We start from the raw sequence: 56,836 nt of genomic DNA, 5'->3' as shown, positions 1-56,836 counted from the left end.
TCGTGCTGCTCGTCTTCGCCCTCACCGAGGCGCTGCCGGGCGACGCCGCCGTCGCCCTCGCCGGCGACCAGCCCGACCCGGAACGCATCGCCGCCATCCGGGAGGCCATGGACCTGGACCGGCCCGCGCACGAACGCCTGGCCGACTGGGCCGCCGGGCTGCCGCACGGCGACTTCGGCACCTCCCTGGCCTCCGGGCGGCCCGTCAGCACCTACATCACGGACGGCTTCGGACCGACACTGCTGCTCGCCGCCCTGACAGTCGCACTCCTGGTCCCGATCGGCGTCGGCCTCGGCGTGCTCGCCGCCCGCCACGAGGGCGGGCCCGTGGACCGGCTGGTCAGCTCGGTGACGCTCGGCGTGTACGCCGTACCCGAGTTCGCCTTCGGCGTGCTGCTGGTCACCGTCTTCGCCCTGCGCCTGGGCTGGCTCCCGCCGACCGCCGTCGGATACGGCGCCGACCTCCTCGCCCACCCCACCGCCCTGGTGCTCCCCGTGCTCGTCCTGCTCTCCCGCCCCGTGTGTTCCCTCGCCCGCCTCGTACGCGCCGGCATGATCGACGCGCTGGCCTCGCCGTACGCGGCACACGCCCGCCGCTACGGCATCCCCGGCGTCCGCGTCCGGTACGGGCACGCCCTGCCCAACGCCATGGCGCCCGCCGCCCAGCAGCTGGCCCGCACGATCGACTGGCTGCTGTGCGGCGTCATCGTCGTGGAGGCGCTGTACGTGATCCCCGGCCTCGGCACCGTCCTGATCAACGCCGTCGCCGAACGCGACGTACCCGTCGTCCAGGGCCTCGCCGTCGTCTTCGGCGTCACCACGGTCGTGCTCAACCTCGCCGCCGACCTGGTCGCACGCCGCCTCGCCCCCCGGTCGGAGGCGGCCGCGTGAGATCCCGGTTCGCACTCGGCGCCGTCGTCATCGGCGCTCCCCTCGCCCTGGCCCTCCTCGGACCGCTGCTCGCGGGCGAACCCGGCCCTCGCGCCGCCTCGTTCACGCTCGGCGGCGGACACTGGCTCGGCACCGACTTCGTCGGCCGGGACGTCTGGCGTCAGGTGCTGCTCGGAGGAGGCTCGGTGGTGCTCGTGGCGCTGGCCGCTACCGCCCTGGCCTACCTCGTGGCGTTCCCCGTCGGGCTCCTCAGCGCGCTCACCCACCGCACCTGGCTGGAAGAGCTGCTGATGCGGCCCCTCGACGTACTGCTCGCCGTGCCGTCGCTGCTGATGATCCTGCTCGTCTCCGCCGTCTTCACACCGGGCGCGGTCGGCCTCACCCTGCTGGTGGCCCTCGTCAACATCCCCGACGCCGCCCGCATCGTACGGGCCGCGGCGGCCGAGGCCGCGTCACGCCCGGCGGTCGAAGCGCTGCGCATGCAGGGCGAGACATGGTGGCGCACGGGCGTCGGTTACGTCGGCCGCTCCCTCACGCGCACGCTCGCCGCCGACGCGGGCGTGCGGCTGACCGGTGTGCTGTACCTCGTGGCCACCGCCGCGTTCCTCGGCGTCGGCGTCGAGCCGGACGCGGCCGACTGGGCCGTGATGGTGGACCGCAACCGCACCGGTCTGCTCGTCCAGCCCTGGGCCGTGGTCGTGCCCGCCCTGCTCATCGTCGCCCTCACCATGGGCGCCAACCTGCTCGTCGACGCCGGCCTGAAGACCGGGCCGAAGACCGGGCCGAAGAAGGGGAAGCGGACGTGGACGCCGTGAAAGCGGTCGCGGAGATCGAGAACCTGCGCGTGGACGTCGGCGGCCGGGCGATCGTCGACGGAGTGAACCTCAGGGTGCTCCCCGGCACCATCACCGCCCTCGTGGGCGCGTCCGGCAGCGGCAAGACGACCACCGGCCTCGCCCTGCTCGGCGAGTACCCGGCCGGCGCACGCGTCACCGGTCACGTACGCGTGCCCGACGGCCTCGTCGGATACGTCCCGCAGCAGCCCGGCGCCGTACTCAATCCCGCGCGCCGCATCGGCGCGCTGCTGCGGGACATCGCCCGTACGCGGGTACGCCACCTGCCGCGGCGCGAGCGCGGGGCCGCCGTCGGCGAGCGGGTCCTGCGCGCCCTGTCACGGGCCCAGCTCCCCGACGCGGCGTCGATGCTGCGGCGCTTCCCCCACCAGCTGTCCGGCGGCCAGCAGCAGCGCGTCGTGCTCGCGCAGGCGCTGCTGCTCGGCGCCAGGGTGGTGGTGGCCGACGAGCCGACCACCGGCCAGGACGCCCTGACGAAGCGGAGCATCGTCGACCAGCTGGCCGCCCTGTCCCGGGAGGGGATCGCCGTCGTCCTGCTCAGCCACGACCTGGACGTCGTACGCGCCCTCGCCGACGAGGTGCTGGTCATGCGGGACGGACAGGTGGTGGAGTCCGGGCCGGCCGAGCGCCTGTGGCTCGCGCCACGGCACCCCTGGACGGCCGAACTCCTGGCGTCCGAGTCCGCCGCCACCCGCGTCGAGCCGGACTCCGAGGGCGACGCGGTCCTGCGGGCCGGGCCCCTCACCGCCCGCCACGGCCGGACCGCTGTGCTCCGCACCCCCGGACTCACCCTTCGCGCCGGCGCATGCCTCGCTGTCGTCGGCCGCTCGGGCAGCGGAAAGACCACCCTCGCCCGCTGCCTGGCCGGCCTGCACCGCGACCACGACGGGGAGATCCTGCTCGACGGCGTCCCGCTCCCGCGCAGCCTGAGAGACCGCACACGTCAGCAACTCGCCGCGGTGCAGTACGTCTTCCAGGACGCCAGGGCGGCGTTCGACGAACACCGCCCGGTCCTGGACCAGGTGGCCCGGACGGCGGTGCGGCTGCGGGGGACGGCCGAGGCGGACGCCCTGGCCGAAGCGCTGGCCACGCTCGCCGGCCTCGGCCTGACCGAAGACCTCGTACGCCGTCGCCCCGGCCGGCTGTCCGGCGGTGAACTCCAGCGCGCCGCGCTGGCCCGCGCCCTGCTGGCCCGGCCCCGTGTGCTGATCTGCGACGAGATCACCTCCGGCCTCGACACGGTCACCCGGCGGGCGATCCTCGACACGCTCGCCGGACTCGTGCGCGACCGGGGCGACCTGTCCCTGGTCCTGATCACACACGACCTGGCCACAGCCGCGACGGCCACCCGCATCGCCGTGCTGGAGGCCGGCGACCTCGTCGAGGAGGGACCGGCGCGGCAGCTCCTCACCGCCCCGCGACACCCGTTCACCGTCCGGCTGATGGAGACCACCGCACGACTGCCGACGCGGGCACGCGCCTGAGCCCGGTCCGGGAGGCGGACCGGCCCGACCCCCGTGCTCGCGTGAGCCGCATCCTCTCGATGACGGAGGTGACAGAGAAGACGGAGATGACGGACGGGCGCCCTTTCGCACACGCTATGCTGCAAGTCGCCCCGCGGGGGAAGTCCGGTCGAAGTCCGGCGCTGACCCGCAACGGTAGGCGGAGCCCCACAATGGCCCCGCGAGCCCGATCACCCGCGGCGGTGAAGGCTCCTGTCGATTCGCCGTGGACTGCGAGAGGGTGCTGCACAGGGCGCCCCGCGTCCCGCGCCGCGCCTGTGCTCCCGTGGGTGCACGGCCCGAGGCGAAGGCGAACCGCCCGTGGCCACCCCCCTCGAACTCGAACCGGCCGCGCCACCTCACACGGCGCGTACCGGCACCGGCCCCGCGCCGCCCAGGCGTGTATCCCTGCCGCCCCTTCTTGCCGCCCTGTGCGCCGCGCTCGTGCTCTCCATCGTCTGCGGGGCAGGGATGGGGGCGTCGGGGCTGTCCTGGGGCGAGGTGCTGCGGCATCTGTGGGCCGGGCTGACCGGCGGATCCATATCCCCCGACGAAGTCCCGGCGTACACCATCGTGTGGGAACTGCGCTTCCCACGAGCCGTGCTGGCCGCCGTCGTCGGGGCCGGCCTGTCCGCCATCGGCGTCGCCGTACAGGCCATGGTCCGCAACGCCCTCGCCGACCCGTTCGTCCTCGGCATCTCCTCGGGCGCGGCCGTCGGAGCCAATGCCGTCCTCCTCTTCGGAGCCTTCGGCGCTCTCGGCCTGTGGGCCCTGTCCACGGCGGCCTTCCTCTCCGCTCTCCTCGCCATGACGCTGGTGTACACGATCGCCCGCACCGCTGACGGTCTGACCCCGCTGCGGCTCGTCCTGACGGGCACCGCGATGTACTACGGCTTCTCGGCCGTCACCACCTTCATGGTGTTCGCGGCCGAACGCGGCGAGGCTGCCCGGTCCGCGATGATGTGGCTGCTCGGGAGCCTCGGCGGGGCCAGTTGGGCATCCGTGCCGATCGCCGCGGGAGCCGTGCTCGCCGGTCTGGCCCACCTCACTGTGGCGGCGCGCCGTCTGAACGCCCTGGCGATGGGGGACGAGACCGCGGCCGCGCTGGGGGTGGACGCGAGACGGCTGCGCAAGGAGCTGTTCCTGGTCTGCGCCGCCGTCACGGGGGCGGTGGTCGCCGTGAGCGGTGCGATCGGTTTCGTCGGCCTGATGGTTCCGCACGCCGCACGGATGCTGGTCGGCGCGGACCATCGCCGGCTGCTGGCCGTCGCCCCGCTCGCGGGCGCCGTCCTGCTGATCTGGGTGGACATCCTGTCGCGTGTGGTGCTCGCTCCCGTCGAACTGCCGGTGGGCGTACTGACCGCCGTCATCGGCGTGCCGTGCTTCGTCCTGCTGATGCGCCGCCGCTCCTACAGTTTCGGAGGCGCCTGATGCGCGTCGAGACAGCTGCACTGACCGTCGAGATCGCCGGCGCGCGGCTGGTGGCGGAGGTCACGCTCCGGGCGGACAGCGGGCAGGTCGTCGGGCTCGTCGGGCCCAACGGCAGCGGCAAGTCCACGCTGTTGCGCTGCGTCTACCGGGCGCTGCGCCCCTCGGCCGGCACGGTCCGGCTCGACGGTGAGGACCTGCACACCCTCAGCGCGCGCGAAGGCGCCCGCCGCCTGGCCGCCCTGCCCCAGGAAGCGGTCACCGAGTTCGACTTCACGGTCGCCGAGGTCGTGGCGATGGGGCGGCTGCCGCACCAGCGGTCGACGGCCCGGACCACCGACGAGGACCGGAAGGCGTGCGAGGCCGCGCTGGTGAGGGTAGACGCCGGCCACCTCGCCGACCGCGGCTTCCTCACCCTCTCCGGCGGCGAGAAGCAACGGGTCCTGATCGCCCGCGCGCTCGCGCAGCAGTCGAGCGTACTGGTGCTCGACGAGCCCACCAACCACCTCGACATCGCCCAGCAGCTGGACGTGCTGGCTCTGGTCCGCAGCTGGGGGTCCCCCCGGACGGAGTCTGGGGGAGGGCTGACCGTGCTGACCGCGCTGCACGACCTCAACCTCGCGGCGCTCCACTGCGACCTGCTCTACGTCATCGACGGCGGCCGGATCGTCGCGTCCGGCGCTCCGCACGACGTGCTCACGCCGGAGCTGCTGGCCGAGGTCTTCGGCGTACGGGCACACCGCGTACCGCATCCCGAGTCCGGCGCCGTGCAACTGCTCTTCGACCGTCTCCCGCCCACTCAGCCGGCCTCTTGAGGAGCCATGACCGTCATGCCTAATCCCGTACGCCCCGCAGCACTCGCACTCGCCGCCGCCCTGGTGCTCACCGGCTGCGGCGCGGAAGTCACCACGGACCAGGAGGGTGGTGGTGCCACCGCGCGCGGTGGCCACTATCCGGTGACCGTCGAGAACTGCGGCCAGAAGAAGAGCTACGACACGGCGCCGCGGCGTGTGGTCACCAATGACGTCGGCATCACCGAGATCATGTTCGCGCTCGGACTCGAGGACCGGATGGCGGGCTATGTGATGCCCGACGACAGGGGCGACCTCACAGGCGTGCCCTGGAAGGACGCGTACCGGAAGACCAAGTGGCTCTCGAAGAAGACGATCAACAAGGAGCTGGTCCTCGACGCCCGCGCCGATCTGGTCTTCGCGGGCTGGAACTACGGCTTCAACGAGGGCGAGGGCTTCAGCCCCGCCGAGCTGGAGAAGGTGGGCGTCGACTCGTACCTGCTGAGCGAATCGTGCCGCAACGGGCAGGGCAAGGCCCGTGGGGTGATGCCGCCGCTCGAAGCGCTCTACACCGATCTGCGGAACCTGGGAAAAATCTTCGACGTCGAGGACCGCGCCGAGGCACTCGTCGCGGACTTCGAGAAGCAGGTGGCCCAGGCGCAGGCGACGGCTCTGACGGGCGCCGACCGCCCGCGCGTCTTCCTCTACGACGACGGCCGGGACAAGCCGCTGACCTCGGGCCTGTACGCCGGGCCGCACGACATCATCACCAGGGCGGGCGGCGACCATGTCATGAAGGACCTCAAGGACAGCTGGGCGACGGTCGGTTGGGAGACCGTGGTGGAACGTGACCCCGAGGTGATCGTGATCAACGACTACGGAGACACCACGGCCGAAGCGAAGCGAAGGTTCCTGAAGTCGTATCCGCCGCTCGCCGGCGTCTCGGCCGTCAAGAACGACCGGATCGTCGTTCTCGACTACGCGGAGCTGGTGGAAAGCCCGCGCAACCCGGCGGCCATCGCCTCACTCGCCGCGGACCTGAGGCGGTTCTCTTCGTGACCTGAGGTGTCCACCCGGCCGACCCGCCCCACCCCGATATGCCCGTGATCCCGGAGCTGCCTCCGCGTAGGGCTGGGCGACTGACGGAGCGTTCAGCGGCTACGCAGGTTGGTCCGCCGGTTCGAGTCCGGTCACCTCGAACTCCACACGAACCTCGTCGGCGAGCCGCAACGCGCCCATGAAAGCGGCGTAGGGCTTGATTCCCCAGGTGGACTGCGTGACGGTCGCCCAGCCGCGCAGAGTCCTGTCGCCATCGCTCTTCGCGTGCACCGTCACCGGGTGAGTCCGGTCCTTGATGGTGAGGTCACCGGTGATCTCGAAGGACTCCGGCGTTCCTGTGATCCTGGTGGAACGGAAGGAGATCGCGGGGTGCTCCGCGCTGTGCAGCAGGGCCTTGCCCTGTAGCGTCTTCTTGATCTCGGCCCGGTCGGCGCCGGTGAGCGGCTTCAGCCCGCCCGTTCCCTCGCGAACCTCCAACGCGCCGGTCTCGACGGTCACTCGCACCGACGACCTGTCCGGGTCGCCGACGGCCACGACCGCCTCCCCGGACCATCGGGTGGCCTCGATGGCGAGGTCGTGCCCCGCCCTGCGACCCAGTCCGGCGCGGCCGGTCCTGATCAGGAGGCGGCCGGTGGACGGTCCGAGCCGGTATGTTCCGTCTGTGAGCGTCACGGTGCCGACGGTACGGCGCGAAGGCGGCCGGAGGGCTGAGGCAGCCCGTCCGGCGTGTCCCCGGTCGCCGGCTGCGGTGCTGCAGCGGAGCCCGATGCCGAACATCGGGAGACCGCATCGCCGCCGCCCGCCTTCGAGCCGCCCCTGGGACAGCTCTCCTTGGACGGTCCCGGAACCTTGAGCGTGCGCGTTGCCTTTGGACGCACGTGGGCGCCCCGGACCGGCGCGGACTGGTGAGAATTCAGCCAGCGGCCGGCGGGACAGCGCGCCACCCGTCCGGGTGCCCTGGCCGTCATCGCAGGTGAAGCGGCGGGTTCTGAGTGCGAGGAGGGGCGTGCTTCCAGCCAGATACCTGGACTTGCCTTGCCCGCGGTGTACGCCGGTTCCTACGCTGGGCACTGCTTCGTGATCTTGAATGCTCTGAGGGGGCGAGCACATGGGGGAGCTGTGTCGGCACGTCCGCCGGTCGGCGGCGGGACGAAGACGTCCGCTCGGACGGCTCACGGGCGACTGACCGCGCCTTGACGCGGTCCTTCCCCGACACGACACCGACCGCGATTCCGACATCGACCCCGGCTCTCGTCCGGTTCGGTGTTCTGGATCCTTCTTGTCACCGGGCCGTTGAGGCCTGAGTCCTCTGATCCCACATGTTCAGGCCCCGCGCATCGTGCGCGCTGCGGGCCAGTCCGGTGTGCACGGCCGTGGCCGGGCACGACCGTCACGTAAAGAGGGAAAGGCTGTCATGGAAAGGCTGAGCGAGGCGCACAACGGCGCTGGTGCGCTCATGGAGACCGACGCACCGGAGATACCGATTCCGGACACCGGTCTGAGCGAGGTCTTCGAGAAGCAGGTCGCGCAGGCCCCTGAGGCGATTGCCGTCGAGTACGGGCGGCACGGGGAGCACCAGCTCTCCTATGCGGAGTTGAACGACCGCGCCGAGCAACTCGCCCGGCGTCTCGTCGCCCGGGGCGCCCGCCGCGGCGGCCGGGTCGGCGTGCTGCTCGAGCGGTCCGCCGCCGTGGTGGTGACCCTGCTCGCCGTCGCGAAGACGGGCGCCGCCTACATGCCGCTCGACGCGCGTTCTCCCGAGACGCGGCTCGACGCGATCCTCGACGGTGTCGACCGCGCGCTGCTGGTGGTGGACGCGGGTACGGCGCAGCACCCCGCGGTGGCGGGACGGCGCACCGTACTGGTCGGCGAGGACGGCGTGCCCGATGACGTGTCCGACGGGGTGGAACCGCCGTACGGCGCTGCCGTCGACGAGCCGGGGACCGATGTGCCCGGGGCCGCCGACGTGCTGTACGTGATGCACACCTCCGGGTCCACCGGCGTCCCCAAGGGCGTGCGGGTCACGCACCGCAACGTGCTCGCCCTCGCGTTCGACCGCGTGTGGCGCGGCGGCGCCCACGAGAGGGTCCTGTTCCACTCGCCGCATGCCTTCGACGCGTCCACCTACGAGATCTGGGTGCCGCTGCTGTCCGGCGGCCGCGTCGTGGTGGCCCCCGAGGAGATCAATGCCCCGCTGCTGAGGCGCCTGGTGGGCGGCGGCCGGGTCACGGCGCTGTGGCTCACCGCGGGCCTGTTCGGGGCGCTCGCCGCCGGCGATCCGGGCTGCCTGGAAGGCGCTCGTGAGGTGTGGGCCGGCGGTGACGTGGTCCCGCCGCACGCGGTGCGCCGCGTCGTCGAGGCGTGCCCCGGAATCACCCTCTACAACGGCTACGGCCCCACCGAGACCACGACCTTCGCCACCCGTCACCGCATCCACCCCGGGCCGCCGACGGACGGCGACATCCCCATCGGCCGGCCGATGGACCACACGCGCGTGTACCTCCTCGACGAGGAGCTGCGGCCCGTACCGGACGGGGAGACCGGGCAGCTGTACGTGGCCGGGGCACATGTCGCGGCCGGGTACGAGGGCCACCCGGAGCTGACCCGGGAGCGGTTCCTGCCCGACCCGTCCGGCGCGCAGGGCGAGCGGATGTACGCCACCGGGGACCTGGCCCGCAAGGACGCGACCGGTGATCTGCGGTACGTGGGGCGCGCGGACCGTCAGGTCAAGGTCAATGGCTTCCGCTCTACGTGACGTACACCTCCGGCTCGACGGGGCGGCCCAAGGGTGTCGCCGTGCCGCACCGCGCGGTCGTCCGCCTGGTGGAGGGTGCGGAGTACTGCCCGATCGCCTGCTCGGTGACCTGGTGCGCGCCGCCGACGAGGACGGCATGTTCACCGACGAGGAACTCGTCTCGACCGCCATCTTCCTCGTCATCGCCGGCCACAAGACCACCGCCAACCTCGTCGGCAACGGCGTCTGGGCCCTGCTCCGTCACCCCGAACAGCTCGAACTCCAGCGCGCGAAGCCGGAGTTGACGGATTCGGCGGTCGAGGAGTTCCTGCGCTACGAAGGCTCGGTCGACCGCGGAACGCTGCGCACCGCCGCCCGGGACCTGAGCCTCGGCGGACAGGCCGTGCCCGAGGGCAGCTTCGTTCACCTGTCGGTGTCCGCCGCCAACCGCGACCCCGCCGTCTTCGACGACCCCGATCGCTTCGACATCACCCGCTCGCCCAACCGCCACATGACCTTCGGGCACGGACCCCACTTCTGCGCCGGCGCACCGCTGGCCCGCCTCGAAGGACGCATCGCCTTCGAGACGCTGCTGCGCCGCGTCCCCGACCTCGCGTGCACGGTGCCGCCTGAGACGCTGAGGTGGGTCGCCGACAGTTCCATCAGCCGGGGCCTGGAGCGGCTCCCCGTCCGCATCGCAGGCAAGCAGCCGCGCCACACGAACACCCTCTGACCCGTGATGCACAGAAATTCAGAACTCGCAGAGCAGGAGCACCACTTCATGACCGACCAAGCCACCGCCCCCGTCGCCCTGATCACGGGCGGATCCAGCGGCATCGGCGCGGCCACCTGCCGCAGGCTCCTCGCCGAGGGGCACCGCGTCGCCGTCACCGGCCGCAGCGGAGAACGGCTGCGGCGCTTCGCCGAGGAGACCGACGCCAAGCCCGGCACCCTCCTCACGCTCCCCGGCGACGCCGGCGACCACGCCGCTGTCGAGGCCGCCGTGCAGGCCACCCTGGACGCGTACGGCCGCATCGACACGGTCGTCGCCAACGCCGGGTACGCCACGCACGACTCGCTCGCCGACGGCGATCCGGCCGGGTGGCGCGACATGGTCCTCACCAACGTGCTCGGCCCGGCCCTGCTGATCCACTACGCCCTGCCCGCGCTCAAGGAGACGCGCGGCCGGGTCGTGCTGATCGGCAGCGTCGCAGGCGTCGTCTACACGCCCGGCAACATCTACGGCGCCACCAAGTGGGCGGTCACCGGCCTCGCCGAGAACACCCGTCGCATGGTCACCGCCGACGGCGTCGGCGTCACCCTGGTCGCCCCGGGACGGGTGGAGACCGGTTTCTGGGACGCCGCGGGCGGCGCGCCCCAGGGCGGCATCAACCTCACCGCCGACCAGATCGCCGACTCGGTGGTGTGGGCCGTGTGCCAGCCCGCCGGCGTCGACATCAACTCCGTCGTCGTCCGCCCGGTCGGCCAGGCGGTCTGACCCGCCGGTCAGTACAACGCGCCGCGCGGGCGTCCCGGACGAGGGACGCCCGCGCGGGCCTCGGCGGGACCATGCGCCCGCGGCCCCCGCCTTCCGCCCTTGGGCCACCTCGATCCCGCCCCCGCCCTCTGCCACCCCGCCCCGCAGCACTCCAGGAGCGCAGTCATGTCCACCGAGACGTCCGCCACGGCCCCCACCCCGGCACACGCACCCTCGGCCGACGACCCGCACACCGAACACGGCCGGCTGCGCACCGCCCTGGCCGGCCTGTGGGGCGACGTGCTCGGCACCGGGCCGGTCGACGCCACGGCCGACTTCACCGCACTCGGCGGGAACTCCCTGCAGGCGGCCCGGATCGCCGCCCGCATCCGTACCCGCCTCGGCACCCCCGTGACCGCGGCCGAACTCTGCGAGCACGGCACCGTCACCGCCCTGGCCCGCCTGCTCGCCGACCGGCCCCGTGACACCGGTGACGCACTGCCCCCGGTGACCCCCGCCCGCGGCGACGGCCCGTTGCTCGCTCCGGCCCAGCGCCGCCTCTGGTTCCTCGACCAGCTCAGCCCCGCCGCCGGCGCCGCGTACAAGGCCTGCTGCTCGCCTGTGCGGGCACCTTCCTGAGCTTCCTCGACGCCACCGTGACCAACCTTGCGGTGCCGCCGATCGCCGCCGACTTCGACGTCTCGCTGACCACCGTCTCGTGGGTCGCCACCGCCTATGTGATCCCCTTCGCCGCCCTGCTCGCCCCGGCCGGGCCGCTCGCCGACGCGGTCGGCCGGGCCCGTCTGTTCCTGATCGGCATCGCCGTCTTCACGGCGTCCTCGCTGCTGATCGCCGTGGCCCCGACCCTGCCCGTACTGCTCGCCGCCCGCGCCCTCCAGGGCCTGGCGGCGGCGCTGCTGGTACCCGCCTCGCTGGGGCTGGTCCTCGCCGAGATCCCCGCCGAACGCAGACGCGCCGCCATCGGCATGTGGAGCGCGGCGGGGGCCCTGGCCGCCGCCGCGGGACCCGCCCTCGGCGGCGCCATGGTCGAAGTGCTCGACTGGCGGGCGCTGTTCTGCCTCAACCTGCCGGTGGGCCTGTGGGTGCTGATCGCGGGACGCAGGCTCGTGACCGGCGAGCCCCGCACCGGCCGGGCGCCCGACCTCGTGGGCGGCCTGCTGCTCGCCCTCTGCGTCGGCTCGGCGGTGTACGGCCTGACACAGGGCCCCGGCCACGGCTGGTCCTCGGTGCACGTGCTGTCCGCCGCCGGCGTCACCGTGCTCGCGGGCGTGGCAACCGCGATGCGGGCGCTCCGGCATCCACGGCCGGCGCTGCGGCTCGACCTCTTCCGCAGCCGGCCCTTCGCCGTCGCGACCGGCGTCTCCTTCGCGTACGGCACGGCGCTGTTCACCACGATGCTGCTCGGCGTGCTCTTCATGACCGACGCCTGGAACTACTCCACCCTGCAGGCCGGCCTCGCGATGAGCCCGGCGGCGCTCGTCACCGCCGTGGTCGGCATCGGCATCGGACGGCTCCCCCTCACCCTCACCCCGCGCACCATGGTGGCGGCCGGCTCGGCCCTCATCACCGCCTCAACGGCCGCCCTGGCCCTGCTGATCGACACCGAGCCGCACTTCTGGACGCTCTGGCTCCCGGCCGGAGCGGTGATGGGCCTCGGTGTCGGCATGGCCACCGTCGGCATCTCCAGCGCCGCGGCCTTCTCCGCCGCGCCCCAGCACTTCGCCGCCGCGACAGGCATGGTCATGGCCGCCCGACAGGTCGGCGGCGGACTCGGCATCGCCGCCACAGCCGTGATCGTCGCGGAGGTCTCGGGCACCGGCGCGGAACCGTATGCCGCCGTGTACTGGTTCGCCACCGCCGTCAGCACGGCCGCCGTCCTCGGCGGTCTCGCCCTGCGCATCGCCGCGCCGTCCCTGCCGCAACCCGCGACCCCGGCCGGCCGGGCCCCGACCGCCACCCGCACCCTCGAAGGAGACCAGCGATGACCACCCACCCGGACCCGACCCCTGCCCCGGACCCGACTCCTGCCCGGGGCATGCCGGCCGACTCCGTCGGCCCCCTCGGCTCCCTCGGCTCCCTCGACGCCTTCGACCTCACGGCCGAGTCGTCCGACCCGTACTGCGTGGCCCCGGACGCCGCCGCCGAGCTGCTGCGCGGTCTGACGTGGAACCGGCTGGCCGTGCTGGGCGACAGCGTCACCGCGGGCGTGATGGACCCGCTTCCGGGCTACCTCGACCGGTCCTTCGCCGACCGTTTCACCGACGCCCTCGCGGCAACCCGACCCGGCTTCGCCGCGGTCAACCTGGCCACGCCCCGCCTTCTCCTCAACGAGATCCGCGACCAGCAGCTCGGCCCGGCCCTGGAGTTCGGGCCGGACGTGGTGGCCGTGAGCGCGGGCGGCAACGACGCCTTCCGCGGCTTCGACCCGGAAACGCTACGGGCCGACCTGGCCTCGCTCCTCACACCCCTCGCCGAGAGCGGCGCCGTCGTCGTCACCATCGGCCTGTTCGACGTCGCCCGTTCCGGCCTCGTCCCACCGGAACACGCCGACGCCCTGGCCCGCCGTTTCGACGAACTCGACCGGATCACCGCCGACCTGGCCCACTCGCTGGGCGGCATCCACATCGACACCCACCACCATCCCCTCGCCGCGGCTCCGGCCATCTACGCCGCCGACCGCGTCCACGCCAACGCCCGGGGCCACGCGGTGGCCTTCGCCGCCATCGTGAACACCTTGTCGGGCCAGGTCCAGAACCAGGCGACAGACTGAACCCCCTTTCCGCCGCCCGCTCGGCCGGGGATGCTCGCCGACACGAGGGATGTCGGGGGTGGGGGCACGATGTCCACCCACCCCCATGGCCGCGACTCTCCTCACGAACTCCGGCCGGCGCCGGGTTCCGCGCCGTGTGCCGAGCCGCTGAGGAAGCGGCACGCCACCCGTTCCTCGTCCGTCCCTGGCCGACCCCGACGGTACTGGCGCCGTTCCGGCCGCTGTTTCAGGCCGGTGCGTCGAGGGCGGCGAGGATGTCGGCCGGTTCGGCGCGGGTGGTGTAGTCGGTGTTGACGAAGGCCCAGCGGATCACGCGGTCGCGGTCGCGGCCGATGACGTAGGTCGCGGGCAGCGGGAGGGTGCGCGGGCGCCCGGTCGGGCCGAGAAGGCGAGCGCAGGCCGCGCGGGGGTACAAGACCGAGCAGGACGGCGCTGGTTCCAGCACAACCCGAACGGCGCGGACGCCATCGCCGCCGCGACGAAGGCCGCCGACACGGCCCGGTAGCGCACCACCCCGTACCTGCCGGCGGCGCGGTCGGCGCAGCTGCGCGGGCAGGCCGCCGCCGACCGACCGACCGACCGCGGTCGGGCCGTGGACGGACCGGCTGCCCGAGCTCGCCGCGCGGCCAATGGACGTCGACACGGCCGGGGCGGTGCGCGTGAGCACCGAGCTGATGGGCGTGGAACTCGCCCGCCAGGCCCTGATCGCGGCCCGGTAGCTCGATGGCCCTGATCTCATGTGACGCCGCTACCAGGACCGGGCGCTGTGCGGCTTCGCTGCCAACGGCAGCGGGCTGCATGAGCCGCGGCGGGCCGCCGCCGCGGTCACGGCTGGTCGTACCAGGCGAACGCCGTGATCCGCCAGCCCTCTGAGGTGCGGACGAACTGGATGGTCTTGGTCCCGCCTCCCTCGAACGGCTCACCGTCCAGGATCCCGGCCTTGCGGTACTCGCCGAACCGCGACGCGATTGCGCCCGAGATCTCCGTACGCTCGGAGGTCTCCCACTCGGAGAACTCGACCAGCCGGCCCTCGGACAGCAGCCGCTGGCGGGGCTCGATGAACTCGTCCACGGTATAGACCGTCAACTCCGGGCCGGGATAGACGATCACGCCCTCCGGGAGAACGAGCCGGCGGATCCGGGCCACGTCGGCAGCCTTGCCGCCCCGGTTGTCGAAGGCCGCGAAGAACTCGGCGGTCACAACGTCTATTTCGGTCTTGGACATGGCGCGACAGTAACAGCGGCGGTGATGCCGGCGTGAACGTCCTCGGTCATGACGGCCGCCCGCCGAACTGCCAGTTGTGCACCTCGATGTCGGCGTACCGGTCCAGGGTCAGGACTGCCCGCGCCTTGTCCGGGGCGGGTGCCCGGACAAGCGCCGCCGTGCCCAGCCAGTTGGCACCGTCGTCGGACAGCAGCGGCGCGTAGGCGATCAACTCGTCTCGGTCGTGCGGCACCGCGAGGTCAGCGGCCCGTCCCGTGCCGAGGCCGAGCACCAGGTACCGGTTGCCGCCGCTCCGGCCGCCGGGGAAGTCCCACATGGTGCGCCCCAGCGTGTTGCGCCACCGTCGCAGCAGCACGTCCCGGTATACGCCGGCCTGGTGGCCGGGCTCGTCGAAGGCGAACGCGCGGGCTGCGGAGGGATCGGGCAGGTCGACGCTGTGCAGGCTGCCGGTGGGTGTGCCGCCGCTGTCGTCGAGGGTCGGGCCCCTGGCGATCATCTCCTTCGCGTATCGGTCCATGTAGGACCAGTGCTCTTCCAGCAGCTCGTGGCGCAGCGGCAGGGAGCCGGGCCGGTCGCGGTGGTAACAGAGGAACTCCATGCGACTGCCAGGGTGGGCCGTGAACTGCTCCCCGGGGGCAACCCAGTGGCGACAGAACGCGTCTCCAAGATCGAAGCAAGCCACGGGACGGACACAAGGAGATCAGAACATGGAAGAGGCTGCGGGTTCTGCGGTCGCGCGAGTCCTGAAGGGGGTGGGCTGGTTCGCGTTCAACGTGGTCGGCACAGCGGGTGACATGCTCGCCACGCACCTCCCGTGGAACACGCGGAGCGAGCGCTCCTCCACAGACGAGTAGCAGCAGCGGGCGGCCAGCTGGATGGAGTGCCATCCCCGGGCCGAGGCCTGCAACTGCGCGCCCGTGCTGGTCGCGTGCGGATGCCGGTCCGGCTCACCAAGCGGGCCACTCACCGCCCACACCATGAGCACCAGGCAACTCGGGCCCATCGCGGCCGCGCTGCTGGCACTTGCCCCGCTGCGGCGTCGCCACGCAAGGCGTGGCGACGCCGTCGGTATCAGAGGTCGAACTCGTGCGGCGGCAGGTCGAGGGTGTAGCAGGCTTCGCGGACGACGGCCTGCTCGGTCTTGTCGAAGTCGCCGTCCGCGCCGCCGATGACGATGCCGATCTGGATGACGGCGCGCGCCTCGGCGGGCTTCTTCTTCGCCTTGGCGATCTCCTGCATGACGCTGACCTTGCCGAGGTCGAAGTCGGCGGTCAGCTTGTTCAGGTTGTCGTCGAAGCGGCGCTGGAGGTCGTCGGCGGGGAAGTTCTGCAGCACCTCGTTGGTGGCGATCAGCTCTGCCACGCGGCGCCGTTCGGACGGGTCGATGGTGCCGTCGGCGGCAGCGACGAGGGCGCACATGGCCATCGAGGCGTCGCGGAAGGCGCCGCTCTTCAGATCGTTCTTCTTCGCCACGAGCTGGGTCTGCATCGTCGATGCGGATTCCTTGAGCCGGTCCCACAGGGCCATGAGAACTCCGTATGTGTCAGGGGCGGTCCGGGCCGGACGGGACCGGTCCGGACTGCCGGTTCATTCTACAGTGATGTAGAAGTTATCAGGATGACGCCACCTCAGCCTTCGTCGCCCCACCCTCGTCGCTTTCGAAGAAGTCGCCCACCTCGTCGACGACTTCGGCCGCGACCATCCCGCCGACGAAACCGACCGCAAGACCGGCGGTGCCGACCGCGACGACGGAGGCGCGGTGTTCGACGAGCTGTCGCACCCAGCTCCCCACTTCGGCGTTCCAGCCGGTGTGCTCGACACCGTGGTGGCTGACCGTGAAGTGGGTCAGCGTGTCGTGGCCACCCGCGAAGAGGCCGCCGCGCTTTGTCGGCCCCCAGGACGACCTGCATGCCGCCGGCGGTCGCGAGGAAGGTCGCCTCGATCTCGTTGGCGGCGTGCGAGCTACTGACCTTCAAGGCGTGGTGTCGTAGGGGCTGATGCCTCGTGATCCATACGGTATGGCGACGTGGTCAGTAGGAACGGTGACGGGCGGTCAGCGGCGGGTCGTTCAGTGTGGAGCCCTGGTCGTCTCCTGCCGGCATCGGGTCCCGAAGCCGAGTATGGCGATGGACTCAGCGCCAGTCGTCGATCACGTAGGCGTCTGGGCGGCTGTACCCAGGTTCGTTGGGCTTGTGCATGGTCACCCCTTGCAGCCAGGTACGGAAACCGTGGTCGACCATGCGCCGGTAGGCATCCTGGCGGGCCAGGTTCATGCCGGCGTCCAGTTGCCCCAGTCCCTTGTCCATGGCAAGTTGCTCGCACGCGTTCAGCAGTCGTTCGAACCGGTCCGCGGCGTCCGGGCCGGGGCGTACGGCGCCGAATTTGACGAAGCACACGTCCTCACCGGCCTCCGACCCCGCTCCGCAGTGGCAGACAGCCAGACCGTCGAGGCCGGAGTCGGCGCCCTCGAGGAGGATGGTGTCACCGAGCCCCTGCGCCTGTGTGGCCATGATCTCGCTCTCCAGGCTCAGGCCCTCGTACACGGCCCCCGTCAGTGCGCGACTGAGGCTCAGTGCGTCGGGCCGTTCAGCGGCGGTCAGCTCGCCGTACAGCACTCGGCCGGGGACTGCGGCACTGACGGTGACCTGCTTCTTCATGATGGCTGTAAGGAATCGGGGCCAGAAACCGTACGAGCGGTAGAGCTCGAGATGTTTGGGACTGTGCGAGAAGGTGAACAGGCCGAGGTGGCGGTTCTCCCAGGTGTCGAAGCACGCCATGACCGGTTCCATGAGGCGCCTGCCGATGCCCTGGTCCCACAGATCCGGACGTATGGTCAGAGGGCCGAAGAACCCGACGCTGCCCCAGTTGGTGGCGAAGTTCGATCCGACGACCTCGCCCTCGACGGTCGCTGCGAAGGCCGCGTGTGGATCTGCCGCCCAACGGGTGCGGACATAGTCGGCGGTCCCGAAGAACGCCTCCGGCTCAGGGGCCCCGAGGAAGGTCCCGAAGGCGACCCTGAAGATCTCGTCGGCCCGATCCAGGTCCGGCTCGACCAGCGGGCGGACCGACACCGAGGCGGCGACACTCGTTCGCTCTCTTGCGGGCATGATCGCTCTCCTTTCCCCCCTCGGTTCCATCGCACCACGGACGTGCTCCGCGGGCGAAGCGACACGGACCGGCGGTACCTCAAGGATCGAGCGGCCGCGTTCCCCGACGACCGGACGGCCGTCTTCCTGCCGAACGACGATCCGCTGGGCCACGGTCCGCCAGGGGCTTCCGGGGAACCTGAGGAGCGCCGACTGTGCCTGCTCTACCGCCTGGCCCTGCCAGGGTCGTCACCGCCGTCGACAAGTTCCCCCAGCGAACTGTTGGAGCCCGCCATGGCTACCTGCCTCCCTCTTGCTTCCGCCGATTCCTGAGGGCAAGGAGCCGACGGGTCCGCATGCCCAAGGAATCCGTACGCGAACGAGTTGAAGCGCGTGGGCCGTGACCAAGGCCGCGCGATGCAGGCCCCACTGGAGCCCGACCGATACCGGTGAGAGGCCCTGCCCTCGCACTTGCCGCGCTCGCTGTCTACCTCGGCGGCGTGACCAGGTTCGCCACGAGCCGGCGCGGGTGCTGCTCCGCGATGACCTATGGCGGGCGAAGACCGAGAACGATCCGGCCTCCCCGTGTCCTGACCTTGGCCGTCCTCGTCGCGCCCTGGCCGGTGAGCGGCCCGTAGCTGACCTGGAGGAAGGTGGCCGCCCGGCGTCGGCGGGGCCAGGAGCGCTGCCCGGCGAGGGCTGAGACCGCGATCGCACGGCCATATCGGAAATTGTTCGCCCTCACCCCGGTTCGCCGACGGCGACAGGGGCACTTGGCGGTGAGCGAAGGACGAGTACAGGAGGTCGTCGTGGCGGTTCGGCATCGACTGATCAGAACATCCCCGCAGCGGGTGTGGTCCGTCCTCGCGGACGGCGAACGGTACGCGGACTGGGTGGTGGGCACGGCGGAGTCCCACCCGGTCGCCGGGCAGTGGCCCCAGGTCGGCGCGGAGATCGCCTACGAGGTCCGGCTCGGACCCGTCCGGCTCACCAACCAGACCGTCGTACGGCGCTGCGAGGAGGGCGCCGCCCTGGAACTGGAGGCCCGAGCGGGCGCGCTCGGTACCGCGCGGATCGCCATCGAGCTGCGCCCCTGGGGCGGGCACTGCCTGGTGATCGTGGACGAACACCCGCTGCGGGGGATGGGCGGAACCCTGCACAACGCGGGTGTGGAGGCGCTTCTCCAACTCCGCCACCGCTCGATGCTGGTCCGGCTGGCCGGGGTGTGCGAGAACGGGGCCGGGGACAGCGGGCCGGGCCCCGTACCGGTACGGGCGCACGGCGGCGCCGGTGCCTGACGCCGTGGTGATCGGGGCCGGTCCGAACGGCCTGGTGGCCGCCAATCTGCTGGTCGACGCCGGCTGGAGCGTGGCGGTCCTGGAGGAGCAGCCCGGACCCGGCGGGGCGGTGCGTCACGACCGGGAGGTCGACCCCGACTTCGTGAACGACCTCTTCAGCTCCTTCTACCCGCTGGCGGCCGCCTCCCCGGTGATGGCGTCCCTGCGCCTGGAGGACCACGGACTGCGATGGAGTCACGCACCCCACGTCCTGGCACATCCGCTGAGCGACGGCAGGTGCGCGGTCCTGGACCGGCGGATCGACGCCACCGCGGCCTCCCTCGACGCCTTCCACGACGGGGACGGCACGGCCTGGCGCCGGCTGCACGAGATCTGGGAACGGCTGCACCCCGACATCCTCGACGCCCTGTTCACCCCGTTCCCGCCGCTGAGAGCCGGCACCCGGCTCGCCGTGCGGCTGCGCGCGGCTGGCGGACTGCGGCTGGCCCGCACTCTGCTGCTGCCGGTGCGGCGCATGGGCGCCGAGGAATTCGGCGGCGAGGGCGGCCGGCTCCTCCTCGCCGGGAACGCGCTGCACGCCGACCTCGCCCCGGAGGCCGCCGGCAGCGGCGGCTTCGGCTGGCTGATGTCCATGCTCGGCCAGACGTACGGCTTCCCCGTACCGGTCGGCGGCGCGGGCGCCCTCACCGACGCACTGGTCCGCCGACTGCGCTCACGCGGCGGCACCCTGCGCTGCGGGCAGCGGGTGGACCGGGTCGTCGTCCGCGACGGACGCGCCGTGGGCGTCCGCACCGCCGACGGCGGGACGCTCGCCGCCCGCCGCGCCGTCCTCGCGGACGTGTCCGCCCCCGCCCTCTACGGCGAACTGATCGAGCCCGGGGATCTTCCGTCCCAGATCCAGGCCGACCTGAAGCGGTTCGAGTGGGACTTCGCCACCTTCAAGGTCGACTGGGCCCTCGACGGCCCCGTGCCCTGGCGGGCCGAGCAGGCCGCGCGGGCGGGCACCGTCCATCTCGCCGACGGCGTCGACGAGCTGACCCGCTTCGCCGCCCAGATCGCGATGCGGCAGATTCCCGACCGCCCGTTCTGCCTCTTCGGCCAGATGACGACGGCCGACCCGTCCCGTTCCCCGCACGGCACCGAGTCCGCCTGGGCCTACACCCATGTGCCGCACGAGGTCGCCTCCGACGCGGGGGACGAGGACCTCACCGGCGCCTGGGACGCAAAAGAACGGGAGGTCATGGCCGACCGGGTGGAACGCCAGGTCGAACGGTTCGCGCCCGGCTTCCGCACGCTGATCCGGGCCCGCCGCATCCTCGCCCCGCCCACCTTCCAGGCCCTTGACGGCAATCTCCGCGCGGGCGCCATCAACGGCGGCACCGCGGGCATCCACCAGCAGCTCTTCTTCCGTCCGCTGCCCGGCACCGGACGCCCCGAGACACCGCTGCGCGGCCTGTTCCTCGCCTCCGCGAGCGCCCACCCCGGGGGCGGCGTGCACGGCGCGCCGGGCGCCAACGCGGCCCGCGCTGCGCTGCGCCGGCAACGGTCGCCGGGGCTGGCGGGCCTTCAGCGCGCCCTCACCCACCGGGACCGAGCCGGACGCGCACAGCCCACCTGAGGGCGACGGACCGGCCGACGATCGGAGCGAACCATGGCGCACGCACACGGCCCCCTGGAGAACCGCACCGTCGTCGTCACGGGCGCCGCACGGGGGCTGGGCGCCGCCCAGGCCCGTGCCCTCGCCCGGCACGGCGCCCGCCTGGCCCTGCTCGGCCAGGAGCGGGCGGCCCTGGAGGCTGTCGCCGCCACGCTGGCCACCCCGGCCCTCGCCGTCGCGGCCGACGTCACCGACGAAGAAGCCCTGAAGGAGGCCGCCGAGACCGTCCGCACCCGGCTGGGACCGCCGTCGGCCGTCGTCGCCAACGCGGGCCTCGCCCAGGGCGGCCCCTTCGCGCGGGAGGACATGGCCTCCTGGCGCCGCGTCGTCGACGTGAACCTTACCGGCAGCGCCCTCACCGCCCACACCTTCCTGCCCGACCTGCGGGAGACGGCGGGCTACTACCTCCAGATCGCCTCGCTGGCCTCCCTCGGCGCCGCCCCGCTGATGAGCGCCTACTGCGCCGCCAAGGCCGGCGTGGAGGCCTTCGCGCACGCGCTGGGGGCGGAGGAGGCGCACCATGGCGTGGCGGTCGGCATCGCCTACATGAGCTGGACCGACACGGATCTGATCCGGGACGCCGACCGGCACGCCGTCCTGCGTGGACTGCGCGCCCGCATGCCGGCGCCCGCCCGGCGCGTCCACCCCGTCGACGTCGTCGCCGAACGCCTCGCCCGCGCCGTCGAACGCCGCAGCAGCACCGTCTACGTGCCCGCCTGGCTGCGCTTCGCGCAGCTCGCCCGGATCACGCTGCCACCCGTCGTGCTGCGCGTGTCGCGCCGCGAACTCCCGCGGCTGGAGGCGGCGGAGCCCCTCCGCCCCACGGGCCCTCTCGGGCCCGGAGGCCGGGCGGACCAGGATGCCCGGCCCTTGCCCTGACCCGCCCGGCCTCCTGGCCCGCCTTGCCTGACCCGCCCCGCCCCTGGCCGCCTTGCCTGACCCGCCTGACCCGCCTGACCCGCCTGACCCGCCTGGCCCTGGCCTGCCCCGATCCGCCCGGCCTCCTGGCCCGCCTGGCCCCGATCCGCCCGGCCCTGGCCTGCCCGGTCCGCCCCCGGCTCGGGCGGCCGGGAACGGCTCAGAAGGCGTAGCGGATGCGCAGCCACGGCGCGTGGACGCCGAACCTGTTCGCGCGGGGCGCTCAGTGCCTCGGCCTTGATCGCGTTGCGGTGGCGGACGTTCGGCGCGCCGTTCTCCGACTCGTTTCGTCTGCTGGAGATCCGGCTGCCACAGCGCCTTCTCGGCACGGGGATGCCAGCCCACGTTCACCTGATGCAGCTCCCGGTTGTGGGTGAGCATGACCACCTCGGCGGCCGCCCGGCGCTTCACCCGCTCGGGCATCACCGACGACGTGGCCGGCTGCAAGGTCCCGCTGGAGCTGCTCGCCGAGTACGGCGACACCGAGGAGAACCCGATCCCGGTAGCGATCGAGACCTCCCGCGTCCTGCTCGTCGTGGCCCCGCGGACCGGCACACGCAAGGTGTTCGCCATCAACCCCATGGCCGCCGCCCGCTACCGCGACCGGCACAGCGTCTCGCGCGAGAAGTCCGGCCCCGGCGACGCCCTGGTCCTCGCCAGCATCCTCCGCACCGAGATGCACGCCCACCGGCCCCTGCCCGACGACAGCGACCTCGGCCGCGCGATCACCGTCCTGGCCCGGGCCCAGCAGGACTTGCTGTGGAACAGGTACCAGCTCGCCGACCAGCTCCGATCCCTGCTGCGCGAGTACTGCCCCGCTGCCCTGGCCGCCTTCGTCGCCTGGACCAACGGCCTGGGTCGGCCCGAGGGTCGCGAGTTCCTCAAGACCGCCCCGACTCCGGCGCGGGCCGCACGGCTGACCCGCACCCGGACCAAGGCCGCGCTCAAGCGCGCCGGCGCCGGCGTGGCATCGAAGCCGATGCCGAACGCCTCCGCGAGGTCTTCCGGGGCGAGTGGGCCCGCCGGCCGCCGCTGGTCGAGGAGGCCGGCAAGCAGATGCTCGCCCTCCTGATCCAGCTGGACGCGGCCTGCACCGCTGCCGACCGGCTCGCCGAAGCGGTCGAAGAAGCCTTCCCCCGGCACCCGGACGCCGAGCTCTTGCTGAGCTTCCCCGGCCTCGGCATCCCGCTCGCCGCCCGAGTCCTGGCCGAGATCGGCGACGACCGCACCGGCTTCGCCGGCATGGACGGTCACGGAGAGCAGGTGCTCGCGATCCGTACCGGCTGCCGTGAGTAGTTGTCGAGGTTGGACCGGCGGGTCGCCTGCAGCTCGCGCAGGGCCATCCGCGCCTGGGTCGGGAACGGCGCGTCCGTCGCGGGCGTACGGTCCGCGTCGCGCGGGAGCCGGCCGGATATGCGGGCGACGCCTTTGTTGACCGCGACGTGCGAGTAGTGGACGAGCGGGGCGATCATGCGGTGCTGTCGGCCAGGCGGATGCTGCTGGAGCCGGTCGTCCGGTGCGTCGCAGGGTTGGTCATGGTGCTACTTCCTCGGTCACAACAGGTCGTTCTGCGGGTACTTGGGGTGGCTACTTCGTGTAGTTGTAGACGGTCGCGCGGGAGACGCCGAGCCGGTCGGCGATGAGCTGTGCGGAACTCCGGGTCTCGAAGAACCCCTCGCGATGCAACTGCCGGACCAATTCGCGCTTCTGGTCGCGGTTGAGGCCGCGCGGGGTGCTGGAGCGCTCGGCGGCGAAGGAGTCGATGGCCGACCGGAGTTCGCGTCCGGTGCGGTCGCGCAGCGTTTCCAGGGCCTCACCCCGGTGTTCGACGTCCGTGGCGACGAGGTTGGCCAGGGTCAGCGCCAGCGGGGACAGCGTGCTGACGTCCAGGTTCAGGCAGAGGGCCGCGACGTAACGCCCGTCGGCGTTCTTGATGCCGATCGAGGTGCTCTTGGCCGGGCGTCCGTCGGGGAACCGGTTGCTGTAGTTCTGGATGACGCTGGGGTAGTCGGGGTCCGCGATGCGGTGCAGCCCCAGCTCGGTGGCGGAGTCGCCGACCTGCCGCCCGGACAGGTTGTTCTCGATGGCGCGGATGGCGCTGTCGGGCCGGCGCAGGTCGTGCAGAACGACTTCGCACAGGCCCGGGAACATGCGCCCGATGGCGACGGCGATGCGCTCGGCTTCCCGTACGAGGTGCTCGTCCTCCTGTACGGGGTGTTCGTCGGTGAGATCGTCTTGGGAGGGGTGTGCCATCGCGCTCTCCTTTCCTGGTACGGGCTCAGGCGGCGGGCCCGGCGAACACCGAGGCCATCTTCTCGGTGGACTTCAGCCCCGCACCGGTGAGCACGACGACGGTCGTCTCGCCCGTCGCGATGTCGCCCGTCGCGATGAAGTGGTCGAGGGTCGCCGCGGCGACGCTGCTGGTCGGCTCGGCGTACAGGCCTCGCGCGCTCAGTGCGCGGACCGCGGCCTGGATCTCCGCCTCCGTGACGGCGTAGGCGGCGCCGTCGGAGCGGCGGATGGCTTCCACCGCCTCAGGCAGTCGGACCGGGTGGGCGATGGACGCGCCCTCGGCGATCGTCGGCACTCGCTCGCCGCGCTGGGCCGGGTCGGTGCCGTTGAACGTGTCGGCAATGGTCGCCCAGTGCTCGGGCTGCCCGACGAACAGACGCGGGCGCCTGTCGATCTGGCCGGCGTCGAGCAATTCGCCGAAGGCGATGTCGCACCCGATGATGTTGCTGCCCGCCCCGGCCACCAGGACGACGTTGTCGGGGGCAGTGAAGCCGAGGGACTCCCACATCTCGTAGGCGATGGTCTTGGTGCCCTGGATGAACATGGGGTGCCAGTTGTGGCTGGCGTAGGGAATCTGCTCCGACTGGCGGATCGCTTCGTCCGAGACTTCGTCGCGGGTGCCGCCCACGAGCTCGATTTCCGCTCCGTAGGCGCGAGCCTGGAGGACCTTGGCCTCCGAGGTGGCGGCTGGAACGATGATTTTGGCGCGGATGCCGGCAGCGGCGGCGTAGGCGGCCACTGCGGAACCGCCGTTGCCCGAACTGTCCTCGAGTACGCGGTCGGCGCCGTGGGCCGCGAGGTGGGACATCATCACCGATACGCCCCGGTCCTTGAAGCTGGAGGTCGGGTTGAACCACTCCAGCTTGAAGTGGACGCGCCGGCCGGCCCAGTCGACCGGGATCATCGGCGTACACCCTTCGCCCAGGCTCACCCGGCGGGCGGCAGGGACGGGCAGGGCCCCGTGGTAGCGCCACAGGGACCGTTCGGCGGTGTCGATCTGCCCGGGGCGCAGGCCCGGCAGTGCACTGACGGCGAGGGGGCTGCCGTCCTCGCCCCGCCAGCGGGGGTCGTCCAGGGAGTAGCGCTTTCCGGACCGGTCGTACAGGTACGGGGCGGTGACGGCTGAGTGCTGTTCGGCGTTCATGAACGGTTCCGGCTTCTCCTCGCTCGACGTGCCGTCGCTGGTCCCACGACCCGCAGGCACCCTGCCATTCCCATTTTAGATCAGCTTTCAAAATGTGAACAGAAAGTCTAACTGCTCGTCGACGCGCCGCACCGCGCCGACCGGCAGCTGACCGAAGCCGGCGAGGTCCGGCGCAGTGATCCAGGCCGGGATGGTGAACCACTCCGACTGCGCCGGCTGCTGGGCTTCCCGTGTGCCACCTCCTCGGGGTCGGCCATCCGCATCAGCTCGACTGGCGACGGCAATGCGCAGCTCGATGACTGGAAGCGGATCGCCGACGCCATCGTGGCCGGCGAACTCGCCGTGCCGATCGCCGACCTCGATGCCATTGCGGGCGGCGTTCACCGCCTACGACCTGGACGCGCTGGCCCGGCTTTTCGTCGAGGACGCGGTCAGCGACGTCGCCGGGATGGCCCACGGAATCGGACGCGACCAAATCGCCGCCGGCTTCCTGAACCACACCCTGCTCCTGGAGACCTCCGTTCGATGGCGCGCCGAAGTGAGGGACCTGGACGGCGACCCGCTGGTGCTGATGTGGGCCACCCCGATCGACGGCGACAGACCCGAGGCGGAGCTGTCATCGTGGCCTGCGCCCTCGCCCCCGACCTGCTGGCCGACATGGGAGCTCACCAGCCCCATGTCCTGCCCCCCGAAGGGGACATCCTGACGGACCGACTCAATGACGGCTTCCGCCACCGGCTCACCGGTTGCAACGTGTAGAGGCGGCAGCCACCTACCGGACGACAGCACCAGACTCTTGGCCTTTGCGGGGGCCGAAGTATTGCGGGTAACGCATCATGCTCGGCACCGGTCTGGGTGGCCAGACCGGTGCGTGGGCAGGCGGAGCCGGAGGGCCGTTACGTCTTCTTTCCCAGCAGCTTGCGGCGCTACGTGCATGAGCCCGGTCAGGACCGCGGTGGCCGCAAGGCCCGCGATCCCGGTACGGGGAGATCTGATAATTTCAACTGCTCTTCTCCAAGGTGTATTTCCGGCCAAGGATGAGAAGGCGACGGACTACGGAGACCAAGAACCTGCGACGGCCGACCGAACAGTGGCTACGTGACGTCTGCTAGTACTGCAACGGTCTTTGCCGTGACGGTTGGGCAGGGTGAACCGTTCCGGGTTTGATCGAGACTCTAGGTTGTGACTGTGACCTGGGGTTCCGTGGTTTCGCGGTAGTAGTTGGCCTCGTACGCCTGTGTGATGAGGGTCTTCAGTTCGGCGTCGCGGACGGTGCGGGCAGCGGGTGCGGTCTGGCGTTTGTGGTGGGCGTAGTAGGTGGACGGGGCGATCTTGCAGTCGTGGTCGGTGAGGACCCGGCAGATCGGCTCGACGCCGCCGAAGCGGTCCTTGTGCTCGTCGATGAACGCTACGAGCGTGTGTGTGGCCGGTCGAGCTCGGCCGCGAAGAAAGACGCCTTAGATTCAACCGGTCAAGGCAACACTCTCGGCCGGAGTCCGGAATCCCAGGCACTTGCGGGGGCGGTTGTTGAGTTTCGTCGCGATGGCGTCGAGATCGTCCTGGCTGAACGTCGACAGGTTCGTTCCCTTGGGCAGGTACTGCCGGAGGAGCTTGTTCGTGTTCTCGTTGGTGCCGCGCTGCCAGGGGCTCCGCGGAGCCGCGAAGAACACGTCAACACCCGTGTCGGCGGTCAAGCGCTTGTGAGCTGCCAACTCCATGCCGCGGTCCCAGGTCAGCGTGGCGCGTAGGCGGGATTCCATGCGCTCATAGGCGTCCGCCAGGGCGGGAATGACCACAGCAGTGTGACGGCTGGCCAGCTTCACCACAGTGAGGAAGCGCGTTTTCCTGTCGACCAACGTGGCGACCTGGCTGTTGTTCGAGCCGATTACCAGATCGCCTTCCAGGTGTCCTGGTTCGCTGCGGTCCTCCGCCGCCTGGGGCCGCTCGTCGATCGGGCGGGCGTCGGTGATCTGCGAACGCCACTGGCCTCTCACCGTGTGGCGCTTGTTCTTCCGGATCGGACGGCCTGTGCGAAGTCGCTTGCACAGCTCTCGCGGAACCACCTTCCAGCGGGTGGTGTAGATCGACCGGTAGATCGTCTCGTGAGTGATCTGCATGTTCGGGTCATCCCCGTGGTGCAGTCGAAGGTGTCCGACGATCTGCTCAGGTGACCACTCCTCCTTGAGCATGGTCAGCACCGTCTGCCTCAGTACGGGCTCGCGGGCGAGGAGGCACTGTTTCGGTCGTCGAGCACGCTCAAGTGCCCGTTCCTGAGCGGTAATCGCCCGGTAGGCGTCCCGTCCGCCGTTGTTGCCGACCTCGCGGCTGATCGTCGACACCGCACGCCCCAGGAGGGCGGCGAGAGACCGGTAGGTCTGGCCGGCGCACAGTCCGCGTGAGATTTCCTCGCGCTCGCCCAAGGTCAAGCTTCTCGCGCGGGCCTTGCGGGAGCCGGGAGCGATCCCTCCGTGGTGCTTGAGAACGGTGAATACCGAGCCAGGCGGCTTGCCGATCTGCCGAGAGATGACACTGATCGACTCCCCAGCCCTCCACCGCCGCCACAAGTCGGCCTTCATCTCGTCCGGCATCCCCGGCCGACCCATCCTCGCCACTTCTACCGCCCTCAAACAGCACTGTTGCTCTGACCGGTTGAATCTAAGGCTGCGGCCTTGAGGATGTCGTTGGCCCGTTTGAGCTCGGCGTTCTCTCTTTTCAGTCGCTTCAGCTCGGCCGACTCCTCCGTCGTGGTGCCCGGCCGGGTCCCGGCGTCGATCGGATCGGTCGGCGCCGCCTACGACAATGCCCTCATGGAGTCCACGATCGGCCTGTTCAAAACCGAGTTGATCAAGCCCCGTCGCCCCTGGAAGACACTCTCCGAGGTCGAGTTGGCCACCGCCGAATGGATCGACTGGTACTGCCACCGCCGACTGCACGGTGAGATCGGGCACATCCCACCCGCCGACTCCCTTTCACCCGCACCACGGGTCAGCTCAGACCTCGGCCGGTCTCGGCCGTGCACGATCAGCATGGCGGGACCCACTGACAACCTGTCACCTGGACCCAAACACACATGCGGATCTCCGAAAAGGTGGTCGATCAGTCACCACCAACCATCCCGTTTGGCCATGCCCGATGTTGTGCCCGCATCCTCAGCCTTCGAGGCTGTGGGCGTATCCCGGGCTGCAGCTCCTCGCTGTGCTGCCCGACTGCGTCGTCTACCCGAGCCTCGGCGGCAGCCCGCTCGGCTTCCCGCCCTACGTTCCTCTCGGCGGGCCGGTTGCGGGACGGCCCCCCGTACTGATCGCCGAATGAGTAATCAGTCCCGTGAACGCCCCCAAGTCTGGCCGGAGTTGGCCAGTCGGGCTCTACCAGCGCGGTCTGGTTTTGGTTCCCAGAACAAGGGAAGTGTGACCAGGATCACATATCTGACTGTCGCTCAAGTTGCCCGTTATAGCGTTCTCTGCCTGCTTATTTGATCTTTTCTCTCTGGATACGTTCCGCGTTGGTCATGCTTGTTACTTCTCAATAAGGGTGAGAATTCAGGATGAATCGCGATCATCTGCCTGCTCAGGATGAGCGAGGGCGGATCTGGAGCGGGAGGAGCCTCCGCTATATAGCGGGCGGGCTCGCTCTGCTTTTGTCCGTAACGGTGATGGAAGGCGCGGCTGTTGGCGCTGAGTCGCAGTCGGTCCAGACCGAGACGCCGGCGAACCTCGGCCCTGCCCAGGCCAACGACGAGACGTCGGCGCAGGTGATGGCCCGGCTGCAGAAGCGGCGGATCGAGATCCTGGACGCGCGGACGGATTCGACGACGAGCTGGGCCAACCCGGATGGGACGGTGACGGTGGAATCCTTCACCGGGCCGATCCGGGTGAAGGACTCCCATGGCGCGTGGCAGCCGGTGGACGTGACGCTGTCCGAGGTGGACGGCAAGGTGCTGCCCAAGGCCGCGGCCGCGGAAATTGCCTTCTCCGCCGGCGGCAGCACAGCGCCACTGGCGCAGGTCACCCGCGGCGAGAAGACCTTCGGCGTGGCCTGGGACGGCACCCTTCCCAAGCCGGTACTCAAGGGCAACACGGCCATCTACCCGAACGCGGTCCCTGGCGGAGACGTGGTCGTCTCCGCGCTGCCAGAGGGCTTCTCCCACTCGGTGGTGCTGCGCGAGCGGCCGAGCGGACCGGTGGAGTTCCGCCTGCCCGTGACGGCCAAGGGCCTCGCTCTTGCCGAGACGTCGGACGAGCGGCTGCGCTGGGAGGACACCAAGGGCAAGCAGGTCGCTGCCGCCCCGCCGCCGCTGATGTGGGACGGGACGCAGGATGCGAAGTCGAAGGAGCCGGAGAACGTCCAGGTCGTCACCACGACCGTGGAGACGGCCGCCGACGGCCGGCAGACGCTCGTGCTCAAGCCCAGCGCCACGTTCCTGTCTGACCCGGATGTGACGTATCCGGTGGTGGTCGACCCGACGAACACCCTGGCGGGTCCCACCACGGACACCTGGATCCAGTACGACGCCTACCCGACCAGCCAGCGCGGGTCGACGGAGCTGAAGGCGGGCACCTACGACGGGGTGCAAAAAGCCCGCTCGTTCCTGAAGTTCGACGTGGCCAAGTACGCGGGCAAGAAGATCGTGGACACTGATCTGCGCCTGTACTCGTACTACTCCTCCACCTGCTCCACCTCCGGCTCAGGAGTGCAGGTGCGGCGGATCACCTCGAACTGGGATCCGTCCGCGATCTCCTGGTCCGCGCAGCCGTCGACGACTACCACGGGTGCGGTGACCTCGACCGCGGCCAAGGGGTACAACTCCTCCTGCCCCGCGGGTCTGGTCTCGTGGGATGTGGATGCGGTAGTGCAGGCTTGGGCGGACGGCCAGCCCAACTACGGCGTCCGCCTGGCTGCGGTCAGTGAGACTGACACCCTCACTTGGCGGCGGTACCGTTCGGCGAACTACGTCGACGGCGCCCATGACCCCAATGTTGAGCCGTCGCTGACCGTGACCTACAACTCCTACCCGGCCGTGCCGACCGCGCAGGCGATCACGCCGAGCGCGGTGAACGCGTACAACGCCAAGCGGTACGTGACCTCACTGACCCCGACCATGTCGGCCAAGGTGAGTGATGCGGACGGCGGGACGGTCAAGGCCCAGTTCGAGGTCACCCCGGACCCCGCCTACAACGACACCACCTACACCTACACCGCGCTCAGCGGCAGTGTGGCCTCGGGCACGACCGCCTCGCTGACCATCCCCTCGACCAGCGCCTTCCCGTCGGGTAAGCATCTGCGGTACCGGATCCGCGGCTACGACGGCTCCCTGTACGGATCATGGACCGGTTACACCGCATTCGTTCTCAACACCGCCAAGCCGGCCGCGCCCAGCATCGTCTGCGACCCTTACACGAAGGACACCTGGACCGCCAAGGCCGCCAACGGTGCGCAGTGCACATTGGACACCACCTCCACCGACGGGCAGGGCTACTACTGGGGGTTGAACGATCCCAACACACCCAACCGGATCGACGACACAGTCGACGGCAACGGCGGCGACCCTAAGACTGTGACCATCAATCCGGCCGACGGATGGCACACCCTCTACGCCAAGACCGTCGACTCCGGCGGCAACATCTCTGCCAGCACGACCGAGTACAAGTTCGGTATCGGCGCCGACGGGGCCGCCATCCTCACCCCCGGTGACGGCGACCGACCCGCACGTCGGGTGGCGCTCTCCGCCACGGGCAAGCCCACCTACACCGGGTTGACCTACCAGTACCGGCGCGGCGAGACCGATGCCTGGGCCAACGTGCCGCTGGCCGACGTCACCCAGAACTCCGACGGCTCGGCCGTCACCGCTTGGCCGCTGGCCGCGCCCAACGGCGCGCCGCCCGCGCTCGTGTGGAACATCACCAGCACCTTCGCCGATGACGGCCCCATCGACGTGCGGGCCGCGTTCACCGACGGCACCACCACCGGCTACTCCCAGCCGGTGACCGTCACCGTCGACCGCGACGCCGGCACCGCGCCGGCCGAAGAGGTCGGTCCTGGTTCGGCGAACCTGCTGACCGGGGACTACACCCTCTCAGAGTCCGACGCTTCCGCGTTCGACATGAGCGTGACGCGTACCGCCTCCTCACGCCGCCCGGATGCAGGAACGAAGCAGGAGGGCCAGGCGCCGATCTTCGGCCCGCAATGGACCTCCGGCACGGTTGCGGAACTCACCGAATCCGACTGGGTTTATGTGAAGAAGACTTCGCCGACCTCCGTCGCCCTGGTCGATGTCGACGGTGAGGAGACCGGCTTCACCGCCACCACCGGCGGCGGCTGGAAGCCCGAGCCCGGTGGCGAGGACCTGACCCTGACCGGTTCGCTGACCGGATCCTTCACGCTCAACGACACCGACGGCACGACCACGACCTTCACCAAGGCCGATCCGGCCGTGACGACGTGGGCGATCTCGTCGACATACCTGCCGACAACCAACTCCACCACCAAGGTGGTCTCACAGACGACCACGGTGGACGGTAAGACCGTGGCCCGGCCGAAGTGGGTCATCGCGCCCACCTCCGCGGTGTCCGCCTCGACCTGCGAGGCTGATCCGTCGACCAAGGGCTGCCGCGTGCTGGAGTACCTGTACCCGCTCTCGACGACTGCTACCGCCACGTCGTTCGGTGACTACGTCGGGCGGGTCAAGCGGATCCGCCTGTGGTCCACCGCCCCGGGCGCTACCACCTCGACCGCGGTGTCCATCGCCGCCTACGCCTACGACGATTCAGGCCGTCTGCGTGAAGTGTCGGACCCGCGGATCTCCCCTGCACTGAAGACCGCCTACGACTACGACGCCGCAGGCCGGGTCACCACGCTGACGCCGCCCGGCGAGCTGCCGTGGACGTTCACCTACGGCACGGCCGGCAACGCGGCCACTGCCGGTGCTGGCATGCTGCTGAAAGCATCGCGTCCCGGTCTGCAGCAGGGCTCATCCGACATCACCGAGGGCACCGCGGCCACGAGCGTCGTCTATGACGTACCGCTGAGCGGCACCACCGCCCCGTACGCGATGGGCGCGGCGGACGTGAAGGCATGGGGCCAGTTCGATGTCCCCACCGACGCCACCGCCGTCTTCCCTGTGGACGTCACTCCGACCGGCCACGCCGGTTCCAGCCTGACGGCTGCGGACTACAAGCGTGCCACCATCACCTACACCGACGCCTCCGGCCGCGAGGTCAACAGCATCACTCCCGGCGGCCACATCACCACCACCGAGTACGACCGGTTGGGCAACACCGTCCGGGAACTCAGCGCCAGCAACCGCGCGATCGCGCTCGGCCTCACCGCGGCCGACACCGCGGTCCAAGCCGGCCTGGGTATCACGCAATTCTCCAACGCCGAGCGTGCCGAACTGCTCTCTACTCGCTCGGTCTACAACGCCATCGGAACCCAGGAACTGGAGGAGTTTGGCCCACTGCGTCGAGTGGAGCTGACCAAGGATCTGGTCTCCGGCGGCACGACGCTGCTGCAGGCTGGTGCGTCCGTGACCGCTCGCACCTGGACGGTCAACGAGTACGACAGCGGCCGCCCAACCGACGGCACGGCGACGGTTGAGAACCAGGTCACCAAGAGCACCACCGGTGCCCAGATCCTGGACTTCCCGACCATCCACGCCGAGACCCGCGCCACCCAGACCGACTACGACTGGGTCAAGGGCCTGCCGGTCAAGGTGATCCAGGACCCCACCGGCCTGGCCCTCACCACCACGACCGAGTACGACTCCCAAGGCCGCATCACCAAGCAGCGTCTCCCCGGCGCGACCGGCACAGACGCGGCCACGAGAGTGACGACGTACTGGACCGCGACCGGTACCGGCACCTGTGCCGGCCGCCCGGAGTGGGCTGACCTGGTCTGTTCCACCGGCCCGGCCAGCGCCATCACCGGCGGCGGCACCAACCCGAGCCAGTTGCCCACATCCACCACCGAGTACGACCAGTGGGGCACCCCCACCAAGGTCGCCGACACCGCGAACGGTGTCACCCGCACCACCACAACGACCTACGACGCGGCGGGCCGCCCGACGAAGGTCACGGTCACCGGCGGCCTCGGCCAGGCGGTGCCCGAGTCCACCACCGAGTACGCCACGGACACCGGCAGGGTTATCAAGACCGTCTCGCCGACCGGCGGGACGATCGTCAGGGCGTACGACAAGCTTGGCCGCCAGATCTCCTACACCGACACCGACGGCGGCAAGACCACCACCGAGTACGACCTGCTCGACCGCCCGGTCAAGATCACCGACACCGTCCCGTCCACCGTCACCTACACCTACGATCACACGGCCGAACCGCGCGGCCTGGCCACGAAGACCACCGACTCCATCGCTGGTGTCTTCGAGGCCACCTACGACGCGGACGGCTCGGTCGCTACCGAGAAGCTGCCCGGCGGCTACACCCTCACCACCACCGAGGACACCACCGGCGCCACCACATCCCGTCTCTACACCCGCGACACCGACGGCGAGATCGTCGTCTCCGACACGGTCACCGAGTCCGTCCACGGCCAGGTGACCGCCCACACCGGCTGGTCCGACCAGAGCTACCGCTATGACAACACCGGCCGCCTGACCACCGTCTTGGACACCGTCAGCGACGTGTGCACCCGCCGAAGCTACGCCTTCGACCAGCGCACCAACCGCACATCCCTGACCTCCGCCACCGCTGTCCCCAGCGCGGCCTGCCCCACCACGGGAGGCACCACCACCAGCCACGCCTACGACAGCGCCGACCGCCTCGTCGACACCGGCTACACCTACGACGCGTTCGGCCGCACTACCGCCCTGCCCGGCAGCACGCTCGGCTACTACGCCAACGATCTCCCCTACCAGCAGACGGCGAACGGCAAGCGTCAGACCTGGCAGCTCGACGCGAACCTGCGCTTCCGCTCCTGGACGGTCGCAACCGATACCTCCGGTACCTGGACGCAGACCGCCTCCAAGCGCAACCACTACGACAGCGACAGCGACAACCCCCGCTGGATCGTCGAGGACACCGCCACCGGAGCCCTGACCCGCAACGTAGACTCCATCGGCGGTGACCTTGCCGCCACCACGAGCAAGACCGGCGACACCGTCCTTCAGCTCACCACCATCCACGGCGATGTGGCACTCCAGCTTCCCCTGGACACCACCGAAGCCCCCGTCGCCCTGGACAGCGACGAATACGGCAACCCCCGCACCGGTCAGGCAGCCGCCCGCTACAACTGGCTTGGCGCCAAACAGCGGTCCGTTGAGACCCTCACCGGCCTCACCCTCATGGGCGTCCGCCTCTACAACCCCACCACCGGCCGCTTCCTGTCCATCGACCCGGTATACGCAGGCGGAGACAACCGCTACGGCTACCCCGGCGACCCGGTGAACGCCTTCGACCTCGACGGCAAGAGCTGGTGGAAGAAGATCAAAAGCGGGTTCAAGAAGAAGCTGGGGTGCAGCGCGACGAAATGCCTCTTCTTCAAAAAGAAGAATAGACACTTCGTCATGCGCGATGGCCGACCCGGTCTGCATTTCAAGAATCACCGGATCCGTGCCGAGTGGGACCGGTCTAATGGATGGCATGTGAACGTCGGTAAGAAGCACTACCGCGCACGCGGCGCACTCAGGTTCATTGGCAAGTGGGGTGGCCGACTGGGGAGAGGGCTGAGCCGATCGAGTCGCAGGTGGGGTCCGCCCATCTGGATTCCGGATGAGGTCCATCGGTATCGTAATCCGTGCTATCGGCGAAGCTGTATAGGATAGTTTTCACCGCACATCGCTGGCCCTCCCGGATCAGCAGTCCGGGAGGGCCATTTCTTCGAGAAAGGCCAACACCATGCGATATATCGCAGCAGTAACCGAGCGCGACATGGAGATTTTTATGTCGCATCTTGCCATGGAGCTGCTTTCGGTGGAAGCCACTGTTCTAATCGACCTCTATTTCGATGAACCCCCCAGTGACGAGCGAATTCAGAAATCATTCCAGGCGATGACTGAAATTGCCGGAAAGAAATCACCGGCCAGTATGTGGCGACGTCTTTTTAAGGGAGGTGACTCGCTCATGGGGGTAGAGGTCGACCTGAGTCGCGGCGATCAAGTTTCCCACTTCTCCCGTCTGGCTCACCAAGTCATCAACGCGGAAGCCTGGTCTGGCGACCGCCAACTCTTCGGCACAATCGAGTCTCCCGTACGGGTATGGGTTGACATGCCAGACGACACGATCGAGAAGATCCTTACCGTTTCCCGGGATGCTGGATCCTCAGTCCGCATGGAACCTGAGAGCTGATCACCTACGCCCCTCGACCCCAACACCGTTGCGTTTGGCCCCTGAGCTGCATGTCAAGCCGTGGTGGCGTCGCTGGTGATGCAAACTCAAAAGCGTGTCAAAGAAGGATGCCAATGAAGGAATTCGAATCAAGGAAGAACTCTCTCGTGTTCTTCTCCCTCGGTTGGCTCGCACTTGCAAATGGTTATCAATGCGGGGTCCGCAAGCCGCCAAATGCCTGATCTTAATCGCGGGCGGCCCCACCGCTAGCTGTTTCGTCGGCAGTGCAGCCCGCTGACAATTCGGTGGGTGCTGCCTTTTTCTCCAAATCGAGGAACTTCATGCGTCGAGTCGCAACGCTCGTCATTGCATCCATTCTGTTGGCTGGCTGCAGCAGCTCTACTTCTGCCCCCGAGGGCAGCCATCGGCCACTGCCCGCACCGACGGTTTCCGTGTCCCGGCAGGCCGTGCCAGCCGCCGTGACGACTGACACGGTACTGCCCGTCGTATCCGGGGAGTTCGGGCGGAAAGGCGTCATCACCATCCCGAAGGCCGAGCCCAGCGGGAAGTTCGTTCTCACCACCACCTTGCAGGGCGAAGGCCGGAAAGCCCGTAAGAACGACATTGTGATCGCCGACTACACCGCCAAGACCTGGAAGCGCGGCACGACGCTGCCCAGCACCTACGACAAGGGCAGCGCCCCCACGGTGTTCCCCCTCGGCCAGAGAGCGGTGATTCCCGCCCTGGACCGCGCCGTCCTCGGGCAGCGAGCCGGCAGCCGGATCCTGGTCGTGGCGCCGCCCGCTGCCGCCTATGGCACTACCGGCAACGCCCAGCTCGGCGTCTCAGGCACCGATACCGTCGTCTTCGCCGTCGACATCACGAAAGTCATCGGCGCGAACTCCACTGTCCCCGGGCAGCAGCAGGACGTGCCTGAGGCGCTGCCCCAGGTGAATGCCGACCGCACGGCCGTCGCGATCGCCGTGCCCGACACAGCCCCGCCAAAGAGCATGGTCTCCAAGGCGCTGATCAACGGCTCCGGACCCCCGGTCACGGCCGGCCAGACGGTGGTGTTCCGCCACGCCGCTGCGGTGTGGGGCACCAATCGCGGCAAGCAGGAGGCCACGCTCTTCGACTCCTCCTGGTCCCAGGGGCCCACACCCGTCGTCATTGGCCGCGGCAACCTCCTCAAAGGATTGGACAAGGCCCTGGCCGGGGCGAAGGTGGGCAGCAGGATGCTGCTCGTCGTTCCCCCGGGCCTGTCCTACGGGGCCCAGCCCCAAAAGGAGATCCCAGCCAAGTCGACTCTTGTCTTCGTCGTCGACATCCTGGCGGCAGCGTAAGGCCGAACGCGGGTGCCGACGTGGGCCACGGGGACTGCCTGGTCAAGGGCGATCCCTCGGCTCTGACGGCAGAGGCGCTGCGCGGGACCTACATCACCCGGCTCGGGGTCTACCGCCTCACCGGAACCGTACGCAGGGCGACGGCGCATGCCGTCGGTGAACGATGTCGAAAAGCCGTGTGCGGGAGAACCGCATGCACGGTTTGAAGCGGCGGGGACTGGAAATGGAGCATCAGCCACCGCGCCAGTCCCCGACCCTACTAAAGCGTTGTCCCGTAAATGATCGGGTGAGGTTGTGCAGGCGGGCGATGCCGAGCATACGAGGGTGAACACCGTCGCCCTTGAGGCGGCAGTCGCGGAGGATTTTCCAGGTCTTCATCCGGGCGAAGGTGTGCTCGACGTGCGCGGACCTTGCGGTGCGAGGTGTTGTGTTCCTCTTTCCAGGCGGGGAGTTCGGCTTGGCCGGGTTTGCGACGGTGCGGGATGACCAGGCCGGTGCCCCGGTAGCCGCCGTCCGCGATGACTGTGGTCCGGCCGACGGCGGCCTTCGCACCGGACAGCTCCCATGCCTTGCAGTCGTTGCGGTTGCCGGCCAGCGGGCGGCCGACCGCCATCACCAGTCGGGTGTCGGCGTCGATGACGACCTGGTGGTTGGTGGAGTACCGGTAGTTTTTCGACTGCTCGGCGACGCTGTGGTCGCGGGTGGGGACCAGGGTTCCGTCGACGATCAGCACGGTGTCCTTGCGGAACCGCTTGCGTTGCTGGAGGGCGAGCGCGGGTCCGAGGTGGTCGATGATGCGGTCGGCGGCGGACTTCGAAACCCCGAACAGCGGCGCCAGTTGGCGCAGTGTCAGGTTCGTGCGCCAGTAGGCGGCGACCAGCAGCACGCGGTCCTCCAGCGGCAGACTCCACGGCCGGCCCTTGCGCACCGGATCTACACTCTCACGCCGGAGCACGGTGATCAGCTTGCCGAACTGTCGCGGGCTCAACCCGCTGAACGGGGTTATCCAGGAGGGCTCCGACGCCGTGATCACACCAGACACGGCGATATCATCTCACCTTGACCAGCAGTTACGGGACAGGCCTTAAATGCATAAATTCACCCAGCTCTCCGTATATGTCGTGGCGTTCGTGATCTCATTCACTTTCCTTCGCGATACTTGGGCATTCGTTCTGCCCCCGATTGGTGCTGGTCTCATTGGTTTTGTGCTGCTCCCGTCGTTTCGTCACAGGTGGGCAACAAGAAAAGGGATGCGGCCTGATGCCTGATCCTCGGCGGATCAAGGTGCGGCAGTCTCGCCGCGCGTACGCCCGCGCCGGCTACTACCGGCACCTGACACCGAGGATGCCCGCGCCGAGCGCCGGGCTGAGAGGGCGGGAGCCCTGCAGTCGGGACACTCGACCTCACACCGTGGTGACACCCCGAACACCGGCCGCTTCCTGTCCGCCGACCCGGTGTACGGCGGTAACGCCAACGCTTACGAGTACTGCGTCGGTGACCCCGTGAACTGCCACGACCTGACCGGCGCCTTCCGGTTCAGCTACTGGAAGAACGCCTGGTGGTCGCCGATCCAGTACTTCTGGATATCGGTCAAGCTCACACGACGCGAGACGAACCGGCTGGCATGGAGCGCAGCCGCGGTCGGCGGATTCCTCGCAATTCTCAAGGACTACGTTCCCGGGCTTTGGAAGCACGTGATCAACGATGCGCGGGTGTGTCCAGTAGACGGCTGATCCAGTTTTTGTAGGGGTCAGTTGGCGGCCGGGGTGAGCCGGCCTTCGAAGGCGATCTGGAAGGCGTTCAGGGGTGCCTTCCAGCGCATGGTCCACCGCTTGCGGCCCTTGCCGGTCGGGTCGAGGCTCATCAGCGCCATGTAGACGCACTTGAGGGCCGCGCCCTCGTTGGGGAAATGTCCGCGAGCGCGGACGGCCTTGCGGATGCGGGCGTTGACCGACTCGATCGCGTTCGTGCTGCAGATGACCTTGCGGATCTCGACGTCGAAGGAGAGGAAGGGCACGAACTCGGCCCAGGCGTTCTCCCAGAGCCGGATGACCGCCGGGTACTTCTTCCCCCAGGTCTCCTGGAACTCGCTGAACCGCTCGGTCGCGGCGGCCTCGTTCGGCGCCGTGTAGACGGGCTTGAGCGCCTTGGCGATCTTGTCCCAGTCCTGGCGGGCCGCGTGCCGGAAGGAGTTTCGCAGGAGGTGAACGACGCAGGTCTGAACGATCGTTCGAGGCCAGACCGTCTCCACGGCCTCGGGCAGGCCCTTCAGTCCGTCGCAGACCAGCATGAGGACATCGTCCACGCCCCTGTTCTTCAGGTCGGTGAAGACGCTGAGCCAGTACTTCGCGCCCTCGCCGCCCTCGCCGGCCCAGATCCCCAGGATGTCGCGGTGCCCCTCGGCGGTGACGGCCATCACGACGTAGATCGGCCTGTTCGCCACATGCCCGTCACGGATCTTGACGTTGATCGCATCCACGAACAGAACGGGATAGACGCTGTCCAGCGGGCGGTTGGACCACTTCGCCATTCCGTCTATGACCTTGTCCGTAGTCGTGGAGATCGTGGCCTTGGACACGCTCGCACCGTAGACCTCGGCCAGGTGCGCGGAGATCTCCCCGTGAGTGAGGCCCTTCGCCGACAGTGACAGGACCATCTCATCCACGCCGGTCAGGCGCCGCTGACGCTTCTTGACGATGGCCGGCTCGAAGGTGCCGGCCACGTCCCGGGGGACCTTCACCTCGACCGGGCCGACATCGGTCAGCACCGTCTTCGCCCGCGCCCCGTTGCGGCTGTTGCCGCTGCCCCTGCCCTCGGCGTCGTGTTTCTCATATCCGAGGTGATCGGTGATCTCGCCCTCCAGGGCGGACTCCAGCACCCGCTTGGTCAGCTGCTGCAGCAGCCCGCCCTCCCCGGTCAGCTGCAGACCCTCCGACCGGGCCCGGTCCACGAGCATTGCAACCAACTGCTCGTCACTCGCCGGTACGGCCGCGGCCATCGGCTCATGGGCCGGTATCTGCTCGATGGCGATGTCGCTCATCTGGCGTCTCCTTGATCATCGGATCCGCCGATCATTGAACACTCCCGCCGTATGCAGCCACCTTCAGTCCGAGGGCGGCGGCATATTGGCCTGTCCGGGGCATGGACCGCGAGACACTGACGCAGGGCGCCGTCTCTCATCGCTACCGTCTGCCGAATGGTCTTGCTCGTTCTCGGGTTTCTCTGCCAGACACTGGGGCTACTGATCGCGGTGTGGGGCGTGTACGACACGAGGGCCCGGTACGCGCCGAACAGCCCCGGGATCCGACACGGGGTCGTCGTACTTGTCTGCCTCGCCGTCGACCGGGCGTTTGGCGGCGGTCGGATCGCTTCCCGCGCATGCGCTCTTGTCGGCTGGATCCTGCGTGTCTCCGTCCGCGGATCGGCGGCCATGACCCTTCCTCGGTTGGGTGTGGACTCGGCAGGAAGTACCGAGGATCAGCGGGTACGGGTGAGGCTTGATGAGGGCGCGACCCAGCAGCAGGTCAACGGCGTCCTGATGGATCAGATCGTGTGGTTGCGACAAGAAATGCTCCGGCTCGAAGGGGAACTGTCCACGGTGACCAGTGAGAACAAGGCGCTCGAATCCCGGATCGATGACCAGGGCGAGAGTCTCCGTGCCAACATCGCAGAGGCGAAGACAGACGGCTGGGCGAAGGAAGCGGCTGGCCTTCTGATCGTTCTCCTGGGTACGGCGCTGGCATTTGCCGGGACCGTACAGGACTTTTAACGGCCAGCATGGGGGCGAAATAGCCCGAGAGGGGACGGGCCGGGATCCCAGCGCCTACACGCACTCCAGTGCGATGCCCCTTGAAAGACCCCGGGCCGTACGAAGCGCCCGGGGCCAGGCCGGCAGCGTCAGGACGCCGCCCAGTTGAGCAGTGTTATGACGGGAGCCGGCTCTGCGCCGCCGACTCGAGGGTCACGCCAGCGGACCGAACTGCTTGTTTGCGGCCCAGGTGGCCTGGCTCTGCGGGGTGGCTTCGTCGTACGTAACCCCCGTCAGTCGAGCCCATTCATCGAAGCGCCCGGTATACCGCCCGTTGCCCATCTTGAACGTGAACTCGCGGTCTGTGGCTTTGGCGTCCTCGATCTGGCGGTAGTTGGCCTTGTTGGCGATCGCTATCCGGCCGTCGAAGAAGCCCTGCGGGTCCTCGCCGGTCACCTCGAGGTGCAGCGTGAAGCCGTTGCTTTGGTTGATGTCCCAATTACCCCTGACGTCCATAGGCATTGGCTGCTCCTTTCCCTCGTCACCAAGCTACCATTTCGTCTATATGGGTGCATTTTGGAATCCAGGAGTGTGCGCGCCAGGCAGGGACTTCAAGGAGTGCTGGAGAGGGAACCCCGGCGCTATGTGCGCCCCATGACGATCTGTCACAGATGACGGCCGCATCGTTTGTGGCACGGCGATCAAAGGGGAGTGAACACGCCAACACGGCGGGCAACCCACTACCGGCCTGGGCCGGTCACGCCGCCCATTCGAGCCCGAGTTCGGCCAGCGCCTGGAGCTTGTCGGCACTCAGCTTGGCCCGGCGGCTCTTGCTGTTCGACAGAAACACCCCGAGCTTCACCTCCGAGCCGTCCCCCAGCCGCTCCACGTGGGCCCTGGGAACCGTCAGGGAGCCCGTGCGGGCCTTGTACTGTGCCAGGGCCGTTATGCCCTTCTCGAAGGCGCTCAGCGGCGCCGTGGACGGCTTCGCGGACGCTTCCAGCTCCGGGGCCGGGGCGAGGGGTGTGATGCCGAGTTGTTCCAGGCGTTCGCGTTGCCCGTCGTGCAGGGCCTGCCAGGCCTCGGGCTTGCGCTGTCGGGCCAGCCATTTCCCGATGTCCATGCCGTGGACTGTGAACCCGGGGAGTACCTCCGCCCCGCCTGCCTGACCTTCTTCGTCGGCCACCAGCTCGCGCAGCGCGGCGTAGTGCCTCTGCCACTCCGCCGGCCACTTGGGGTTCCAGTCCTCGTCGACGGCCTCCAGCGCGGTTTTCCATTCGGGGTGGCCCTCCAGGGCGCCGGGGCGGCGGAGGTTGGACAGCCACTGCCCCACCGGCCGGTCCAGCATGGTGGCGGACCGTGGCGCGCACAGGGTCCAGTGCTGCTCGTAGTACGCCTTGGCGGCCTCCAGGTTCTCCTGGAAGCGTTCATCCGTCAGGCTCCAGATCATGCCGAGCTTCTCCAGCCGCTGGGCGCGCAGGCCGGTCATCTGCCCCGCCCCGTATGCCCGTCGCTGTTCCGCGACCCACTGCCCCAGCGGGTACGCGCCCTCTTGTGCCCGTACGGAACCCTGGCGTGAAGCTCGCGCTCGGTGAACTTTTTGAGCGCCGCCCAGCCGCGACCCCAGTCCTGGCGCTCCGTGTCGATCACGTTGAAGCTGACCCAGTCCGCGACCATCACCGGATCACGCGGAGCCGCAAACCGCAGCAGCAGACGCGATTCCTCTTCGCTATCCTCGGGCGCCGGACCGATATTCACGGACGGCTGCGCGACGTCCTTCTGCGGCTCCTGCGGAATCGCGAGCAACTCGATTGCTTCTTCATCGTGAGCGCGCAATCCCTCAAGAACTTTCACCAACGGGCGATACGATCCCGAGGTGAACGTATCCTCCGGTTTTTCTCCGGGCTGGAGAAATACCGGCACGATCAAAGAGGCCACCTTGCCCTGTCCGGGCTTTTGACGCAGCGCCCGGCCGATGGCCTGGACGATGTCGTGTGGGGCGCCCTTGGGGTCCAGGAGGGCTACCGAGTCCACCGCGCGGATGTCGACGCCCTCGCCCAGGACACGGCAGTTCGAGAGCACGGCCCGCTGTGCGGTGGACCCGAAGCCGCCCAGGACGCCCCGCCGGCGCTCGGGTGCGATCTCTCGGGTTGGTGTCGGTGGTGGTGAGAGTCGGTCGCGCTGGTCCGGGGATGGGTGTTGCGGGGCTGGTCAGTGGGTGTTTACGGGTGGGTGGGCGGCTGTCATGGGGTGAGAGGTTGATGGGTGGGATCGCTGTCGTGGGGCTTTATCGCATGGCAGCTGATGTTGTCTCAGGTTCGTGAGTTCTTATGCGTTGAAGGCGGGCCGGCCGGTGTGATCGTGGGGTGGATCAAGAGGTAAGGGCCGGTCGTGGTCCTGTGCTGCCCCGGGGGTTGGTGGTGCGTCGTCTGCTGGAGCGGCAGCAGGCGGGGGAGCTGGCCACGCGGCATGTGCGTGCGGTCGCTGAGACGGTGGGCGTCTCGGAGCGTACGGTGTGGCGCTGGCTGGAGCAGGCGAAGGCGACCGGGCAGGTGGAGGCGCCGGTCCGGCAGGGGTATGCGGTGTCGGACGAGGTGTGGGCGTTGCTGGGCGAGGTCGGAGGGAACGTTGCTGAGCTGAGACGCCGGCTGGCCGCGGCTGGCGGGGCGTCGGTGCCGTCGGCGTCGACGCTGCACCGGGTGATCCGCAGGGACCGACGGGCAGGGCGGGCTTTGCTGGTCGGGCGGGAGCCCGTGGTGGCCGGGCCGAGCCGGCCGGATCCGCTCAGCGAGCTGGGCCTGAACGTCGTGGCCGGCCAAGGTACCGGTGGGCAGGTGTTTCTGCGGGAGCAGAAGCATCTGGCGCAGGTCCCGGTCCTGGTCCCGGGTGCGCAGGTGGTGCACACGCCTGCTGTGCGGTCGGTGCTGCGGACGGTCGCGCACGCGGCCGCGGTGGGTGCGGTGGTGTGTTTGTACGGCGACGCCGGTCAGGGCAAGACCGTCGCGTTGCAGTACGCCTTGTCCCAGCTGCCGAACCCGGCCAGGGTCCGCCGGGTCCACGTTGGTGTGCACCCGACGGTTCCCGAACTGCGCCGGGTGCTCGCGGACGCCCTCGAGCTGGGCAGGCGTCTGCCGCGCGGGGCGGGGGAGGCCGACTTGATGCTGGTGAACGCGCTCCGACAGCCCCGCGTGCTGGTACTGGACGAGGCGCAGCGCCTTCCGGGGTCGGCGCTGGAGTTTCTGCGCGGGCTGTGGGACCACCCGGACACGGATACGGCACTCGTGCTGGCGGGGGCGGGCAGTGAACGGGCGCTGCGGCGGGTGCCTGCGCTGGCTTCTCGGGTGCTGACCTGGGAACTGGTGCCGCGCCTCAGCCAGCGGGAGGTGGCCACCGTGATGGCTGCCTTCCACCCGCTGTGGGAGGACGTGACCGCGGACGATGTTGCGTGGGTGGACGAGCATGTAGGGCATGGCAATTTCCGGACCTGGGCGAAGCTGACCTCGCACCTGACCGCCGAGACCTACGGCAAGAGCCGTGCGGTGGTGGACCGCCGGTTGCTGGAGCGGGCCTGCGCACGGCTCATGGGGCCGCTGTGACCGGCGCGGCCGATCCGGGAGAGGACGCTTCCCGCTCCGGCGCGCACGAGTGCGGTCCGCACGCGCGGGGAGGTCTGCCTTCTTCCTCCCTGTCGGCGTTGCGTGGCCCTGCCGTGCGCCGGCTGCTCGCTCTGCGGCAGGAACAAAAACTGACAACGCGGCATGTGCGGCTGATGGCTCAGTCGTTGGAAGTGACCGAGCGCACGGTGTGGCGGTGGCTGGCCGCTGCCGAGCGTGACGAGTCCGCGGCCGCGGAGCCCGGGGCGCGAGCTCAGAGCAAAGACCGTTTCTCCGTCACCCCGGAGGTGCGCCGCCTGCTGGCCTTGTGGAAGGGCAACGTCGCGGCGGTCCATCGTGAGCTGGCCGCTCGCGCGGCCAGGGGCGAGGGGGCTCCGCCGCCGTCGATTCCGACGTTGCACCGGGCGATCCAGCGGGATCTGACGCCGGGGGAGCGGGCCGGGCTCGCGGGTGGGGAGCGGGCGGCGCGCAAGCACGATGTGTTCCTGGCCCGGCCGCGGGGGTGGCGCAACCAGGTGTGGGAGACCGACCACGTGCAGGCGCCGGTGCTGGTCGATGTCGAGGGCAGGGCCCGCAGGCCGTGGATCACCTGGTTCACCGACTGTGCGACGAACGCGATCACCGGTGTCGCCGTGACGCCGGTGCATCCGTCGCGGGAGTCGGTGCTGGCCGCGCTGCGCTCCGCGGTCTTGCGCGAGGACCCCTATGGCCCGTTCGGCGGCCTGCCGGAGAAGGTACGGGTGGACCGCGGCAAGGACTTCCTGTCCAGGACGGTGACCGCCGCGTTCGATCTTCTGGACGTGATGGTGGAGGACCTGCCCGCCTACACCCCGCACCTCAAGGGCACTGTGGAGGGTCTGAACCGGGCGGTAGAGAGCATGTTCCTGGTTGCGCTGCCCGGCTATGCCCGCCAGCCGCGCCCCGGCAAACGCCCTTCCCGGCCGAAGGACGAGGTGCTGCTCGGCTTCGAGGACTTCACCGCCCGGCTGCTGGACTGGACACGGTGGTGGAACACCGAACACCAGCCCGCGCCGTTGCGGGGCAGGACCCCGGTTGAGGCGTGGCAGGACGATCCCACCCCGCTACGAGACGTGGCCGCGGCGGATCTGTGGACGTTCACCCTGGAGGACGCCGGCACCCGCACGCTGACGACCCGCGGTATCCGCTTCAGGAAACGTGACTATGTGGGGCCGTGGATGACCGGTCAGTCCGGGATCCAGGTCCGGATCCGCTTCATGCCCCACCATGACCACCGCATCGAGGTCTATCACGCGGCCACCGGCCGCTACCTCGGTCCCGCGGACCTGGCCGACCAAGCCACCGAGGAACAGGTCAGCGCTGTACGGCGGGCACGGGCCGCCCGCAGCCGCCGCCTGAAGAAGGACCTCGAAGCTTCCCAGCGCGAGCGCTACGCCGCCGCCACCCATGCCGAGCCCCCTCGACGGCTCGGCGCACTGACCGGTGCACAGGCCGACGCCGAACTCGCCCGGAGTGCCGGCACCAGCCTGTCGCAGCTTGCGCTGCCGGACGTCATCCCGCCCGCCGCACCCCCGGCCGACTGGCGCACCCCTGCTTCCCTGGCTGCGCTGACCACGGCGGGCCGGCCCGCCCCGCTCCCGTCCAGCCGTGACTCCGCCCCTGCAGTCCCGGACGGCCCGGCCGGGCGGGGCGCACCTTCCACCCCCGACGAAGACGGAGACCCCTCGTGACCGCGGCGACCTACCAGTACGTCGACCTGCCCGACGCCTCCGTGGTCACCACCCGCGCCCTGCTCACCGCGCGGGAGAACATCGGCGATACGGTCGCCGCCCGCGCGATGATGTGTATCCACGGCGGCGCCGGCTTCGGCAAGACGCTCGCCGTCAACACCTGCCTGCGCGAACTCGAACCCGGCGAGGACGTCCGCAAGATCACCTTCCGGGCTCGTCCCACCGCCCGAGCGGTGCGCTACGAGTTGTTCACCGCGCTCGACTTGGCCGGCGAGCCGCCGCGCCATCCCAGCGAATTCGACCGTCTGCTGAAGACCGCTCTGGCCGAGCGCCCCCGTACCTTCCTCGTCGACGAAGCACAGTGGCTCAACGGCGAGGCGTTCGAATACTTCCGCTACCTCTGGGACGAACCCTCAACCCAGCTCGCCATCATCTTCGTCGGCGGCGCGGGCTGCCACACCGTGCTGCGCCGCGAACCGATGCTCTCCTCCCGCGTCTTCATCTGGCAGCAGTTCACCCGCCTCACACCCGACGAGGTCCTCGAGGTGATCCCGCTGTTCCACCCGGTCTGGGCCGACGCCGACCCCGAGGACATCACCTTCGCCGACCAGCATGCCGCGCACGGCAACTTCCGCGCCTGGGCCCAGCTGACCGCCCACGCTCGTACCGCACTGGCCCGCACGGGACGTGCCCGCGTCGACCAGGACCTGCTGCGCTGGGCCTTCAGCCGCCTCGCATGACCCTGATGCCGCCCGCCCCGCTCCCCGCCATGGGAGTGCCGTCCATCACGCTGGTCATGGACCCCCATGACGACGCGGCCCACACCCACGCCGCCCTGGCAGCGCACCATCCGCCATCGGGCCGGATCACCCTGCACCCCGGTCCCGGAACCACCAGCGACACCGCGCTCGCCCACGACCTCCTGGCCGCCTTGGGCAGACCGCCGCTGCTGCCGGGCCGCTTCCCCAAAGGCCGGCAGCCCGCCTGGGAAGCCGCCACCGCATGGGTGACCGCCCAGCCAGTCACTCGTCTGACCGTCCTGCGCGCCCACCGCCTGACCGCCCGCCGCACCGAACGCCTCCTCCAACTGCGCGCCGTCACAGGCATCCACCTGACCCTGGTCTGCCACCGCCCTCGTCTCCCTGCCGCCCTGCATCAGGCCCTTCAAACGGTCGACCACGCAGTAATTACCGACTCCGAGGCCGCCCAGCACCACTACGACGACGGCCCGCCTGTCTTTACGGACGACGCGGTCGATTCTGTCCGGCGGTCCGGCCGCTGGATCACCCTGCCCGCTCTGGAACGCCTCGTCTCCTACGACAGCCCCGCCTCCTGCCGGGCCTTTTGCACACCGCCGCCGATCGTCTGGCGACACCGTTCACAGCCCGCCTCTCTCACCGCGCACACTGCCCGGGAAGCTGCCCGCCGCCTGGCCGACTCGACCGCTCACCCCCGCCTGGCCGCAGCCCTGGCAGCCGCGCTCTTCACCGGCGCCTCCTTCCAGCAGCTCGCCACCGCCGGCCCCCGCGACTACGACGGCGACGCGGCCACGCTCGCCCTGCACGACCGCGCCCGCTACACCGACGGCTGCGCCGCCTACCCCGTACCCGGCTGGGCGCGCATCTTCCTTCGGGCCGCGGCCTGCTTCGCCCGCCTCGTACCCGGCGACGATCAGGCACTGCTCGCCGCGCCGGGGGACCGTACGCATCTGCTGCGCCTGGCGGAGACGGCGAGGCTGCGCCCGCCGCAACCTCCCGCGGCCAGGCGGACCGGCCGGGCCGACCGCGTCGAGTGGGACTGGCGCGAGCAGCAGGAAGCCAAGAAGTACGACGCAATGCTGGGCGTACGCGAGAAGCCCTCACGGGACTGAACGGCCTCGCCGAGGGATCGGCCGCGTGCCTCGCGGATTCCCGGCGGCGAGGAGGTCATCCGATCGAGAAGTCGGCGAACTCGACGTCGGTGAAGGCGATATGCAGGCCATGACCGCGCCGCCCCCCGTCGCGGAAGTAGGCGTGCCCCAGCGCGCGGGCGAGGATCACCATCTGCTGCTGCTCACCCGCGCCGGCGTCCCGAGCGGCGAATAGCTCACGGGCCACCTCTCCCGGCAAATACTGAGTGATCCACCGCACCCGCGGATCGTCCGACGACCCTGCAGGCGCCGCGAACCCGAACCGTGCCCTGGTATGGATGACGAATCCGTCCGCTTCCGCCCTGGCCCGCTGGCGCACGCGGACCCGGGGCTGCCAGCGTGCCCGGACGACCTCATCGATCCTCTCCATGTGCGCTGCGCTGGGACGCCGTCGCATTTCCGGCCGATCAGTGATCCACCGCTGCACGGTGCGCTGTGAAACGCCCACAAGACGCGCCACGTGCTTCGTAGAGCCCTTCTCCGCTCTCATCAAAAACCGCAATGCCGAGGCGCCCGTAGGCACCGGGCGCGTCAACAGCGCTCGCTCAATGCCATGACCTATCTCCCCCACGTACACTCCCCAGCACTCGGCCACCCTGGCGGCCGCGCCTTCCCGAACGGCCGTCTGCGCTGCCATGTCTCTCACATCCGCGGGGCCCACGAGCGAAATTCCTCATACCCAGGAGGCTGCGGCGGATTCTGAGCTACAAAGCCCACACGAACGCCAGAGCTACGGGCAGGCTTATGCCTCGGTGATCCAGTCCGTGGGGATCAGGGCCTTGCCTTGGCGCCAGTTTTCGATGACGGCGTCGCGGAACCAATCGTCTCGCAGGTTCACGTGATCGCAGACGATGATTTGCAGTCCCTGGCCGTTGCGGTTGACGACGTCTCGCATGAGGGAGAAGTAGCTGCGGACTGCTTCCCAGTCGGCGTCGGTGAGGGCGCCCACGTCATGGACTTCTTCGGGGAAGAAGGCCTGGGTGGGCTGGTCGAACATGATGAAGTGCGGGACGGGCCGCTGGTGTTTGAGTAGGTAGGTGTGCAGGGCCAGGTGCGCGACGAGGTGGTACCCGATCCAGTTTTTCGCGCTGCCGATGCGAGTGAGGGGGATACGACTGGTTTCAGTGCGCAGGACGACGTTGAGGAGGGAGAGGCTGATGCGTACTTCTTCTGCCTCGTCTGCATGCTCCAGATCCAGCTCGCGAGCCCAGTCCGTCATGTCCAGCGCGATACGGCTGAGGCGGCTTTCCGTTTCCGCCCTAACGTCGTCGGCATCGACGAGTTCCTGCAGTTCTGCGATCCGCTCCTGCATACGAGCCGCCTGGCGGCGCAGCGATCCAGATTCGTCTGCCGACTGCGACGTAGTTCGTTGCAGTTCCTGGAGGATGCGCCCTTGCACGTGAGCCTGCCGCGCGTGCTGGTCATTGATCTCCTGGAGACGGCGGTTACTGGCCTGCAAAGCCTGGAGTGCTGAGGCATTGGCCTGGAGGCGCCGGCGAACGTCTGCGATCTGCTCGTTGAGTTCTTGGCGATGACGGGTCCGCGATGGCTGTAGTGCTTCTGCGTCGGTCAGCTCGTGCTGGAGACGGCGTGTGAGGTCGTTGAGCTGCTCGATGTCGGGGTCGGGCTCTTCCAAGGTCTGATTACACAGTGGACAGACCTCGGGCGCCCCTGCGTCTTCGGGGCTGAGGAGTTGCAGAGACGTAAGGCGGCCGAGCTGGGTGTGGAGCTCACCGGTGAACGCCTGACTCTCCTGCTGCCACGAGTCGAGAAGGGCCCCGGCTTCGTTGAGATCGTGAAGTTGTTCCCTCAGCGCCTGGCGCTCCGCAGCCAGTCGTTCTTGCATCCCGTCTTCGCCGAATACCGGAGGCGCCGATGGATCAGCAACTGTGTCCGCCGCTTCGCGCAGCAGGGTATCCAGTTCGGCTGCCGATGCGCGCTCGGGCACAACCTGGACCATGCCTGCCTCCTGGGCAAGGCGGGCCAGGGCGTGCAGGGCGGCGTTCGCGGATTCGTTGTCGCGCTGGGTCTCATCGATCTGTCGCTGGACGCGCCGCAGGGCCTTGGTGGCCTCCGCAAGCTGTCGTTGGCGTGCGGCTTGCTCCGGTCCGGCCGCACCGAGGAAGTAGGGCAGCGTGTCCTTCATCATCTGTGCCATGCCGGGCTCGGACTGGCGATGGAACAGTAGCTGCTGGTTGGCGATCTCGGTCTGCTTTTGCAGGCACATGTAAACGGCCTGGGCAATAGAGACATTGAACGCGTAGCGTTCGGCGCCCGCCGGAGGTTCGAAGCGGAAGTCGTCGATGCCCAGGCGAGCGCTGAGCTCTGCGCGGAGCGCGTCCGTGTCGGTGTTCGCTCTCATACGGTCGCCTGCCGGCAGCTCGAGCGTGTGGTCGCCGATGATCAGCATGGCCTTGTTGGTAGAGGCTCCCGCCGGTCGGGGGCGGCCCAGTAGCAGGCGGGTTGAGCCGATCTGTACGAGCAGGGCGTACCAGCCCACCGTCTGAGTGATCACACCCTCTGGCAGCGAAATGTGCTGCCGTCCCATGCAGTACTCGATGATGTCGAGGACTGCCGATTTCCCGGTCTCGGACTCTCCCGTGAGGATGTTCAAGGCTCCGGGTTTGAAGGTGATGGTGCGCGGTGCTTGCCTGCCATCACGGTGATACAGGGCCAGAGCGAGCAGATGCATGCTGAGGTGGCTTCCTTGGAGAGCTAGGGGCGGACCCCGAGCAGGGCGAATGCGGTGGCAGGCGATGTCGCTGCAAGCCAGCGGCCGACGAGGGCCGCAGCGCGTGTGCAGTCGACGAGCTCCGCTCCATGACTGTTCGCGTTGGGACGCCTGGGCTGTCTGGTCACTGCGAGGCCGCTGGAATGCACCGTCAACACGCGGTGCCGGACGCCGAACCGCTGGGACGCACGGGTGTAATCAGTAAGCGAGGCGGCGCGGTGCGGGTATGAGGCGCGCTGGATCGGATTGTCAGCCAGCCAGCTGGCCAGCGGCGTGCGGACGTCTCTCGGGAGAGCAGCGCGGGAGTCCGGCGGGAGCACCAGGGGAAGGACCAGGAAGCTGCTCGGCAAGGGGAGAGGAAGACTGGGGCCCGCGGCCATGTGGGCCGCGACGCAGTGCGCCAGTACATACGCGCCGAAGGCGGGATTGAACAGCGCCGCAGCTTCAGGGAGTTGACGCGCGGGAGCCGACATGGCTATTCCTCCCCGTCAGCAGTATCAGACGACCGGGACAGCAGGTTCTCGAAATCGGGATGCCAGCCCACCGGGTCGTCGTCCTGCGTAGCCAGATCGGCCAGAGCATGAAGCGTGCCGCGGGCGACCCACCGCTTCTCCACCTGCGGCCGCAGCCGCAGTGTCTCCACAGCAGCCATGGCCTTGTCTAGAATGTCCACACCGGCCTTGACCGCATCGGTCCCGTACTCGCCGGCGTCGAAGGCGTCAGCGCGTTTGGAGAACACCTGCTCCCATTCACGCCGGAGATCTGCCTCGAACTGGTCGAGTTCGCTCTGGGCGACGTAGTGACGGTGGAGCCAGCGGGATCGATGGGTCCATGCGTGGTGATACTCGCCGAGATGGAATCGGATGCTTCGGCGCCCCAGTTTCAGGAGCTGGAGCTGGGCAACGAAGACGCGGTCCTGGTACCGGGCCACCTCGTCCTCGGTCAGCCGTTCCAGCCTGTCGCTGATGGGCAACGAGGTCTGCGCGTACTTGCTCATCACGTAGTCGATCTTCGTGCGCAGTTCCTCGGCGGAAACAGTTGCCCTCCGGCTGGGGTTGGAGCGGTCGAGCATCTCTTTGGAGAGCCCCCACCACCAGCCCTTCAGCTCCTCCAGGATCTCCTGGCTCTGGCCCTGATCCGTTTTCCATACGCCGATCACTTCACGGAGCTTAGAGTCCACCTCTGACACTCGAGGCGCCAGATCGTCCACGACGATCTGGCCCACCAGAGCTTCCCGGACCACTGGAGTGCACCGGAGGAAGCGCTCCCGCCAAGGGCGTGTCGTCTTCGGACCCTCGGCATCGCCAGCGAGCTCCTCAAGAGCTGATAGAGCTGCGGCTACATCGCGCGTCTGCGGATCGGCCCGTAGTTTCTCCAGAAGGCTCCCGGCAGAAACCTGCTGGGTGGTGACCAAGCGGAGCAGCGGCAGCGGCGAGTCCCCGAGGATCTCCAAGGCATCGCACCAGGAATTGATAGAACGCCACAGATCAGCACTGGTGGAGCCGATCTCACCCTGACCGCCATGATGCTTCGACTGCACAAGCTCGACAGGAACTGACCCGTGCAGCAGGTCAATGTCGTCCAGCATCTCCATGCGTAGCGCGGCCTCTGCGTCTTTGAACCACCGCTGCGCCAGCTCCACCAAAGCCCACTCGCACTGGTAGAGGTAGCCCAGCATCTGGCCAGCCGCTGAATGAGGCATCTTCTCTGTCACGATGCCGTCACTCTAGAGACAGCACCTAACTGGATCAATACATACTCATAAGATCGCACATTGGTGCGAATGTTGACCGGTCCTGACTCTTGCGTTCTGCCTCTATCCCCATTCGGCGCCCAGCGCCTGCAGGGCGGCCAGCTGGTCCTGGGTGAGTTTGTCGCGTCTCGACTTTGTGTTCGATACCCACACACCCAGCTTGACGACCACAGGGTCCGGCTCGCCGTCGATGGTGATCTGTTCGCTGTGGCCGCGAGGTACAGGTCGGGTGCCTTCGCGTTCTACCCACTGTGTGAGGGCTGTCAGGCCGCGTTGGAAGGCCTGCTGTGCCTTGTTCGGGCTCTTCGTCGCACGCGCGGTCGCCGGGGCGGGAGTCGGGGCTTGGTCGGGCTGTACGCCCAGCTTCGACAGCCGCTCCTGCTGCTCGGTCGACAGCTGCGCCCAGATACCCGGGTTCTTCTGCCGCTGAAGCCACCGCCCGATGTCGTCGCCTTCGAACAGCACCCCGGGTTCGATGGCCGGCAGGTGGCCGTCGGCGTCGACCAGGTCCGCGAGGACGCGGTAGTGCCGCTGCCAGTCCAGCGGCCACGGGCAGTTCCAGTCCTCATCGACCGCGGCCAGCTGCTGCGCGCGCACGGCGGCCCGCTCCGGGTCCTTTCCGAGGCCGCCCTTCCGGCGCAGGTTGGCCATGTGCTGCCCGATCGGCACCATTGCCTCGCCTTCGCCCCACACGGCGTCCTGTCGCGGTGCGAGGTGCCCCATGGCCCGCCGGTAGGACCGGAGCGCGGCGAGCTTGTTCTCCCAGGCTTCCTCACCCGGCTCCCAGACCATCCCGGCCTCCGGCGCGTCCAGCAGGGTCTTGCGCCGCTCTTCCAGCTCACCGGCCCGCAGCGCCTTCCTCTGCTGATGGACCCACCTGCCAAGCGGGAAGTCCTTGGTGACGCCGACCTCGGTCTCGACGTCGTAGGGCACGGCGTAGAGACCGGTGATCTCGTTCTCCTTCCGCCAGCGGATCAGGGCCTGGTAGCCCTCCAGCCACACCAGGGACTCCGGCCGGTAGACCCGGGTGCGGAGGAAGGCTGCGATGGTGGTGGCGTCGCGCGGGCTGGAGAAGTGGAGCAGGGCCGCTTCGGCGGCGGCGTCGGTGTCGTCCTGCTCCTGGTCCTCGCCGTCGCTCTCGCCGCCGGCCTCGACGATCCGCCCGTCCTCGTCACGCCGGACGTGGACCTTGCGCTTCCCGCTTGTGAGTGCCCGGGAAGCGAGCTGCTCGACGAGTCGTTCGTCATGCGAGCGCAGGCCCTGGAGGACCGCTACAAGGGGGCGGAACGAGGCGCTGGCGACCATGTCGGTGGGGTCCTCGCCGGGTTCCAGGAACACCGGCACGATGATCCTGGCGACCTTGGTGGAGCCGTCCTTGTTGAGGCGGAGCGCGCGGCCGATGTTCTGCACGATCTCCACCTGGGAGCCGCGGGTGTCGGCGAAGCAGATCGAGTCGACTCCCCGTTCGCCGGTGATGTCCACGCCTTCCCCGAGCACGCGGACGCTGGCGAGGAAGGCGCGGTGGACCCGGCGCCCTGCCGCGTCGATGCCGCCTGCGAACTGGCGCAGGACCTCGCGCCGCTCGGAGACGAGGTGGTCGCCGCACAGCCATGCCGACCACACCCGGTCCGGGGGTACGTGGCGGCCGGCCTCCAGCTCGTAGAACTCCGCGTCGATGGACGACGCGGGCAGCTTCTCCGCCTTCGCCAGGTCCTCGTCCGTGGCGTCGTTCATGTACAGCTCGGCTGCCGTCTCGGGCAGCTTGTCCGCGAACGCGGCCGCTTCCTCGACCTTCTGGTGGAACGTCATGACCGTACGCAGGTTGTACGCCGCGGCGTGCTCCAGGAGCGCGGTCTGCAACAGGGCCAGGCGCCGGCCGCGCCGCGCCTCCTCCGATTCCCCGAGGGCGGGGGAGGGGTCGCGGATCTCCAGGACGTCGATTTCGAACCCGGCGAGGATTTCGCGCTCGATCGCCTCGCTCAGACCGAGCTCTGCGAGCCATGCGCCGTAGGTGCCCTCCGGGTCGTCCGACATGGTCGCGATCTCCGCCTCCTGGCCGTCCGCGCCCTTCTGCGGGCGGGCGGCGGCGAGGATGCGCGGGGTGGCGGTGAGGTAGAGCCGGAAGTCCGCCGGGATCCGGGCGTTGTCGTGGATCGCCGCCCACGGACGCCCAAGATCACCGGCGGTTCCATGTGCCTCATCCACGATGGCGAGGTCGAACGGGGCCATCTGCTGCCCGTAGAGGCGCTCTCCGCCCGCCAGAGCGGCCTCCAGCGGCCCGCGAACCTTCCGCTGGCCCATCGGTGCGTCGATGTCCTCGCGGTCCACGAGAGAGGCGTACGTGGCGAACACGATGACCGGCCCGTGCCCGGCCCACAGGGCGAGCTGGATCGGGTTGGTGGTGGTGCGCACCCCGAGCGAGCCGAGTACGGCGTCGTTCTCCAGCGAGCACACCGCGACCATCGGGGCGGTGTGGCCCACCAGGCGCCACGCCTGGGCGGTCTGCGCGAGCAGGTCCAGGGTCGGGACGGTGACGAGGATCCGGCCGTCCGCGAACGACTCCAGCGCGCACGCGGCGGCCGTGATCGTCTTGCCCGAGCCGGTCGCTGACACGATCGTGCCCCGGGCACCCTGCGGGGGCACAGATGACCTTGCAGGAAATCCCACCCACCTACGAAACGCGGAGCGCTGATTTACCTGGTGTTCCTTGAGCTGAATCGCTGACATTTCCTTGCCTCCCCGAGCGGTCAATTCCTGTGGTCTTTCAGAGGGCCGCGTGCGGAATGCAGGCCGCGCCCAAGTCGTTCCAGATCGACGCATCCGCCTTGCGCCAGCCGCCCGGCTTTCCGTCCTTGAAGGGCGGCTTATGGTCCGGGTCGTAGTGCCCGGCATCGAGCGTGCAGACGATGACGTCCCCGTCCGCGTTCCGCGTCCGGGCCGTGCACAGACCGCTGGCCTCGCCCAGCGCCTCCAGCACCCGGCGCCGCGCCGTGGTGTGCGGCAGCACGTTCTCCCGGACGAACCTCTCCAGCCGTACGAGGTCGGCCCGCTCACGCTGCCTCACGTACGTGAGCTGTACGGCCAGTTCAGCGACCCTGGCCGACCGGCCAGGAATCTAGTGGTGAGCGCGGTGACAATGAGGGTGTCCACGCGGGCTAGCACGGCTGATCCGCGTGCAGTTCGTCCCTGAGGACCTTCCACGAACCGTCCCAGCGCTCCAGCAGGCTGGTGATGACGTACTTGCTCACCGCGGTGTAGGTCACCGGAGCCGGCTTCCCGGTCTTCTTATCGGTGATCTTCCACTTGGAGACGTCCAGGCAGGCGGAGACCGAGACGTTGGGGGTCTTCTTTTCCAGCTCTGCGCCGGTCACGGTGGGGTTGCTGAGAACTGGCTTGCCGGTCATGAGCCTGCCGTTCGACTTCAAGTTGACCACCGTCTCCTCGGCCTCGTTGAGAGCGTCGGCAGCGGCATAGCGCTTCAGGTCCGTGCCCTCGACTGCTGGTACCGCGAAGGCCTTGGGCAGTTCCGTCCAGTAGGACTGGTACGCCGCGATGGCCTCCTTCTTCGCGGTCTCCTCGGCTGACTCCGGAGTGGGGGTCGTCGAGGCCGGGGACGATGAAGAGGGGGGCGTTGTCGGCTTCTGTGATGTCGGCTCGCTGGTCGTGCAGGCGCTGACCGTGGCGAGGGCGGCGAGGAGGAGCGCACGGGCGCCTCCTTGGCGGAGCGGAGTAGTACCGGCGCGCGCGCGTCGCGTGTGCGTATGGGTCGTCACGATGTCTCCCGATGCATCTACGGTCACCCGGCGCCACTTGCGCTTGGCGTCCACCAGGGGCCTGCCGCGTACCGCGGGGCCACCTCCATTGTGCGAAGGGCAAGACCCGCCATGCCGTGACCAGTAACGGCCCGTGAAGACCTCGCCCCGAGAGGCCGGCGCCAGGCCGCCCAGCACGACCACCTCGCACTGCGCCCTGGCGACCGCTCCCGCCTCCAGCGCGTCCACCGGATCGTCTGCCTCACTCGCGGGCACGCCCTGCACATCCAGGAGCGCGAACACCTTCAACCGGGCGTTCACGCCCGCCGTCTGGTACTGCGTCACCCGGCGCAGAGAATCGCTGCTCAGCGCGGGATCGGGTCCGGTAGATTCGTGGTGACCGGTATCGTCGGTCGTTCCTCTCGGAATTCCGGGGAGGTTTCCCGGTGGTTGTGGGGTGTCCTGTATTTCTGCCAACGGTACATGCTGCATTAGCCTGATGCACGCGCTACACGGAAACCCACACGAACGAACGCCCCCACCCTCGTAGCCAGCCAGGCCCGCGCCAGCGGGCCCCAACGGTTCTGGAGGCGCAGCCGGAAGGGCCGTTGAGGCGAGGGAGCACCAGCGGACTCGCCGGCCCTTGGGTGAAGCGAAGCGGAACCCAAGGGAAGCGGGGCAAAGCCCCGCCGCTTCGGGAGCGCAGCGGACGAAGCGTCACCACCAGTGCGCAGCACTGGTGGTGAGTGGCCCGCGCAGCGGGCCACCAGCGCTCCCGCGGAGCGGGAGCGCAACCACCGCGCGCAGCGCGGTGGTTCGCTTGCACATCGCGCAGCGATGTGGTACCCGCTCCGCGGG

Annotated in this window: 48 protein-coding genes, 7 pseudogenes and 1 riboswitch (1 of these 56 cut by a window edge); of the genes and pseudogenes, 29 read left to right on the top strand and 26 right to left on the bottom strand. The window is 69.4% G+C overall.

Features of this window, described 5'->3' with window-relative positions; translation table 11 throughout:
- The 6 genes from ACFYOP_RS22020 to ACFYOP_RS21995 all read left to right on the top strand — a co-directional run.
- On the top strand, positions 1–890 hold the 3' portion of the coding sequence (locus ACFYOP_RS22020; RefSeq protein ID WP_356893334.1) for an ABC transporter permease. It extends 64 nt beyond the left edge of the window; 890 of the gene's 954 nt are visible here — the last part of the coding sequence; the start codon falls outside the window, past its left edge; the stop codon is at positions 888–890.
- Entirely contained in the window at positions 887–1,705 is an 819-nt protein-coding gene (locus tag ACFYOP_RS22015; protein WP_356893336.1) for an ABC transporter permease subunit, read from the top strand. The genes ACFYOP_RS22020 and ACFYOP_RS22015 overlap by 4 nt, the downstream gene beginning before the upstream one ends.
- Complete coding sequence (locus ACFYOP_RS22010; RefSeq protein ID WP_356893372.1) at positions 1,702–3,228, top strand: ATP-binding cassette domain-containing protein; 1,527 nt, start codon at positions 1,702–1,704, stop codon at positions 3,226–3,228. The genes ACFYOP_RS22015 and ACFYOP_RS22010 overlap by 4 nt, the downstream gene beginning before the upstream one ends.
- 102 nt (positions 3,229–3,330) lie before the next feature.
- Positions 3,331–3,464, top strand: a riboswitch (cobalamin riboswitch).
- A gap of 103 nt (positions 3,465–3,567) precedes the next feature.
- Complete coding sequence (locus tag ACFYOP_RS22005) at positions 3,568–4,677, top strand: iron ABC transporter permease (RefSeq protein WP_356893338.1); 1,110 nt, start codon at positions 3,568–3,570, stop codon at positions 4,675–4,677.
- Positions 4,677–5,489 (top strand): ABC transporter ATP-binding protein, encoded by an 813-nt coding sequence (locus ACFYOP_RS22000; protein ID WP_356893340.1) that lies wholly within the window; start codon positions 4,677–4,679, stop codon positions 5,487–5,489. The genes ACFYOP_RS22005 and ACFYOP_RS22000 overlap by 1 nt, the downstream gene beginning before the upstream one ends.
- A gap of 15 nt (positions 5,490–5,504) precedes the next feature.
- On the top strand, positions 5,505–6,524 hold the full coding sequence (locus ACFYOP_RS21995; protein ID WP_356893374.1) for an ABC transporter substrate-binding protein: 1,020 nt from the start codon (positions 5,505–5,507) through the stop codon (positions 6,522–6,524).
- A gap of 99 nt (positions 6,525–6,623) precedes the next feature.
- Here the strand turns inward: ACFYOP_RS21995 and ACFYOP_RS21990 are convergent, their stop codons facing one another.
- Positions 6,624–7,196, bottom strand: coding sequence for a YceI family protein (locus ACFYOP_RS21990; protein WP_356893342.1), 573 nt, complete (start codon positions 7,194–7,196; stop codon positions 6,624–6,626).
- A 742-nt stretch (positions 7,197–7,938) separates the two neighbouring features.
- Here ACFYOP_RS21990 and ACFYOP_RS21985 point away from each other — a divergent pair.
- The 7 genes and pseudogenes from ACFYOP_RS21985 to ACFYOP_RS21955 all read left to right on the top strand — a co-directional run bounded on the left by ACFYOP_RS21985 (position 7,939) and on the right by ACFYOP_RS21955 (position 13,526).
- Entirely contained in the window at positions 7,939–9,279 is a 1,341-nt protein-coding gene (locus ACFYOP_RS21985) for an amino acid adenylation domain-containing protein (RefSeq protein WP_356893344.1), read from the top strand.
- Positions 9,276–9,323 (top strand): annotated as a pseudogene (locus ACFYOP_RS21980) (hypothetical protein); the annotation flags it as partial. The gene ACFYOP_RS21985 and the pseudogene ACFYOP_RS21980, both read left to right, overlap by 4 nt.
- 68 nt (positions 9,324–9,391) lie before the next feature.
- Entirely contained in the window at positions 9,392–9,991 is a 600-nt protein-coding gene (locus ACFYOP_RS21975) for a cytochrome P450 (protein ID WP_356893346.1), read from the top strand.
- A gap of 48 nt (positions 9,992–10,039) precedes the next feature.
- Complete coding sequence (locus ACFYOP_RS21970) at positions 10,040–10,756, top strand: SDR family oxidoreductase (RefSeq protein ID WP_356893348.1); 717 nt, start codon at positions 10,040–10,042, stop codon at positions 10,754–10,756.
- 165 nt (positions 10,757–10,921) lie between these two features.
- Positions 10,922–11,374 (top strand): phosphopantetheine-binding protein, encoded by a 453-nt coding sequence (locus ACFYOP_RS21965; protein WP_356893350.1) that lies wholly within the window; start codon positions 10,922–10,924, stop codon positions 11,372–11,374.
- Between the two features lie 17 nt (positions 11,375–11,391).
- A complete protein-coding gene (locus tag ACFYOP_RS21960) occupies positions 11,392–12,741 on the top strand; it encodes an MFS transporter (RefSeq protein WP_356893352.1) in 1,350 nt (449 codons plus the stop codon).
- A complete protein-coding gene (locus ACFYOP_RS21955) occupies positions 12,738–13,526 on the top strand; it encodes an SGNH/GDSL hydrolase family protein (protein ID WP_356893354.1) in 789 nt (262 codons plus the stop codon). Before ACFYOP_RS21960 ends, ACFYOP_RS21955 begins: the two co-directional genes overlap by 4 nt.
- 226 nt (positions 13,527–13,752) lie before the next feature.
- Here the strand turns inward: ACFYOP_RS21955 and ACFYOP_RS21950 are convergent.
- The 3 genes and pseudogenes from ACFYOP_RS21950 to ACFYOP_RS21940 form a co-directional block, all read right to left on the bottom strand.
- A pseudogene (locus ACFYOP_RS21950) lies at positions 13,753–13,899 on the bottom strand (AhpC/TSA family protein); the annotation flags it as partial.
- A gap of 452 nt (positions 13,900–14,351) precedes the next feature.
- Positions 14,352–14,750 (bottom strand): DUF4440 domain-containing protein, encoded by a 399-nt coding sequence (locus tag ACFYOP_RS21945; RefSeq protein WP_356893356.1) that lies wholly within the window; start codon positions 14,748–14,750, stop codon positions 14,352–14,354.
- Positions 14,751–14,796: 46 nt separating this feature from the next.
- On the bottom strand, positions 14,797–15,348 hold the full coding sequence (locus ACFYOP_RS21940) for a YciI family protein (protein WP_356893358.1): 552 nt from the start codon (positions 15,346–15,348) through the stop codon (positions 14,797–14,799).
- Between the two features lie 109 nt (positions 15,349–15,457).
- Here ACFYOP_RS21940 and ACFYOP_RS21935 point away from each other — a divergent pair, with 109 nt between their 5' ends.
- Positions 15,458–15,604: a hypothetical protein gene (locus tag ACFYOP_RS21935; protein ID WP_356893360.1), complete on the top strand. Its 147-nt coding sequence runs from the start codon at positions 15,458–15,460 to the stop codon at positions 15,602–15,604.
- A 217-nt stretch (positions 15,605–15,821) separates the two neighbouring features.
- Here the strand turns inward: ACFYOP_RS21935 and ACFYOP_RS21930 are convergent, their stop codons facing one another.
- The 3 genes and pseudogenes from ACFYOP_RS21930 to ACFYOP_RS21920 all read right to left on the bottom strand — a co-directional run bounded on the left by ACFYOP_RS21930 (position 15,822) and on the right by ACFYOP_RS21920 (position 17,857).
- Positions 15,822–16,277 (bottom strand): TerB family tellurite resistance protein, encoded by a 456-nt coding sequence (locus ACFYOP_RS21930; RefSeq protein WP_356899506.1) that lies wholly within the window; start codon positions 16,275–16,277, stop codon positions 15,822–15,824.
- An 85-nt stretch (positions 16,278–16,362) separates the two neighbouring features.
- Positions 16,363–16,711 (bottom strand): annotated as a pseudogene (locus ACFYOP_RS21925) (sporulation protein); the annotation flags it as partial.
- A 171-nt stretch (positions 16,712–16,882) separates the two neighbouring features.
- A complete protein-coding gene (locus ACFYOP_RS21920; protein WP_356899507.1) occupies positions 16,883–17,857 on the bottom strand; it encodes a GNAT family N-acetyltransferase in 975 nt (324 codons plus the stop codon).
- 788 nt (positions 17,858–18,645) lie between these two features.
- Here ACFYOP_RS21920 and ACFYOP_RS21915 point away from each other — a divergent pair.
- From ACFYOP_RS21915 to ACFYOP_RS21905, 3 genes are read left to right on the top strand one after another with little or no spacing between them, the layout of a single operon-like run.
- Positions 18,646–19,134 (top strand): SRPBCC family protein, encoded by a 489-nt coding sequence (locus ACFYOP_RS21915; protein WP_356899508.1) that lies wholly within the window; start codon positions 18,646–18,648, stop codon positions 19,132–19,134.
- The gene (locus ACFYOP_RS21910; RefSeq protein ID WP_356899509.1) at positions 19,127–20,752 is read left to right on the top strand and encodes an NAD(P)/FAD-dependent oxidoreductase; all 1,626 of its coding nucleotides are present in this window, start codon (positions 19,127–19,129) and stop codon (positions 20,750–20,752) included. Before ACFYOP_RS21915 ends, ACFYOP_RS21910 begins: the two co-directional genes overlap by 8 nt.
- A gap of 33 nt (positions 20,753–20,785) precedes the next feature.
- Positions 20,786–21,670: an SDR family oxidoreductase gene (locus ACFYOP_RS21905; protein WP_356899510.1), complete on the top strand. Its 885-nt coding sequence runs from the start codon at positions 20,786–20,788 to the stop codon at positions 21,668–21,670.
- A gap of 199 nt (positions 21,671–21,869) precedes the next feature.
- On the opposite strand, the pseudogene ACFYOP_RS21900 reads toward ACFYOP_RS21905, so the two are convergent.
- Positions 21,870–22,135 (bottom strand): annotated as a pseudogene (locus ACFYOP_RS21900) (spore photoproduct lyase family protein); the annotation flags it as partial.
- Between ACFYOP_RS21900 and ACFYOP_RS21895 the strand changes: the two are divergent.
- Positions 22,089–22,945: pseudogene (locus ACFYOP_RS21895) on the top strand (transposase); the annotation flags it as partial. The pseudogenes ACFYOP_RS21900 and ACFYOP_RS21895 sit on opposite strands and share 47 nt — an antisense overlap.
- 14 nt (positions 22,946–22,959) lie before the next feature.
- Here the strand turns inward: ACFYOP_RS21895 and ACFYOP_RS21890 are convergent.
- From ACFYOP_RS21890 to ACFYOP_RS21875, 4 genes are all read right to left on the bottom strand, one after another.
- The gene (locus ACFYOP_RS21890) at positions 22,960–23,181 is read right to left on the bottom strand and encodes a hypothetical protein (protein WP_356899511.1); all 222 of its coding nucleotides are present in this window, start codon (positions 23,179–23,181) and stop codon (positions 22,960–22,962) included.
- Positions 23,182–23,296: 115 nt separating this feature from the next.
- The gene (locus ACFYOP_RS21885) at positions 23,297–23,962 is read right to left on the bottom strand and encodes a PAS domain-containing protein (RefSeq protein ID WP_356899512.1); all 666 of its coding nucleotides are present in this window, start codon (positions 23,960–23,962) and stop codon (positions 23,297–23,299) included.
- Between the two features lie 25 nt (positions 23,963–23,987).
- Positions 23,988–25,145: a pyridoxal-phosphate dependent enzyme gene (locus ACFYOP_RS21880; RefSeq protein WP_356899513.1), complete on the bottom strand. Its 1,158-nt coding sequence runs from the start codon at positions 25,143–25,145 to the stop codon at positions 23,988–23,990.
- Between the two features lie 87 nt (positions 25,146–25,232).
- Positions 25,233–25,529, bottom strand: coding sequence for a hypothetical protein (locus ACFYOP_RS21875; RefSeq protein ID WP_356899514.1), 297 nt, complete (start codon positions 25,527–25,529; stop codon positions 25,233–25,235).
- On the opposite strand from ACFYOP_RS21875, the gene ACFYOP_RS21870 reads away from it, so the two are divergent.
- On the top strand, positions 25,507–25,851 hold the full coding sequence (locus ACFYOP_RS21870) for a nuclear transport factor 2 family protein (RefSeq protein ID WP_356899515.1): 345 nt from the start codon (positions 25,507–25,509) through the stop codon (positions 25,849–25,851). The two genes, ACFYOP_RS21875 and ACFYOP_RS21870, sit on opposite strands and share 23 nt — an antisense overlap.
- 757 nt (positions 25,852–26,608) lie before the next feature.
- On the opposite strand, the gene ACFYOP_RS21865 is transcribed toward ACFYOP_RS21870, so the two are convergent.
- Together ACFYOP_RS21865 and ACFYOP_RS21860 are read right to left on the bottom strand one after the other, a co-directional pair.
- Entirely contained in the window at positions 26,609–27,733 is a 1,125-nt protein-coding gene (locus ACFYOP_RS21865) for an IS30 family transposase (RefSeq protein ID WP_356899516.1), read from the bottom strand.
- A gap of 41 nt (positions 27,734–27,774) precedes the next feature.
- Positions 27,775–27,918 (bottom strand): annotated as a pseudogene (locus ACFYOP_RS21860) (IS3 family transposase); the annotation flags it as partial.
- Positions 27,919–27,952: 34 nt separating this feature from the next.
- On the opposite strand from ACFYOP_RS21860, the gene ACFYOP_RS21855 reads away from it, so the two are divergent.
- The 4 genes from ACFYOP_RS21855 to ACFYOP_RS21840 all read left to right on the top strand — a co-directional run bounded on the left by ACFYOP_RS21855 (position 27,953) and on the right by ACFYOP_RS21840 (position 36,762).
- A complete protein-coding gene (locus ACFYOP_RS21855) occupies positions 27,953–28,621 on the top strand; it encodes an integrase core domain-containing protein (protein WP_388452448.1) in 669 nt (222 codons plus the stop codon).
- A 176-nt stretch (positions 28,622–28,797) separates the two neighbouring features.
- Entirely contained in the window at positions 28,798–34,917 is a 6,120-nt protein-coding gene (locus ACFYOP_RS21850; protein ID WP_356899517.1) for a DNRLRE domain-containing protein, read from the top strand.
- Between the two features lie 73 nt (positions 34,918–34,990).
- Positions 34,991–35,440, top strand: a complete 450-nt coding sequence (locus tag ACFYOP_RS21845) for a hypothetical protein (protein WP_356899518.1) — start codon at positions 34,991–34,993, stop codon at positions 35,438–35,440.
- A 320-nt stretch (positions 35,441–35,760) separates the two neighbouring features.
- Positions 35,761–36,762 carry an FKBP-type peptidyl-prolyl cis-trans isomerase gene (locus tag ACFYOP_RS21840; protein WP_356899519.1) on the top strand — a complete coding sequence of 334 codons (1,002 nt, stop codon included), beginning with the start codon at positions 35,761–35,763 and terminating at the stop codon, positions 36,760–36,762.
- 231 nt (positions 36,763–36,993) lie between these two features.
- Here ACFYOP_RS21840 and ACFYOP_RS21835 read toward each other — a convergent pair.
- Positions 36,994–37,804, bottom strand: a pseudogene (locus ACFYOP_RS21835) (transposase).
- A 460-nt stretch (positions 37,805–38,264) separates the two neighbouring features.
- On the opposite strand from ACFYOP_RS21835, the gene ACFYOP_RS21830 reads away from it, so the two are divergent.
- A complete protein-coding gene (locus ACFYOP_RS21830) occupies positions 38,265–38,495 on the top strand; it encodes a hypothetical protein (protein WP_388452595.1) in 231 nt (76 codons plus the stop codon).
- 17 nt (positions 38,496–38,512) lie between these two features.
- Here the strand turns inward: ACFYOP_RS21830 and ACFYOP_RS21825 are convergent, their stop codons facing one another.
- The gene (locus tag ACFYOP_RS21825) at positions 38,513–39,760 is read right to left on the bottom strand and encodes an IS256 family transposase (RefSeq protein WP_356899524.1); all 1,248 of its coding nucleotides are present in this window, start codon (positions 39,758–39,760) and stop codon (positions 38,513–38,515) included.
- A gap of 198 nt (positions 39,761–39,958) precedes the next feature.
- Here ACFYOP_RS21825 and ACFYOP_RS21820 point away from each other — a divergent pair, with 198 nt between their 5' ends.
- Positions 39,959–40,531, top strand: a complete 573-nt coding sequence (locus tag ACFYOP_RS21820; protein WP_356899521.1) for a hypothetical protein — start codon at positions 39,959–39,961, stop codon at positions 40,529–40,531.
- A 192-nt stretch (positions 40,532–40,723) separates the two neighbouring features.
- Here the strand turns inward: ACFYOP_RS21820 and ACFYOP_RS21815 are convergent, their stop codons facing one another.
- The 3 genes from ACFYOP_RS21815 to ACFYOP_RS21805 all read right to left on the bottom strand — a co-directional run bounded on the left by ACFYOP_RS21815 (position 40,724) and on the right by ACFYOP_RS21805 (position 42,592).
- Positions 40,724–41,032 carry a hypothetical protein gene (locus ACFYOP_RS21815; protein ID WP_356899522.1) on the bottom strand — a complete coding sequence of 103 codons (309 nt, stop codon included), beginning with the start codon at positions 41,030–41,032 and terminating at the stop codon, positions 40,724–40,726.
- Positions 41,033–41,267: 235 nt separating this feature from the next.
- Positions 41,268–42,047 carry a helicase associated domain-containing protein gene (locus ACFYOP_RS21810; protein WP_388452577.1) on the bottom strand — a complete coding sequence of 260 codons (780 nt, stop codon included), beginning with the start codon at positions 42,045–42,047 and terminating at the stop codon, positions 41,268–41,270.
- Positions 41,996–42,592 (bottom strand): helicase-related protein, encoded by a 597-nt coding sequence (locus ACFYOP_RS21805; RefSeq protein ID WP_388452443.1) that lies wholly within the window; start codon positions 42,590–42,592, stop codon positions 41,996–41,998. The genes ACFYOP_RS21810 and ACFYOP_RS21805 overlap by 52 nt, the downstream gene beginning before the upstream one ends.
- A gap of 338 nt (positions 42,593–42,930) precedes the next feature.
- Between ACFYOP_RS21805 and ACFYOP_RS21800 the strand changes: the two genes are divergently transcribed.
- The 4 genes from ACFYOP_RS21800 to ACFYOP_RS21785 all read left to right on the top strand — a co-directional run bounded on the left by ACFYOP_RS21800 (position 42,931) and on the right by ACFYOP_RS21785 (position 47,703).
- Positions 42,931–44,106 (top strand): ATP-binding protein, encoded by a 1,176-nt coding sequence (locus tag ACFYOP_RS21800; RefSeq protein ID WP_356899088.1) that lies wholly within the window; start codon positions 42,931–42,933, stop codon positions 44,104–44,106.
- A gap of 113 nt (positions 44,107–44,219) precedes the next feature.
- Positions 44,220–45,833 (top strand): Mu transposase C-terminal domain-containing protein, encoded by a 1,614-nt coding sequence (locus ACFYOP_RS21795; RefSeq protein ID WP_388452574.1) that lies wholly within the window; start codon positions 44,220–44,222, stop codon positions 45,831–45,833.
- Positions 45,830–46,573 (top strand): ATP-binding protein, encoded by a 744-nt coding sequence (locus tag ACFYOP_RS21790; RefSeq protein WP_356899090.1) that lies wholly within the window; start codon positions 45,830–45,832, stop codon positions 46,571–46,573. Before ACFYOP_RS21795 ends, ACFYOP_RS21790 begins: the two co-directional genes overlap by 4 nt.
- On the top strand, positions 46,570–47,703 hold the full coding sequence (locus ACFYOP_RS21785) for a hypothetical protein (protein WP_356899091.1): 1,134 nt from the start codon (positions 46,570–46,572) through the stop codon (positions 47,701–47,703). Before ACFYOP_RS21790 ends, ACFYOP_RS21785 begins: the two co-directional genes overlap by 4 nt.
- Positions 47,704–47,758: 55 nt before the next feature.
- On the opposite strand, the gene tpg is transcribed toward ACFYOP_RS21785, so the two are convergent.
- The 7 genes from tpg to ACFYOP_RS21750 form a co-directional block, all read right to left on the bottom strand.
- Positions 47,759–48,379: a telomere-protecting terminal protein Tpg gene (gene tpg, locus ACFYOP_RS21780; RefSeq protein ID WP_388452438.1), complete on the bottom strand. Its 621-nt coding sequence runs from the start codon at positions 48,377–48,379 to the stop codon at positions 47,759–47,761.
- Positions 48,380–48,484: 105 nt separating this feature from the next.
- Positions 48,485–50,434 (bottom strand): DUF3732 domain-containing protein, encoded by a 1,950-nt coding sequence (locus tag ACFYOP_RS21775; RefSeq protein ID WP_356899093.1) that lies wholly within the window; start codon positions 50,432–50,434, stop codon positions 48,485–48,487.
- Positions 50,435–50,457: 23 nt separating this feature from the next.
- Positions 50,458–50,946 (bottom strand): three component ABC system middle component, encoded by a 489-nt coding sequence (locus ACFYOP_RS21770; protein ID WP_149830658.1) that lies wholly within the window; start codon positions 50,944–50,946, stop codon positions 50,458–50,460.
- A gap of 2 nt (positions 50,947–50,948) precedes the next feature.
- Positions 50,949–52,187, bottom strand: a complete 1,239-nt coding sequence (locus tag ACFYOP_RS21765; protein WP_356899094.1) for an ABC-three component system protein — start codon at positions 52,185–52,187, stop codon at positions 50,949–50,951.
- Positions 52,188–52,289: 102 nt separating this feature from the next.
- Positions 52,290–54,953 carry a Helicase associated domain protein gene (locus ACFYOP_RS21760; protein ID WP_356899095.1) on the bottom strand — a complete coding sequence of 888 codons (2,664 nt, stop codon included), beginning with the start codon at positions 54,951–54,953 and terminating at the stop codon, positions 52,290–52,292.
- A gap of 37 nt (positions 54,954–54,990) precedes the next feature.
- A complete protein-coding gene (locus tag ACFYOP_RS21755; RefSeq protein WP_356899096.1) occupies positions 54,991–55,290 on the bottom strand; it encodes a hypothetical protein in 300 nt (99 codons plus the stop codon).
- Between the two features lie 91 nt (positions 55,291–55,381).
- Positions 55,382–56,455 (bottom strand): hypothetical protein, encoded by a 1,074-nt coding sequence (locus ACFYOP_RS21750; protein WP_356899097.1) that lies wholly within the window; start codon positions 56,453–56,455, stop codon positions 55,382–55,384.
- Between the last annotated feature and the right edge of the window lie 381 nt (positions 56,456–56,836).

This window comes from Streptomyces sp. NPDC006294 (assembly GCF_042870895.1).
GTDB lineage: Bacteria > Actinomycetota > Actinomycetes > Streptomycetales > Streptomycetaceae > Streptomyces.
The sequence above is the reverse complement of the archived record's forward strand: the minus strand, read 5'-3'. Positions and strand labels throughout refer to the sequence as shown.

What these genes read in the sequence shown, in the direction of transcription:
- ACFYOP_RS21955 (WP_356893354.1), top strand. Translation starts at nt 12,738, where the DNA reads ATGACCACCCACCCGGACCCGACCCCTGCCCCGGACCCGACTCCTGCC.
- ACFYOP_RS21880 (WP_356899513.1), bottom strand. Translation starts at nt 25,145, where the DNA reads ATGAACGCCGAACAGCACTCAGCCGTCACCGCCCCGTACCTGTACGAC.
- ACFYOP_RS21770 (WP_149830658.1), bottom strand. Translation starts at nt 50,946, where the DNA reads ATGTCGGCTCCCGCGCGTCAACTCCCTGAAGCTGCGGCGCTGTTCAAT.
- ACFYOP_RS21930 (WP_356899506.1), bottom strand. Translation starts at nt 16,277, where the DNA reads ATGGCCCTGTGGGACCGGCTCAAGGAATCCGCATCGACGATGCAGACC.
- ACFYOP_RS21825 (WP_356899524.1), bottom strand. Translation starts at nt 39,760, where the DNA reads ATGGCCGCGGCCGTACCGGCGAGTGACGAGCAGTTGGTTGCAATGCTC.
- ACFYOP_RS21970 (WP_356893348.1), top strand. Translation starts at nt 10,040, where the DNA reads ATGACCGACCAAGCCACCGCCCCCGTCGCCCTGATCACGGGCGGATCC.
- tpg (WP_388452438.1), bottom strand. Translation starts at nt 48,379, where the DNA reads ATGGCAGCGCAGACGGCCGTTCGGGAAGGCGCGGCCGCCAGGGTGGCC.
- ACFYOP_RS21820 (WP_356899521.1), top strand. Translation starts at nt 39,959, where the DNA reads ATGGTCTTGCTCGTTCTCGGGTTTCTCTGCCAGACACTGGGGCTACTG.
- ACFYOP_RS21920 (WP_356899507.1), bottom strand. Translation starts at nt 17,857, where the DNA reads ATGCCCGCAAGAGAGCGAACGAGTGTCGCCGCCTCGGTGTCGGTCCGC.
- ACFYOP_RS21855 (WP_388452448.1), top strand. Translation starts at nt 27,953, where the DNA reads ATGGAGTCCACGATCGGCCTGTTCAAAACCGAGTTGATCAAGCCCCGT.
- ACFYOP_RS21940 (WP_356893358.1), bottom strand. Translation starts at nt 15,348, where the DNA reads ATGGAGTTCCTCTGTTACCACCGCGACCGGCCCGGCTCCCTGCCGCTG.
- ACFYOP_RS21840 (WP_356899519.1), top strand. Translation starts at nt 35,761, where the DNA reads ATGCGTCGAGTCGCAACGCTCGTCATTGCATCCATTCTGTTGGCTGGC.
- ACFYOP_RS21760 (WP_356899095.1), bottom strand. Translation starts at nt 54,953, where the DNA reads ATGTCAGCGATTCAGCTCAAGGAACACCAGGTAAATCAGCGCTCCGCG.
- ACFYOP_RS21850 (WP_356899517.1), top strand. Translation starts at nt 28,798, where the DNA reads ATGGAAGGCGCGGCTGTTGGCGCTGAGTCGCAGTCGGTCCAGACCGAG.
- ACFYOP_RS21935 (WP_356893360.1), top strand. Translation starts at nt 15,458, where the DNA reads ATGGAAGAGGCTGCGGGTTCTGCGGTCGCGCGAGTCCTGAAGGGGGTG.
- ACFYOP_RS21945 (WP_356893356.1), bottom strand. Translation starts at nt 14,750, where the DNA reads ATGTCCAAGACCGAAATAGACGTTGTGACCGCCGAGTTCTTCGCGGCC.
- ACFYOP_RS21870 (WP_356899515.1), top strand. Translation starts at nt 25,507, where the DNA reads ATGCCATTGCGGGCGGCGTTCACCGCCTACGACCTGGACGCGCTGGCC.
- ACFYOP_RS21890 (WP_356899511.1), bottom strand. Translation starts at nt 23,181, where the DNA reads ATGATCGCCCCGCTCGTCCACTACTCGCACGTCGCGGTCAACAAAGGC.
- ACFYOP_RS21965 (WP_356893350.1), top strand. Translation starts at nt 10,922, where the DNA reads ATGTCCACCGAGACGTCCGCCACGGCCCCCACCCCGGCACACGCACCC.
- ACFYOP_RS21885 (WP_356899512.1), bottom strand. Translation starts at nt 23,962, where the DNA reads ATGGCACACCCCTCCCAAGACGATCTCACCGACGAACACCCCGTACAG.
- ACFYOP_RS21785 (WP_356899091.1), top strand. Translation starts at nt 46,570, where the DNA reads ATGACCCTGATGCCGCCCGCCCCGCTCCCCGCCATGGGAGTGCCGTCC.
- ACFYOP_RS21775 (WP_356899093.1), bottom strand. Translation starts at nt 50,434, where the DNA reads ATGCATCTGCTCGCTCTGGCCCTGTATCACCGTGATGGCAGGCAAGCA.
- ACFYOP_RS21985 (WP_356893344.1), top strand. Translation starts at nt 7,939, where the DNA reads ATGGAAAGGCTGAGCGAGGCGCACAACGGCGCTGGTGCGCTCATGGAG.
- ACFYOP_RS21815 (WP_356899522.1), bottom strand. Translation starts at nt 41,032, where the DNA reads ATGCCTATGGACGTCAGGGGTAATTGGGACATCAACCAAAGCAACGGC.
- ACFYOP_RS21995 (WP_356893374.1), top strand. Translation starts at nt 5,505, where the DNA reads ATGCCTAATCCCGTACGCCCCGCAGCACTCGCACTCGCCGCCGCCCTG.
- ACFYOP_RS22000 (WP_356893340.1), top strand. Translation starts at nt 4,677, where the DNA reads ATGCGCGTCGAGACAGCTGCACTGACCGTCGAGATCGCCGGCGCGCGG.
- ACFYOP_RS21905 (WP_356899510.1), top strand. Translation starts at nt 20,786, where the DNA reads ATGGCGCACGCACACGGCCCCCTGGAGAACCGCACCGTCGTCGTCACG.
- ACFYOP_RS21845 (WP_356899518.1), top strand. Translation starts at nt 34,991, where the DNA reads ATGCGATATATCGCAGCAGTAACCGAGCGCGACATGGAGATTTTTATG.
- ACFYOP_RS21865 (WP_356899516.1), bottom strand. Translation starts at nt 27,733, where the DNA reads ATGCCGGACGAGATGAAGGCCGACTTGTGGCGGCGGTGGAGGGCTGGG.